This window comes from Microbacterium sp. LMX7-1.2, assembly GCF_040675935.1.
GTDB lineage: Bacteria > Actinomycetota > Actinomycetes > Actinomycetales > Microbacteriaceae > Microbacterium.
In genome coordinates this window covers 3,070,806-3,127,738 of record NZ_JBEGIL010000001.1, presented here as the reverse complement: position 1 = coordinate 3,127,738, position 56,933 = coordinate 3,070,806, and the positions used below count along the sequence as shown (strand labels likewise).

The window sequence follows — 56,933 nt, the reverse complement described above, 5'->3', positions numbered from 1 at the left end:
CGACGCGCTGTACCGCGCGAGCGCGGCGGGCGTGAAGGTCGACGTGTGGGTGCGCGGCATCTGCAGCCTGCGCACGGACCTCGAGGGCATCAGCGAGAACATCACGGTGCGCAGCATCCTCGGCCGGTACCTGGAGCATTCCCGGATCTTCGCGTTCCACAACGACGGCGACCCGCAGATCTACATCGGCAGCGCCGACATGATGCACCGCAACCTCGACCGTCGAGTCGAAGCACTCGTACGGGTGACGGACCCGAATCACATGACGGAGCTGCTCGCGTTCTTCGACCTCGCCATGGACCCGGGGACGACCTCGTGGCACCTGGGCGCGGAGGGCGTGTGGACGCGCCACGCCGAGGATGCGGAGGGCAACCCCCTCGTCGACCTGCAGGATAAGACCATGGGGTTGATCCAGCGGCGGCGCCGCGCCCGGGCGGTGCGATGACGGTCCGGCAGGCACCGGCGAAGGGCGCGACCCGCGCGAAATGGACGGACAAGGCCGTCTACGCGGCGGGCGCCGTGGTGTGGCGCGTCATCGACGGCAAGCTGCGCATCCTCCTGATCCATCGCACCAAGTACCGCGACATCACGCTGCCCAAGGGCAAGGTCGACCCGGGCGAGATGCTCGCAGAGACCGCCGTGCGGGAGGTGCACGAGGAGACCGGCATCCGTGTCTCGCTCGGTGTGCCGGTGGGCGTGAGCCGCTACCATCTGCCCTCCAACAAGCAGAAGGTCGTGCACTACTGGGCCGCGGAGGCGACGGATGACGCGGTGCGGGCGTCGACCTTCGTGCCGAACCGCGAGATCGCCGCTCTCGAATGGGTGAGCGTCAAGAAGGCGCGCGCACGCCTGAGCTACCCCGTCGACCTCGAGATCCTCGACTTCTTCGCGAAACTCGTCGACGACGGCGTGCTGCGCACGTTCCCGGTCGTCGCGCTGCGGCACGCCAAGGCACTCCCCCGCTCGGAGTGGGACGGGGCGGATGCCGCCAGGCCGCTGACCGAGCGAGGACGCCGTCAGGCCGACTCCATCGTCGGACCGCTGCGCGCTTTCGGCGTGCGGAAGATCGTCACGAGCGACGCAGTGCGCTGCGTGCAGACCGTCAAGCCGCTCGCCAAGGCTCTCGACCGCAAGCCCGTGAAGACCGAGAAGATCAGTCAGGACGCGTGGGAGGACGGCACCGACGACCTGCGCTCGGTCATCGGCCGCCGCGTGCGTGCCGGCAAGCCGGCCGTGATCTGCAGCCACGGTCCCGTGCTCCCCGGCATCCTGTCGGAGATCGCTCTCGCGACGGGCACCATGCAGGGCTCCTACATCTCGAGCGCCGCCGATCTCGAGCCGGGTGCTTTCTCCGTCGTGCACCTCTCCGCTTCCCACCCCGGTTCCGGGATCATCGCCATCGAGACGCACGCACCCAAGGTCTGATCCCACCGCCGATCCGTGGCCCGATCCCGGTGCTGGTCCGGGAACGCGGCTCCTCCGACCGTCGCCGCCGACCCTAGAGAGTCGCCGCTCGTTCACCTCCCGTTCACCTGCGCGGTCGAGTCTCGTTAACCGCCGCACCTAGCGTCACTGTGTGCCCTGCACCGGGCCTCACCCATCCATGATCGAAGGATCCACAGTGAAGATCTCCCGAATCGCACGTATCGGCGCCATCGGCGCCGTCGCCGCTCTCGCTCTCGCCGGCTGCGCCGCGAACGAGCCGAGCGGCGGGTCGTCCGACGCTCCCACCGACTCCACCCTGTCCGGCAGCCTCGACGCCACCGGCGCCTCCTCGCAGGAGGCCGCGCAGCAGTCCTGGGTCGCCGCCTTCCAGACCGCCAACCCCGACGTCACCGTGAACTACACGGCGACCGGCTCGGGCACCGGCCGCGAGAACTTCATCGCCGGCTCCTCCAGCTTCATCGGCTCGGACCGCGCGTTCAACGCCGACGAGCTCGCCAAGGGCGGCTTCGGCTCCTGCGCCTCGGACGAGATCGTCGAGATCCCCGTCTACATCTCCCCCGTCGCGGTCGCGTTCAACCTCGAGGGCATCGACGAGCTGAACCTCGACGGCAAGACCATCGCGGGCATCTTCGCGGGCACCATCACCAAGTGGAACGACCCGGCCATCGCCGACCAGAACGAGGGCGTCGAGCTCCCCGACCAGGCGATCGTTCCCGTGCACCGCGCCGACGCCTCGGGCACGCAGGAGACCTTCACCAAGTACCTCAGCGCCGTCGCCCCCGACGTCTGGACCTACGAGGCCAGCGACGAGTGGCCGCTGTCGACCGGTGAGGCCGGCGACGGCACCTCGGGCGTCGTCGACGCGATCACCAACGGCTCGGGCTACATCGGCTTCGCCGACGCCTCGCGCACCGCGGACCTCGGCCAGGTCGCCGTGCAGGTCGAGGGCGAGTACGTCGCGTACTCCGCCGAGGCCGCCGCCGCTCTCGTCGAGGCCTCGCCGCTCGAAGAGGGCCGCTCGGACCACGACCTCGCGTTCGCGGTCGACCCGGCCGCCGCCCCGGCCGGCTCGTACCCGATCGCGCTCGTCTCCTACCTGATCGGCTGCGTCGAGTACGACGACGCCGAGACCGCCGGTCTCGTGAAGGCGTACTTCCAGTACGTCGCCTCGGCCGAGGGCCAGGATGCAGCCGCCGAGGCCGCGGGCAGCGCCCCGATCTCGGACAGCCTGCGCGACCAGATCAACACCGCGATCGACGCGATCGTCACCGAGTGATCGGACGCTCAGCCACTCGCTGAGCTCCGGTCCCGACGCCCCCGGGTGTCGGTCGACAGGACCTCGACCGACACCCGGGGGCACCCGCATGAGAACACCCGAAAGCCCCTCAGAGCACACCGTGGAGCAGCTCAGATGACCACCACCCAGGCGGGACCCGATACCCGTTCCCCCCAGTCGCGCACCACGCTGCGCCGCCGGGGCGACCTCGTCTTCTCCGGCACCGCGCTCGGCGCCGGCATCGTCATCCTCATCACCCTCGCCGCGGTCGCGATCTTCCTCATCGTCCAGGCGATCCCCGCGCTGTCGCCCGACACCTCGAACAACCACATCCTCGAAGGGCAGTCCTTCCTGTCCTGGGTGTGGCCCTTCGTGTTCGGCACGCTGTGGTCGAGCCTCATCGCCCTCGTCATCGCGGCGCCCATCGCGATCGGCATCGCGCTCTTCATCTCCCACTACGCGCCGCGCCGCCTGGCCGGCGTGCTCGGCTACATCATCGACCTGCTCGCCGCGGTCCCCTCCGTGGTCTTCGGTCTCTGGGGTGCCCTCACCTTCGCCCCGATGCTGGTGCCCTTCTACAAGTGGCTGAACGAGAACCTCGGCTGGATCCCGATCTTCGGCGGCACGCCCTCGGGCACCGGCAAGACAATCCTCACGGCATCCCTCGTGCTCGCGGTCATGATCCTCCCGATCATGACCGCCATCTGCCGCGAGGTGTTCCTGCAGACGCCGAAGCTGCACGAGGAGGCAGCCCTGGCGCTCGGCGCCACGCGCTGGGAGATGGTCCGCATGGCCGTGCTCCCCTTCGCCCGCAGCGGCATGGTCTCGGGCGCGATGCTCGGCCTCGGCCGTGCTCTCGGCGAGACGATGGCCGTGACCCTCGTGCTGTCGCCGCTCGGCATCATCACCTTCAACCTGATCAACCCGGAGAACCCGACGACGATCCCCGCGATCATCGCCCTCCGCTTCCCCGAGGCCCACGACGAGGGAGTCAACACCCTCATCGCCGCGGGTCTGATCCTGTTCATCGTGACCTTCGCGGTCAACTTCATCGCCCGCTGGATCGTCTCGCGTCGCGCCGAGTTCTCGGGAGCCAACTGACATGACCGCCACCATGACCCCCACCCCGGTCGCGGCGACCACGCACACGACCTCGGCCGGCCACCTGCCCACGTGGGGCCCCTGGGCTCTGCTCGGCGTCGCCTTCGCGGTATCCGCGGCGATCTTCGCTTTCATGAACGCCGGCGGCGACCCCGCCGACTTCAACATCGCCCTCACGCTCGTCGTGGGTCTGCTGTTCTACATGGCGCTGATCTTCGTGATCTCGTCCGTGGTCGAGAGCCGCCGCCATGCGGTCGACCGCCTCATGACGGCTCTCGTCTCCGGCGCCTTCGTGGTCGCGCTCCTCCCGCTCATCTCGCTCCTGTACACGGTCGTCGTGAACGGCCTGATGCGCTTCGACGGAGAGTTCTTCAGCTTCTCGATGCGCAACATCGTCGGCGAGGGCGGCGGCGCCGTGCACGCCATCTGGGGGACGCTCCTGATCACGCTCGGCGCCACGATCATCTCGGTGCCGATCGGCCTGATGACCTCGATCTACCTGGTCGAGTACGGCGAGGGGCGCAAGCTCGCGCGCGGCATCACGTTCCTCGTGGACGTCATGACCGGCATCCCCTCGATCGTCGCGGGTCTGTTCATCTACTCGGTGTTCGCGCTCCTCGTGGGGCCCGGGACGCGCATGGGCATCATGGGCTCGCTCGCCCTGTCGGTGCTCATGATCCCGGTCGTGGTGCGCGGCTCGGAGGAGCTCCTGCGCATCGTCCCGAACGAGCTGCGCGAGGCGGCCTACGCGCTCGGCGTGCCGAAGTGGTTGACGATCCTCAAGGTCGTCCTCCCGACGGCGATCGCCGGCATCACGACGTCGATCATGCTCGCGATCTCGCGCGTGATCGGCGAGACCGCGCCGCTGCTCCTGACCGTCGGCATCGTCCAGGGCATGAACACGAACATGTTCAGCGGGCAGATGGCGACATTGCCCGTGTTCTCCTACATGCAGGCCAAGTATCCCGGCATCCCGGTCGACGCCTACCTCGACCGGGCCTGGGCCGCCGCCCTCACCCTCATCGTGATCGTCATGGTGCTGAACCTCCTCGCGAGGATCATCGCCAAGGTGTTCGCCCCCAAGACTGCCGGCCGCTGAGCCGTCCCACCCGACAGAACAAGAAGGATCTCTCGTGTCCAAGAGCATCGAAGTCAACGACCTCAACGTCTACTACGGCGACTTCCTCGCCGTCGAGGGCGTCAGCATCGACATCAAGCCCAACACCGTCACCGCGTTCATCGGCCCGTCGGGATGCGGCAAGTCGACCTTCCTCCGCACCCTGAACCGCATGCACGAGGTCATCCCCGGCGCGCGTGTCGAGGGCGAGGTGCTGATCGACGGCAAGAACCTGTACGGCGCGAGCGTCGACCCGGTGCTCGTCCGCCGCCAGGTGGGCATGGTCTTCCAGCGCCCCAACCCGTTCCCCACGATGTCGATCAAGGAGAACGTGCTCGCGGGCGTCAAGCTCAACAACTCGCGCATGTCGAAGAGCGACCAGGACGCGCTCGTCGAGAAGTCACTGAGCGGGGCGAACCTCTGGAACGAGGTGAAGGACCGTCTCGACAAGCCGGGATCGGGCCTCTCGGGCGGCCAGCAGCAGCGTCTGTGCATCGCCCGTGCGATCGCCGTCTCCCCCGACGTGATCCTCATGGACGAGCCGTGCTCGGCCCTCGACCCGATCTCGACGTTCGCGATCGAGGAGCTCATCGCCGAGATCAAGACCCAGTACACGGTCGTGATCGTGACGCACAACATGCAGCAGGCGAGCCGGGTCTCCGACAAGACCGCGTTCTTCAACATTGCCGGCACCGGCAAGCCCGGCAAGCTCATCGAGTACGACGACACGTCGACGATCTTCACGACGCCGTCGATCCAGGCGACCGAGGACTACGTCTCGGGACGCTTCGGGTAAGCATCCGCCTGTCGAACGCCGTGCGACCCTCCGGTCGCACGGCGTTCGTCGTCTGCGCTCAGCAGTGCGTGTCCCCGGAGACCGGCGGCCGGCCCTCAGTCACGGGGCGACAGGAGGTACTCGTTGAGCTCGCGCGTCAGGACGTGGTCGACCGCGAGCTCGGCCCCGTCGACCGCCGTGATCGGGGCGGCCAGGCGCACGCTCGACACCAGCCAGGCGGCGTCGGCCGTCGGCAGATCGGATGCCGGGATGCGGGCATACTCCGCCGTGAATCCGCGCGCGGCGAGATGCTCGTACACGCTCAGCTGCGTCGTGCCGTGCAGGATGCCGCCGTTCGGCGCCGGGGTGACGAAGCGGTCGCCGAACCGCAGGATGAGGGATGCCGTCGGCGCCTCGAGCACGTAGCCGTCGCGGGACAGGAACACGGCGTCATCGGCGCCGCGACGGTGCGCCTCGCGCAGCGCGGCCATGTTCACGGCGTACGACAGGGTCTTGGCGCCGAGCAGCAGCCAGGGGGCGTTCTGCGCGACGTCGAGGTCGTAGCCGCGGTCGAGCGTCACGACCCGTACGCCGTGGTTGCGGACCGTCGAGAAATCGGCGGCGGGGGCCACCGTGACCCAGGCCGTCGGGGTGGGTCCGTGCTCGACGCCGCGGCTGAGGATGAGCTTGATCACGTACTCGCCGTCGCCGCAGTCCGCCGCCGCCACGTCGATGGCCTGGTGCCACTGGGCCTGGTTCGGCGTCGGCAGATCGCACAGCCGCGCGGAGTGCGCGAGGCGCTCCAGGTGCGGCACGACCTCCTGCGCATGGCGGTCGATCACGCCGATCGACTCGAAGACTCCGTCGCCGCGCTGCGTGCTGAGCTCGCCCACGCTGAGCGCGGGGGCGGCGGCGTCGACGGCGGTGAACGTGTCGGCGAAGTCGGTGCGGGTGCTGTCGGCGTCGGCAGGGTCGATCATGAGGGCGAATCGCTGGGCCATGCTCAGAGCCTACGACGCGGGGAATACCCGCCGCCGCATCGCGTTACACTGGTACAGGCCGGGCCGCATAACCCCGGGCTCCAATTTTCGCCGCTGCGAGCGGCCTTCCGCCGAGAGGCGTTCTTGCGGCCCGGTCTTCTCATACCCGGCAGCGACGGGTACGGCGCGCCCTCTCAGGCGAGCGAACCCATCCGCCAGAGCACCGCCGACGCCGAGAGATCCTGCGCGTAGCTGCTGAGCCGGAGCGCCCGGGTCGTGAGCTCGCTCGCTCGCGCGGGCTCCGTGGCCTCGTAGTCGTCGGCCGTGTGCGTCGCGCCCGAGGACTGCACGCGGCAGAACGCGGCGGCCCGATCGAGCGCGACGGCGAAGTCCCCGCGGAACGCCCCGCGCAGGATCGTGTCGATCAATGCCACGAGCTCGTCGGGGTTCGCCGGCACCGGGGCACCGGCGATCACTGCATCCGCTGACGAGAGCTCGACCCGTCCGCGCTCGTACAGCAGCGCAGCGGTCTGCGGGTCGGCGTGGATCGCGAGCTGCAGCAGGTAGAGCCTCCAGAGCGCGCCGGGGAGCGTGCGCGACGGGGCCTTCGACCAGAGCTCGGCGATCTCGTCGATGCCGTGCTCGTCGGTGAAGGCGACGAGGCGGTCCGCACTCGTACCGCTCTCGTCGGCGCGCACCCTGGCGAGGAGAGCGGATGCCGTCGCGTGCGCGATCCGCGTCTCCTCGGCGGGGTCGTGGGTGCCGACGATGTTGTCGAAGGCGCTGGAGGGACGACGCACGGGGCGGGAGAACTGCTCGGGCATCACTCCAGGGTACGCGCGTCGCGGCGTCAGGCGGTCGGGATCACGACGATGGGCTCCGAGGTGGGGGTGCCGCTCGGCGAGCCCCCCGCCTGCTCCACCGTGACGGCGATCGCGTCACCCTCGTGCATCTCGCCCTTGAGCAGCGCGGTGGCGCCGCCCTGCTCGGCGTCGAACACGCCGGCCGAGACCGGGGCGTCACCGCGCACGAACCAGAGTTCATAGGTCTCGTCGTCGGGCAGCGAGGCGATGCCGTCGGCGACGAGCACCGCGGTGCCCAGGGACGCCGACCAGTGGGCGGTCGCCGTGCCGCCGTCGGCGAGCTCGACGGTCGCCTGCTGGGCGTCGTCCGCGCCGCGGATGTCGTCGAGGGCGACGACGCTCGCCGGCCGGTTCAGGTAGTCGTTGAGCGCGGCGGTCCCGAGTCCGACGCCCACGAGCAGCGCGAGACATGCGGCGAGCGCGAACAGGATGCGCATCGGGCGCACCGGACGCTTGGCGTGCGCGGCGCGCACGTGTCGGCTCGAGCCTTCCTCGGCGAGCTGCGGCAGGTCGTCGACGGAGTGAGCCGCCGGCTCCTCCGCAGTCTGCACGGGGGCGACGTAGGACTCCCCGTTCTGCGGCGTCGTGGCGATGCGCTCGAGCAAGGAGGCACGGATCGACGCGGGCGGTGTGACGGGAGTCGCCGCGTATGCGAGAAGCGCCGCGGTCTCGGCATCTGCGTTCACGTCGTCACCCCATTCCGCGTTCGTCGCGAGCGCCGCCTGATAGCGCTGCTGGTCGTCGGGAGACAGCGCGCCGAGCGCCGCCCCTGCCGCGAGTTCCCTGAATTCGCTGTCGTTCATGCTGCTGTCACCCCCAGTGCGATGCGCAGGCGGCTGAGCCCGTCCCGCATCCGTGTCTTTATCGTCCCCAGCGGCGCTCCTACGAGCGCTGCAACCTCGTTCTGACTGTATCCGCCGTAGTACGCGAGCACGAGAGCCTCGCGCTGCGCCTCGGGAAGTCCAGCGAGAGCGTTCACGACCTTCTCGCCTTCGATCCCCAACTCCACCCGCTCCGCGACACTGTCGTGCGCGACGCCGATGTCCCGGTACCCGGCCTTCACGTCCCGGTCCGCGCTGGACTGGGATGCTCGGACCCGGTCGACCGCACGGCGGTGCGCGATCGTCATGATCCAGGTCCTTCCCTGCCCCTTGTTCGGAGCGAACTTGGAAGCGGATTGCCAGATCTCGAGGAAGACCTCCTGCAGCACCTCTTCGCTCTGCGAACGGTTCACCAGGACGCGGAGGATCAGGCCGAACACCCGGCTGGAGAGCGAGTCGTACAGATCGGCGAACGCGCGCTCGTCTCCGTCGCTGACGCGAAGGAGGAGGTCGGCGACAGCATCCCGTGCCGTACCGTCCTCGGGTACGTCCATACCGTCGATGACCATCTCTACCAGCATGCCGCATTCACCTCCCTTTCCCGCGCAACCGTCACCGGAACGTGAGGGAAAAGATCCATCTGTCTCTGACTCTTCGCAGCACATACGGAGAACGGATTGGTTCGAGGGGTCGGAAAATCGATCCGAACTTTTTCCCATCCGATCTCGGAGGGGTTCCGAACACCTGTCAACGCCGCGGAGAGGCCGCGGCACACAGTTCTGAAGGAGCTCGAGATGTTCAGCACCAAGAAGAAGATCACCGCAGCGATCACCCTCGGTCTGGCAAGCGCGTTCGTGCTCGCCGGATGTTCCATGGGCGGATCCTCTGACGAGCCGATGGAGTCCTCGGCACCCGAGACGTCGGAGTCGACGGCTCCCGAGACGATGGACCCGGCCATGGGCGACCTCGTCGGCCCCGGTTGCGCCGCATACGCTGAGGCCGTGCCGGACGGCGCCGGCTCGGTCGAGGGCATGTCCAAGGACCCGGTCGCCACCGCGGCGTCCAACAACCCGCTGCTGAAGACGCTCGTAGCAGCAGTCAGCGGCCAGCTGAACCCCGACGTCAACCTCGTCGACACTCTCAACGGCGGCGAGTTCACGGTCTTCGCGCCGGTGGACGACGCCTTCGCGAAGATCGACCCCGCGACGATCGAGGGGCTCAAGACCGACAGCGCGACCCTGACGTCGATCCTCACGTACCACGTGGTTCCCGGCCAGATCGCTCCGTCCGACATCGACGGCACGCACGCCACCGTGCAGGGTGCTGACCTCACCGTCACCGGCAGCGGCGACGACATCATGGTCAACGACTCCGCCTCGGTCATCTGCGGTGGTGTCACCACGGCCAACGCGACCGTGTACCTGATCGACTCGGTGCTGATGCCCCCGATGTGATCAACGGTGGCCGAGCGTAACGCTCGGCACATGTCTCACCACTCAGGGGGAGGACGGTGAGACGCGAGGGGTCGTCGACGATGGGAGTTTCGTCGGCGGCCCCTTCTTCGCGCCCCCGCGGGCGGGCGGTGGGGTGAAGGGCAAGGCAGGCTAGGATGGTGTGGGTCGGCCTCACGGTCGACGCACGGGCCTTTAGCTCAATTGGCAGAGCAGCGGACTTCAACGAAATAGGAGCGCCCCGGGGGAAACACCGGGGATGACACCACTCAAAGTCGGGGAACCCTTCCTGGAGACAGATGGCGATCCCGAGCCAAGCCGGACCTCGGTCCGGAAGGTGTAGAGACTGGACGGGTGGCACCTACAGCGCAAGCCAGGGTGAAGGGACAGTCCAGACCACGAACATCCGAACGGATGGCGGCGAAAGCCGAAGTGGCAGGTTAATCCGCGGGTTGTGGGTTCGATCCCCACAGGGCCCACCAGTAGGACGATACGGATGTCGGCGCTTCGCGCTACCCTCGGCGCACCGCAGTGAGGAGCGCCATGTCCGGGTCTGATGCGAACGATGATGCGCGGCGATGCGGATCGTGCGGAGTCACCAAGACGCGGGCGGATTTCAACCGCAAGGCCTCCCGATCCGACGGACTTCAGGAGGTCTGCCGCGATTGCAATCGGGAGTCCTCACGCCGGTATTACCGGCGAAACCGAGACCACCATCTTGCCGTGGTGCGCGCACGGACGACGGCTCAGCGTGCCGCTGCAACCGCCCTCGTCGCCGCACATCCTCTGACGCACCCCTGCGTCGATTGCGGGACATCCGACATCCGCGTCCTCGACTTCGACCACCGGCCCGGGGAGTCCAAGCGGGATGGCGTGATGGCGATGGTCCGCAACGGCTTCTCAGGCGAAGCTCTGCTCACCGAGATCACCAAGTGCGACGTCCGCTGTCGCAACTGCCATGCGATCGCGACGTACGAGCGAATGGGCGCGAACTGGCGGTCGCGCGTGATGGCAGAGCAGGCGAACCGTCACGTCGGCGGCGCAACCATCTAGCATCCAGGGTGCGACGGGGCCACCCCCTTTCGGGCACCCGCCTCCTGCGAGAGAGTCGAGACGTCCCCGAGAACCGGGGGCGAGACCCCCACGAAAGGACGCATCATGGCGACTCTGACCGACAGCCGAGTGGCATTCCTCGCGACCGACGGATTCGAGGACAGCGAGCTGACCAGCCCGTGGGAGGCCGTGCAGGCCGAGGGCGCGAGCGCGACGCTCATCGCCCCCGATGGACAGCAGATCACGGGCAAGAACGGCCACGTGCAGCACGTCGACCTCACCGCGGCCTCCGCGTCCGCCGACGAGTTCGACGCGCTCGTGCTGCCCGGTGGCGTCGTGAACGCCGACCATCTGCGGATGGACGAGCCATCGATCGCGCTGGCACGCACCTTCTTCGAGCAGCACAAGCCCGTGGCCGTCATCTGCCACGGCGCGTGGATCCTCATCGAGGCCGGTGTGGTCGACGGACGCACGCTCACGAGCTACCCCAGCCTGAAGACGGACCTCCGCAACGCGGGGGCCGACTGGGTCGACGAAGAGGTCGTGGTCGACAACGGCCTCGTGTCCAGCCGCACCCCGGACGACCTGCCGGCGTTCAACGCCAAGCTCGTCGAGGAGATCTCCGAGGGCAAGCACTCCGAGCAGACGGCCTGACCCTCAGCATCCGGCGGTCCGCCGTCATCCGCTCGCTCGGGCGCGATGGCGGCGGACCGCCGCTCTGTTCGCGCAGCGCACCGAGCAGAATCGCTGGCGGCCGTTGCGGGTGACGTCGACCACGACGTTCGTGCAGGGAGCCGCTGCGCAGCGCGCGAGACGGTCCATGCCTCGCGTGACGAGATGCAGGGAGGTGCCGACCGCGATGATCGCGCGCAGCACGAACGGCAGCGACTGCACGTCGTCCCGGTAGTGCAGGTGCCATCCCTCCCCGTCGTGGTCCGTGAGGCGCGGATAGGCGGCGGCCTGAGCCATCTGCGCGTTGAGCAGTCGCGCACGCGCAACGGGATCGGTCTCGTCGACGATCCGCAGCCAGTCGTCGATGACCTCTCGAACGCGGGCATGGTCGTCGGACTCGACCGGGAACGTCATCGTCATGCCCATGTCGAGGGTGCGGCGCTCGATTCCCGCGCGATCCTCCGGCCAGTCGTCGGCGAGGGATGCCGCGAGGAGAACGGCGTACTCTCCGTAAGGGTTGAGATGCATAAGGCCATTACATCACGCTGGTGACATGACCTCCCTGCACACGCTTCCGATCCCCCACCAGACCACTCGGCCGCACGAGCACGCCTGGATCGCCGAATCCCGCCACTCGACGAGCGAGGGTGTGGTCGTCTACGTCCGTTGCCATGACTGCGGCACGCGACGCGTCGATCTGCAGGCTCGGTCGACCATGCCCCCGGTGGCGCTCAGCGCGGAGCTCCCCGCCTGACCCCGGTCACGCCGTGAGGTCGAGCAGCTTTCGCGTCGTGCGCAGATTGCGCGCCGTCCCGGCGACACCGAGCGCCCGGTCGAGAACGGCCTTCGTGAGCTTGGTGCCCTGCACACCGCTCTCGCCGTAGTCGATCCAGAGGTCGTGACCGACGAGAGCGATGCGCTCCCCCGGTACGAGACGTTCGCGCAGCGCGTCGAGCGCTCCGGCCTTCGGCGCCGCCTCGAGGAACATCGCGTGCAGCATCTTCTCGGAGGTGTCCTCGAAGGGAACCCGGCTCAACGCCTTCTCGAGCGCGTCGTGGGTGCGCAGGATCACCGGGGTGTCGACGTCGAACTCCGCGGAGATCAGTGCGCGGACACGGGCACAGGCGGCAACCGGGTCCTCCGGATGCTCGCAGATGACGTTCCCGCTCGCGATGTACGTCGAGATGTCGTCGCCCAGCTCGGGGGCGAGCACCTCGCGCAGCCGCGCCATCGGCACCGTTCCGCGACCGCCCACGTTGACGGCGCGCAGGAGCAGGACGCTGCGGCTCACGCGTCGCGGCTCTCCGCGAGGACGGCCCCCGCGTGCACGAGCTCGGCGAGCGCGGCCTCGCTGGATTCCGCCCCGACCCCGGCGATCAGGTCGGTGAAGACGCGCACGTGCACGCCGTGCGCGATCGCGTCGAGCGCCGAGGCGCGCACGCAGTGGTCGGTGGCGAGTCCCACCACATCGGCGCTCAGCACGCCGGCCGCCGTGAGCAGCGCGCCGACGGTCTCGCCGGAGACGGTGGCGCCCTCGAACATCGAGTAGGCCGGCTCGCCCTGCCCCTTGTGCACATGGTGCGTGATGGCATCGGTGACGAGCAGGGTGTCGTACTCCGCACCATCGGTCCCCGCGACGCAGTGCACCGGCCACGTGTCGACGAAGTCGGGCTGTTCGGCGAAATGGCCGCCGTTGTCGCCGGTCGCGTCGTGCCAGTCCCGCGACGCGACGACGACGTCGTACCCGCCGGCGTGCGTCGCGAGGAAGGCCGACACCGCGGAGGCGACCGCATCGCCTCCGGCGACAGCGAGTGCACCGCCTTCGGTGAAGTCGTTCTGGACGTCGACGATCAGAAGCGCTCTGCTCATGCTCCGAGCGTACGCCCGTGCGACCCGGGGCGGGATACCAGAAGGCCCCGTGATGTTCTTCGCATCACGGGGCCTGGTGGAGCCGCTTGTCAGAATCGAACTGACGACCTTTTCATTACGAGTGAAATGCTCTGCCGACTGAGCTAAAGCGGCGCGATCATCGATATTACCCGTTCTGGGGCCGCACCGCGAATCGAGACCGACTCACTCGCAGCGCAGTCCGTCTTCGGGCACCGTGTCGTCGAGGAGGAACGCCTCCACGGCGCTGTCGACGCACCTGTTGCCCTTGTTGTAGCCCGTGTGCCCCTCCCCCACGCGGGTGATGAGGACGCCCTCCGAGAGCTGGTCGGCGAGGGACTCCGACCACTCGTACGGGGTCGCCGGGTCGTTGGTCGTGCCGACCACGACGATGGGGCCGGCCCCCTCGGCCGTGATCTCGCCGCGCGTGCCGGTGGGCGGGTACGGCCAGACGGAGCAGGAGTCGGGACCGGCCCAGTACGGGGCGATGGTCGGGGCGCCCTCGGCGATCTTCGCATTCGTCGCCGCCTCGGCCGCAGGGTCGTTCTCCACCGGATAGTCCATGCAGTTGTACGCACGGAAGGCCTCGGAGGAGTTGTCGAGGTAGGAGCCGTTCTCCCGCCCGTTGTAGAAGTCGGCGAGCAGGAAGGCCGTCGACGGGTCGCCCTGCAGCGCCTCGTCGAACGCCTGCGTGAGGTAGGTCCAGCTGTCGGCCGAGTACAGCGCGGCGATGATGGCGGTCATGAGCGCGTCTGCGCCCAGCATCCGTCCGTCGCCGTTCTTCAGCGGCATCGCGTCCACGCTCGCGAGCAGCGCCCCGAGGTCGGCCATCGCGTCGTCGACGGACCCCGAGAACGGACACTGGCCCGAGTCGAGGCAGTCCTGCATGTAGGCGCGGAGCGCGGATTCGAAGCCCAGCGCCTGCGTCGCGCCCACGTCGAGGCCGGACACCGCAGGGTCGATCGCCCCGTCGAGCACGAGCCGACCGGCCTTCTCCGGGTACAGGTTCGCGTACGTCGCGCCGAGGAAGGTGCCGTACGAGTAGCCGAGGTAGTTGAGCTGGGTGTCCCCCAGCACCGCACGGAGGAGATCCATGTCCCGCGCCGCGTTGATGGTCGTGATGTACGGCAGGATGCCGCCGCTGTTGGCCTCGCACGCATCCGCGAACGCCTTGTGACCCTCGAGCAGCTCGGTCTCCCACTCGGCGCTGCCGCGAGGTGCCGTCGGGATCGAGTAGAGGTAGTCGTCCATCTGGGCCGCGTCGAAGCACCTCACGGCCGTCGAGTCGCCGACACCGCGGGGGTCGAACCCGATGACGTCGAAGTTCTCGATGAGGTCGGCGCCGACAGCGAAGTCGAGGCTGTCGCGGATGAGCTCCACGCCGCTCGCGCCGGGGCCGCCGGGGTTGGTGAGCAGCGAGCCCTGCGCGGTCCCTGTCGCCTGGTGACGCACGACCGACAGCGTGATCTCGCCCGCCCCCGGGTTCTCCCAGTCGAGCGGTGCCGTCACATCGGTGCAGTCGAAGCCCGTCCCGCCGCAGTCGGTCCAGGTGAGCGTCTGATCGTAGAAGGGCAGGAGGTCTGCTGCGACGCCCTCCGTGTCCGGCGCCTTCGTGACGGAGGGCTTCGACTCCGCCCCCTCCGGGATCATCGAGTACAGGCATCCGGACAGGGCGACGGATGCCACGGCGAGGCCGGCGACCGCCCCGAGGACGCGTCGCAGGCGAGAAGTCGATCGAGTGTTCACGGTGTCCTCCCGCTCGTGACGGTCACGAGCAAGCTCTCGAGGGCGAGCAGTGGTGCGACGTTGCGCTCCAACGACTGACGGGTGTCCGCCAGGTGGTCGAGCACGACGAGGGTGCGGGTCTCGGGCCACGCGGCCGCGAGGGCGGCGAGTTCGGCGTGGAGCTCGCGGTTGATCAGCTCGGAGTCGCGGCCGAACTGCAGCATCACGACGTCGCGGAACAGCGACTGGAGGTCGGTGAGCACGCGGTCGATGCCGTCGCGCAGGCTCCGGGTCGCGCGCTTCTTCTGCTCGTCCTCCAGGGCGGAGATCTGCGAGCGGAGAGCCGGGGGCACGGCCTGCCCCTCCGCGATGCCGACGGTGCGCAGCAGCGTCGCCCGCTCCGCGGCGTCGCGTTCGGCAGTGAGAGCCTTCGCATCGTCTGTCGCAGCCTGGATGATGCGTCCGGCGACCTCGACCGCGTCGTTCACGCCCCGCACCCCGAGAACCGATCGCAGCGTGTCGTCGCGACGGCGGCGTGCGGACTCGTCTGTGGCGAGGCGCTGGGCCATGCCGATGTGCCGTTGCGCGTGTCGCGCCGCCTGCTCCGCGATCGCCTCGTCTACCCCCGTGCGCATCGTGATCAGACGCGCGACGTCTGCGACATCGGGCTCACGCAGCCGCAGCGACCGCACGCGTGAACGGATGGTGGGCAGCAGGTCCGCCTCGCTCGGCGCGCAGAGGATCCAGACGGTCTGCTCGGGCGGCTCCTCGAGAGCCTTGAGGAGAACGTTCGAGGTGCGTTCGACCATGCGGTCCGCGTCCTCGACGACGATCACGCGATAGCGACCGGCCGACGGAGCGAAGTAGGAGCGCTCGACGAGGGAGCGCGCCTCGGCGATCGTGATGATCACCTTGTCGGTGCGGAGCGCCGTGACGTCGGGATGCGTCCCGGCCAGCACCTGGCGCATGGTCGCCTCGTCGTCGGGACGATCCGCGACGAGTGCGGCGGCGAAGGCGTACGCGAGCGTCGACCTGCCCGATCCCGGCGGGCCGGTGATGAGCCACGCATGCGACAGCGCGGCAGGATCCGATGCGGCGCCCCGCAGCGTCTCGACCGCCGCATCCTGACCCCACACGTCCGCCCAGGGGAAAGGGGCGGCGAGGGTCTGCGTCATGCACTCAGCCTAATCGGGAGCACCGACGTGCGCGGCATCCTGCGAATCGGCACCGCCGGATGCTGTCGCCACGGTTGTGATCACCCGAGGGCTTCGACGATCCGCGCGCGGATCCGCTGCGCGAGGTCCTCGGGCGACAGGGTGGCGTCGACCACCAGGAACCGCTCGGGCTCGGCGGCGGCGAGCGCCAGGTAGGCCTCGCGCACCCGGGCGTGGAACTCGTTCTTCTCGGCCTCGAGACGGTCGAACGGCTTGTCCGCGGAATCGAGTCGCACCCGTGCGACCTCCGGAGCGAGGTCGAGCAGCACGGTGAGGTCGGGCAGCGCCCCCTCGGCCGCCCACAGCGACAGGTTCCGGATCTCGGTGCCGTCGAGCACCCTGCCCGCGCCCTGGTACGCCACCGACGAGTCGAGGTAGCGGTCCTGGAGCACGACCTCGCCGCGCGCGAGCGCCGGGCGGACGACCGTGGCGACGTGGTGCGCGCGATCCGCCGCGTACAGCAGCGCCTCGGCGCGGGGCGCGATGTCGCCGCGGTGGTGCAGCACGATGTCGCGGATCAGCTGTCCGACCTCCGAGCCGCCGGGCTCCCGAGTGCGGACGACGGTGCGCCCGGCCTCTTCGAGCCAGGTCGCGAGCAGGTCGGCCTGGGTGGTCTTGCCCGACCCGTCACCCCCTTCGAGCGTGATCCATATCCCGCGCTCGGCGGTCACGGATGAGTCGTCACCTCGCGTCGGTCTGCTCACTCCGCGCTCTTCTTCGCCGCGTTCGCGGCTCGGGTCGCCGCGGCCTTCTTCGCCGCAGCCGAGCGAGCGGCGGCTTTCTCGGCATCCGTCTGAGCCTTCTTCGCCGGGGCTTTCTTGGCGGGAGCCTTCTTGGCGGGAGCCTTCTTGGCGGGAGCCTTCTTGGCTGTCGCGCCGCGGGCGCCGCGCTTGGGGGCCGGCCCCTTCGCGCGCTTGTCGGCGAGCATCTGCACGGCGATCTCGAACGTGATGTCCTCCGGCTTCTGGCCGCGCGGGATCGTCACGTTCGTCTCGCCGTCCGTCACGTAGGCGCCGAAGCGCCCGTCACGGATGCGGATGGGCTTGCCGCTCACGGGGTCGGCCTCGAATTCCGCCAGCGCGCTCGACGCACGCCGGGATCCCGCGCCGTACTTCGGCTGGGCGTAGATCGCGAGCGCCTCGTCGAGGGTGATGTCGAAGATCTGCGACTCGCTCTCCAGCGACCGGGAGTCGGTGCCCTTCTTCAAGTAGGGACCGTAGCGCCCGTTCTGCGCCGTGATCTCGTCGCCGGACTCGGGGTCGGCTCCCACGACGCGCGGCAGGTTGAGCAGCTGCAGGGCCGTGTCGAGATCGATCGTGTCGACCGACATCGAGCGGAACAGCGAGCCCGTGCGCGGTTTGGGCGCCGTCTCCTTCTTCGCCCCGCGCTTCGGCTTGGGCTTCTCGACGACTTCGCCGGTGGCCTCGTCGACGTCCGCGTCCTCGGAGACGGGCTCGTTCTCCTGCACGTACGGGCCGAAGCGGCCGTCCTTGACGACCACGACCTTCCCGTTGTCGGGGTTGACGCCGAGCACACGGTCGCCGGCGACGGGGGCGTCGATGAGCTCCTGCGCCTTGTCCGCCGTGAGCTCGTCGGGGGCGAGATCCTCCGGGACGTTCACGATGCGCGGCTTCTCGTCCGGCGCATCGGGGTTCGCGACCTCGAGGTAGGGGCCGTATTTGCCGAACCGCAGCGTCGCCGTGTCGGTGATGCGCGTCGAGTTGAGCGCGCGCGCGTCGATCTCGCCGAGGTTGTCGACGACCTGACGCAGTCCGACCTGCGAGTCGGAGCCGTAGTAGAACGAGCGCAGCCATTCGACGCGCTTCTGCTCGCCGCGCGCGATCGCGTCGAGGTCGTCTTCCAGCGCGGCAGTGAAGTCGTAGTCGATCAGGTCGGCGAAGTGCTCTTCGAGCAGACGCACGACGCTGAACGCGAGCCAGGTCGGCACGAGCGCCTGGCCGCGCTTGGTCGCGTAGCCGCGGTCGATCACGGTGCCGATGATGCTCGCGAACGTCGAGGGGCGGCCGATACCGTGCTCCTCGAGCGCCTTGACGAGGGACGCCTCGGTGTAGCGCGGCTTCGGCGTCGTGCGGTGCCCCTTGGCCTCGGCATCCGACATCCCGAGCTCGTCGCCCACGGCGACGGCGGGGAGCGACTGGTCGTCGGACGTGTCCTGGGAGTTGCGCTTCTCGTCGCGCCCCTCCTCGTACGCCTCGAGGAACCCCTTGAACGTGTAGACGGTGCCGGATGCCGTGAACTCCGCGTTCTGGCCCCCGGCGTCGACCGCGATCGTGACGGTCGTGGTCTCGTACTTCGCGTCGGCCATCTGGCTAGCGACCGTGCGCTTCCAGATGAGGTCGTAGAGGCGGAACTCCTCGCGGTCGAGCTCGGACGACACCGAGGAGGGCGTGCGGAAGTTCTCCCCCGAGGGGCGGATCGCCTCATGCGCCTCCTGCGCGTTCTTGCTCTTGGACTTGTAGACCCGCGGCTTGAGCGGCACGGCGCTGTCGCCGTACAACGACACGGCCTGGCTCCGCGCCGCTTGCACCGCCTGGGTGCTGAGCGCCGTGGAGTCGGTGCGCATATAGGTGATGTACCCCTTCTCGTAGAGGCGCTGGGCGACGCTCATCGCCTGCTTGGCGCTCATCGAGAGCTTGCGACCCGCCTCCTGCTGCATGGTGGAGGTCGTGAAGGGCGCGTAGGGGCTGCGGGTTCCCGGCTTCGCCTCGACCTTGGTGACCGTGCCGACGCCGGCGGTCTCGACGGCCTGAGCGAGCGCTGCCGCCTTCTTCTCGTCGAGGACGACGACGGCCTTCTTGAGCGTCCCGAGGTCGTCGAAGTCGGTTCCGCGGGCGAGCTGGCCGCCATCGACGCGCACCAGGCGCACGCGGAATCCGGAGGACGAGGAGGCGAGCGCCTCCACGTCCCAGTACTCCGCGGACACGAAGGCCATGCGCTCACGCTCACGGTCGACGATCATGCGCGTCGCGGCAGACTGCACGCGGCCTGCGGACAGACCCGTCTTGACCTTGTACCAGAGCACGGGCGACACGTCCCAGCCGTAGAGACGATCGAGGATGCGGCGGGTCTCCTGCGCGTCGACGAGGTCGATGTCGAGCTCGCGGGTCTTGCCGACGGCGGCCTGGATCGCGTCCTTGGTGATCTCGTGGAAGACCATGCGCTTGACCGGGATCTTCGGCTTGAGCGTCTCCAGGAGGTGCCAGGCGATGGCTTCGCCCTCGCGGTCCTCATCAGTGGCGAGCAGGAGTTCGTCGGCGGACTTGAGAGCTCGCTTGAGTTCGGCGACGGTCTTCGTCTTGCGGTCGGAGACGACGTAGTACGGGTCGAAGTCGTTGTCGACGTCGATCGAGTACTTCCCGTACGCCTGCTTGTCAGCCGCGGGGATGTCCTTCTTGTCGGCGAGGTCGCGGATGTGCCCGACCGAGCTGAGCACCTCGTATCCGTCGCCGAGGTACCCCTGAATCGACCGCATCTTCGTCGGAGACTCGACGATGACGAGCTTCTTGCCTTGAGCCAAGGGAGCATCCTTTCTTCGAAGCACACCATACACACCGCTGTGATGGGTTGGTCACAGCGGCGGCCCACGGGGAGCGGGACAGCGCTTCGCGCCGCCGTCATCTGTCCTCGGGCGGCCCGGCGCGGGCTCGGGAGACGGCGGCGAGTCCAGCGTACGCCGCCTGGACACGCACGGTCGCCACGAGGCCGGTCACGGTGCATTCCACGAGGCGCGTGTGCGAGGCCGCGGCGATGCGCGCAGCCAGGCCGCACGGGGTGTCGACCGTCGGGATCGCCCCGCTCGCCGCATCCGCTGCGGCGAGCGCCGCCGCATCGGCCGCACCCGCGGCGCGCTGCGCCGTGACCGCCGCTCCGCCTGCGGCAGCGAGGCCCAGCGCGAGCGCGGCGACGACCGCGAGCACTCCCGCGGAGAGCGCTGTGCCCGCCACGGGGTCACCGCCCGCCGTCGAGCGCGCAGCTCGACGCCTGCAGTGTGATCCGGAGCAGGAGCATGGCCGCCTCGGACACCGCGGCCGCCGCCGCGCCGGCATCCTCACCTCGTCCGAGCAGTCGCGCCGCATCGGACGCAGCGTCCTGAAGAGCCACCTGGCGTGCCGCCGCATTCAGCGCACCGATCCCGAGCAGGACGGTGAGCACGACGGCCGGGAGCGCGAGCGCGAGCTCGGCGGCGGCCGAACCGCGGTCGTCGGGAAGGGGATGTCGGCGCGACCGACGGTGGCGATGTCGTGCACTCATCACGACACCGTGAGCGCGCGTCGCACGAGATCGGTGAGGATCCCGCGCACCTCGTCGGACCTCATGATGACCACGAGCAATCCCGCGAACGCCACGGCGGCCATGGTGGTGATCGCGTACTCGGCAGTGGCCGCGCCGCTCTCGTCGCCGAAGAGGTCGGCGGCGCGTCGGCGCGTGAGGCTCGGAAGAGCACCACCCGAGCAGCTCATGGTCGTCCCGGTGGTCGCGCCGCCTCCCCCGCTCGCGGTCGCGGTCCGGTTCTCGGTGGTCATCCTGTGCGCAGCGGTCGTCGTGTGTGCGGTGATCATGGTGTGTCCTTACTCTCTGTGTCGGGGACGCGAAGGCGTCCGAATGGGGGGCATAAGGCCCGGTGGTGTCGTCAGATCGGCAGCTGAGTGGATCCCAGAACGCTCAGCAGCAGCGGAGCGACGCCGAGGAGGAGGAAGGCCGGCAGCGTGCACACTCCGAGCGGCACGAGGAGCCGCGTCGACAGGGCCGCTGCTCTGAGCCGTCCCCGCACACGCGCCGCGTGGCGCTCGTGCGCAGCGGTCGCGCGGAGCAGCTCGACGGCGGGAACCCCTGCTGCGCGCGACAGCTCGAGGACCGAGCGCAGCCGCTCGTCGTGGTGGGCGTCGGCAGGGAGCGACGCACTGACGTCTGCGACGAGGGCCAGCGCTCGTTCGATCGAGACGCCGCCCGACAGCGCGACCGCGACCAGCTCGGACCGCAGCCCCGGGGTGCCCGGTTCCGGTCGTGCGCGCCGCAGCAGCCGAGATGTCCAGAGCCGTGCGGCGAACACGAACAGGAGGCCGAGCACGACGCACGCCCCGCCGGCCGGAGTGCCGAGGATCACGCCGACCGTGTCGAAGCCGAACGCGAAACCGAGCAGAAGTCCGGCCAGGGGCATCCAGAGCAGCATCCGCGCGGTCCCGGCGGGCTCCGCCAGCGCGATCCGCACGTCGTCCGCCGCTGTCGCCGCGTCGCGCAGCGAGCCGGCGATCGAGCGCAGCACGTCGGCGAGCGGTGCCCCGACCACGCTCGCGATCTCCCACGCAGCCGCGACATCGCACCAGGCTCCCTTCTGCGCCTCGATCGCACCGACCAGCGTGGCGCCGCGATCGACCGTGCTCACGATCGCCGCGGCGGTCCGGTCGCCGACGTCGGAGAGATGGCGCCATGCCACCGTCGGCGCGGCCCCCGCCTGCAGCAGCACCGCGAGGGTCTGCACGGTGTCCGCGGCATCCGAGACCTCGGTTGCCGGCGCGGGCGATGCCCTCACCATCCCTGCACCTCCTCCACAGCCAGACGATCGCGCGACAGCCGGAGGGTCCCCGCACAGGCGATTCGACGACGGCCGTCCGGCGCTCTGTCGAGGTGCAGCACGATGCCGAACGCGCTCACCGCCTGCCGCGCGAGCGCGGTCGCATCGAGGCCGGCGAGGGCGCCGAGCGCCTCCAACCGTGCGGGCACGTCGTACAGGCCGCTCGCGTGCAGGGTCCCCGCTCCCCCGTCATGCCCCGTGTTGAGGGCGCTGAGGAGCTCGCGCACCTCCTCGCCGCGGCACTCCCCGACGACCAGTCGATCGGGCCGCATCCGCAGCGATTCGCGCACGAGCCGGGCGAGACTGATCCCGCCGGCGCCTTCGAGGTTGGGCTGTCGGGCCTCCAGGGCCACGTGATGCGGATGCCGGGGACGGAGCTCGGCGACGTCCTCGATCGTGACGACCCGCTCGGAGTCGGGCGCCGCGGTCAGCAGTGCCGACAGCAGCGTGGTCTTCCCGGTCCCGGTCCCTCCCGAGATGAGGACGTTGGTCCGGCGCTCCACGATGTCGCGCAGGCGGCGATGCTGTCGCGCGTCGAATGCTCCGAGGGCGGCGAGCGCCTCGAGATCGGCCGCGCGCACCCGCGGGATGCGGATCGACAGCGCGGTGCCCGATGCGGCGACGGGGGCGAGCACGGCGTGCACGCGGATCCCGGAGACGAGTCGTACGTCGACGCACGGCGCCTGGTCGTCGAGATGCCGTCCGCCGAGTGCGATGAGCGCGACGGCGAGGTCCCTCACCTCACGCTCGGACGCTCGCCATCCCGCGACGGGCTGCGCCCCGTGACCTCGGTCGACGAACAGGCCCGTCGCGCCGTTCACGAACACGTCCGTCACCTCGTCGTCGGCGCAGTGCACTGCGAGAGGACCGAAGGCGGGGTCGAGCTCGAGCGCGCCACGGTCGTCGAGGCCCTCCCGCACCCGGGGTTCGATGACGAACGGTTCGCTCATGCCCCGACGGTACGCACGGGATCCGCCGCCGGGATCTTCCCTCCGCGCGCATCGCCGGCGGCTGTGCAGAACACCTCGTGGACGGCATCCGTGCAGGAGAGATGAAACGCACCGAGGTCGACCGTCAACGGATAAAGGCGACCGGAGACGGAGAAGGGCGGCATCTCACGGGGGGAATGGGATGCCGCCCAGGGCGGCCCTGTCGGGGGAATCGGGCGCGCCGAGGCCGGAATGAAGAATTCGGCTGTCGTCGAGTGTACGGGTGGCAGCCGTCCTGACAAAACCCCGCGCACTACCGACTTCCGGCAGTACTGGGTGCCCTCCACCCCTACTAGATTCGCCCTCACGAGATCGGGTCACCCGCCCGATCGCGCCCGCACGACCCCGCCATGCCGCAAAGGAGCGCCTGCCGATGAGCAGCCAGATCGACCATCTCCTCGACGAGACCCGCAGATTCACGCCGTCCGACGAGTTCGTCGCCCAGTCCGTCTCCTCGCCGGAGCTGTACGAGCGGGCCGCCGCCGACCGCCTGGACTTCTGGGCGGAGCAGTCGCGCGAACTCCTCACCTGGAGCACGCCCTTCACGCGCACGCTCGACTGGTCGACCCCGCCCTTCGCGAAGTGGTTCGACGACGGCGAGCTCAACGTCGCGTACAACTGCCTCGATCGACATGTCGAGGACGGCAACGGCGATCGCGTCGCCCTGCACTGGGAGGGCGAGCCCGGCGACTCCCGCAGCATCACCTACGCCGAACTCACCGAGGAGGTCAAGCGGGTCGCGAACGTGCTCGAAGGCCTCGGCGTCGGGCACGGCGACCGCGTCGCGATCTATCTGCCGATGATCCCCGAGGCGGTGGCCTCGATGCTCGCGGTCGCCCGCGTCGGCGCGATCCACTCGGTCGTGTTCGGCGGCTTCAGCGCCGACAGCCTCCGAGCGCGCATCGACGACGCCGGCGCGAAGCTCGTCATCACCGCCGACGGTGGGTACCGCAAGGGCAAGGTCTCGGCGCTCAAGCCCGCGGTCGACCAGGCCCTGTCCGACCGTGGCGAGGGCGAGCAGCAGACCGTCGAGCACGTCCTGGTCGTCAAGCGCGGCGGCAACGAGGTGGACTGGGACGACGAGCGCGACCTCTGGTGGCACGACGTCGTGCCAGCGGCGTCCCCCGAGCACGAGGCGCAGGCATTCCCCGCCGAGAACCCGCTGTTCATCCTCTACACATCCGGCACGACCGGGAAGCCGAAGGGCATCCTGCACACGTCCGGCGGCTATCTCACGCAGGCCGCCTACTCGCACAAGTACGTGTTCGACCTGCATCCCGAGACCGACGTGTACTGGTGCACCGCCGACATCGGCTGGATCACCGGCCACAGCTACGTGACCTACGGGCCGCTCGCCAACGGTGCGACCCAGGTCATCTACGAGGGCACGCCCGACTCCCCGCATCCCGGCCGCTGGTGGGAGATCATCGAGAAGTACAAGGTCTCGATCTTCTACACGGCGCCGACCGCCATCCGCTCGTTCATGAAGATCGGCCGCAGCGTCCCGCAGAAGTTCGACCTCTCGTCGCTGCGTCTGCTCGGCTCGGTGGGCGAACCCATCAACCCGGAGGCATGGATCTGGTACCGCGACGTGATCGGTGCCGGCACGACCCCGATCGTCGACACATGGTGGCAGACCGAGACCGGGGCGATCATGGTCTCGGCGCTCCCCGGAGTCACCGCCACCAAGCCGGGCTCCGCCCAGGTGCCGCTCCCCGGGATCTCGATCGACGTGGTCGACGAGTCCGGCGTCGAGGTCGGCAACGGCAACGGCGGGCTGCTCGTGATCACCGAGCCGTGGCCCAGCATGCTGCGCGGCATCTGGGGCGACCCTGAGCGGTATCGCGAGACGTACTGGGAGAAGTTCGAGAAGCAGGGCTACTACTTCGCCGGTGACGGCGCACGACTCGACGACGACGGGGACCTGTGGCTGCTCGGCCGGGTCGACGACGTCATGAACGTGTCAGGCCACCGCCTCTCGACCGCCGAGATCGAGTCGTCGCTCGTCGCGCACGAGGCCACGGCCGAAGCCGCGGTCGTCGGCGCCTCGGACGAGACCACCGGACAGGCCGTGGTCGCGTTCGTGATCATCAAGGAGAGCTACCTGTCGGCGCACGATCCCGCGGGTCTCGCCCAGCAGCTGCGGCTCTGGGTCGGCGAGCAGATCGGCGCGATCGCACGCCCGCGCGACGTGTACATCGTGGGCGAGCTGCCGAAGACCCGCTCGGGCAAGATCATGCGCCGCCTGCTGCGCGACGTGGCCGAGGGACGCGAGGTCGGCGACACCACCACGCTGGCCGACACCGCCGTCATGAGCATCATCTCGGCGCAGGTCAAGTAGGACGGATGCAGGAACGCCCCCTCCCGGTCGGGAGGGGGCGTTCTGCGTCGGGGTGGGCGACCGTCAGGCGAGGATGAACGTGACCTCGACCTCGACCGGGCTGTCGAGCGGGAGCACGGGCACGCCGACCGCGGCGCGGACGTGACGCCCTGCGTCGCCGAAGATCTCCCCCAGCACCACGCTTGCGCCGTTGATGACGCCCGGCTGCCCGGTGAACTCGGGGACGGATGCCACGAAGCCGCCGACCCGCAGCACGCCGGCGATCCTGTCCACGCCACCCGCGGCATCCGCAGCCGCAGCCAGCGCGTTCAGCGCGCACGTGCGGGCGTAGGCGTTCGCATCCTCGGCGGTGACCTCGGCCCCCACCTTGCCGGTGGTGGGCAGCGCCCCACCGGCGAACGGGAGCTGGCCGGAGGTGTACACGAGTCCGTCGCGGACCACGGCGGGCACGTAGGCGGCGACCGGAGCGGCGACCGCGGGGAGCTCGATGTCGAGCTCGGCGAGGCGTGCGGAGACGCTCATGCCGCACCTCCCTCGAACTGGCGAGACGCCTGCTCGGCGGCCGCAAGTCCGGCATTGCCCGCGGCGTCGCCGCCGACCGGGCGCTTGAAGTAGGCGACGAGCCCGCCCTCCGGCCCCTGGACGACCTGCACGAGCTCCCAGCCCTGCTTACCCCAGTTGTTGAGGATCGCGGCCGTGTTGTGGATCAGCAGCGGCGTGGTGAGGTACTCCCACGTGGTCATGGCTCTCCTGTCTCGCGGCATCCGTGCCCGGATGCGTCAAAGGTGGTTTTTCAGGGAACTCCCCTACGATCAGCGTATGCCTACAAAGAATCGCACGGTGAGGGGTGCGCTCGGCGGGGTCCTCGGACTCGTCGGCCTGAGCGCGGTCGCCGGCCTCCTCGTCACGGCCAGCGTCACCCCGGTCCTCGCCATGACGGGGATCGCCGGCTCGCAGGCTCTCACGATCTTCGAGAAGCTCCCCGCCAAGCTCGACGTCACCGCTCCCATGGAGCAGTCGACGATCTACGCCACGGCGTCCGACGGCACTCCCATCGAGCTGGCCTCGTTCTACGAGCAGAACCGCGTGCCGGTGACCTTCGAGCAGATCAACCCCGTCGTGTACGACGCGGTGCTCTCGAGCGAGGACAAGGGCTACTACAGCCACGGCGGCGTCAATGTGGGCGCGACCGCCAAGGCGCTGGTCGACAACCTCCGCGGCACGAGCGACCGCGGCGCGTCGACCATCACCCAGCAGTACGTCAAGAACGTGCTGATCCAGGAGTGCGAGCAGAACGCCGACCCTGCGTCCGAGACCTACTCCGACGACCTCCGCCAGTGCTGGCTCGACGCGACCAACGCGACCGGTTCGAAGGGCATCGAGCGCAAGCTGCAGGAGATGCGTTACGCCCTGCAGATCGAGAAGGAGTACTCGAAGAACGACATCCTCCTCGGGTACCTCAACATCGCGAACTTCGGCGGCACGGTCTACGGCATCGAGTCGGCAGCGAACTACTACTTCTCCACCACCGCCGCGAACCTCACGGTCGCGCAGGCCGCGACCATCGCCGGCATGGTGCAGAACCCCAACCAGTACCGCATCGACATGCCGAACGGGACGTGGACCGACGACGACGGCGTCGGCCACAACAGCGCCGCCGACGGCTACGCGCAGACACTCGAGCGCCGCCACTACGTGCTCGGCCGGATGTTGACCGACGGGAAGATCACGCAGGCGCAGTACGACGAGGCCGAGGCGACGCCGATCACCCCGGCCATCACCCCGCCGACGCAGGGCTGCGTCTCCGCGAACAACGTCGCCCGCAGCGCCTACTTCTGCGAGTACGTGAAGTCCGTCGTCCTCAACGACCCCGCCTTCGGCGACACCCCCGAGGCCCGGCGCGACCTGCTGCGCCAGGGCGGCCTCAAGATCTACTCGACCATGAACGTCGACATCCAGAACGCCGGCGCGCAGGCGATGCTGGACACGGTCCCGGGCAACTACGACAACCAGTACTTCGGGTCGGCGGGAGTCTCGCTCGAGACGACGACCGGGCGCGTGCTGGCGATCACACAGAACACCACCTTCAGCGAGACCATCCAGGGCGACCAGGCGTACACGTCGCTCGTCTTCGCGACGGACAAGGCCCACGGTGGCTCCAACGGCTTCTCGGTCGGCTCGACCTACAAACTGTTCACCCTCATCGACTGGCTCGAGGAGGGACACTCCGTGCGCGAGACCCTGAACGGTACGAACCGCGTGTTCCAGAACTTCAAGTGCGGCGACGACCGCATCCGCAACAACACGAAGATCCAGAACTTCGGCAACCAGGGCGGGTACACGGGAACCGTTATGAAGTTCACCGCCGACTCGCTCAACAGCGGTTACCTCGCGATGGCGGAGAAGCTCGACCTCTGCAACATCAACGCCGTGGCCGACCGCATGGGCGTCACGCTCGCCAACGGCGGGAAGACGACCGATGGCAACGCCGCTCCCTACGACATCCTCGGACCGAAGTACATCTCGCCGCTCGCGATGGCCGGCGCTTACGCGACAGTCGCCAACAACGGCATCTACTGCACCCCGAAGGCGATCGACCGCGTGGTCGACGCCGAGGGCAACGAACTGCCGATCCCGGAGTCGAAGTGCTCGCAGGTGATCTCGCCCGAGGTCGCCAACACCGCGGCGTTCGCGCTGCAGGGCGTCATGAACGGCGGAACCGGAGCCAAGGCGAACACGCGCGACGGGGTGCCGCTGATCGGCAAGACCGGAACGCACGAGTCGTGGGGAACCATGATGATCGAGTCGAGCACCAAGGTCACGACGGCGGTGTGGGTCGGACGCTCGCAGGGTCAGGCCAGCATCCTGCGTCAGAGCTGGGGCGGCACTGCGCTCAACGAGATGCGCTACAGCCTGGCGCGAACGATGCAGCGCACCGCGAACGATCTCTACGGCGGAGACGCGTTCCCCCAGCCGGATGCGAACCTCAGCAAGCAGGTGCTGACGGACGTTCCCAACGTGGTCGGAATGGACACCGCGACCGCGACGGCGACGCTGCAGAACGCCGACTTCCAGGTCGTCGTCGGTCCCGCCGTCGACGGACCCGCCGGTGACGTGATCGTGGCTCAGGACCCCGCCGGTCAGGCACCCAGCGGCGCGACCGTGACGATCTCTCCCAGCAACGGGCAGGGCGTCACGGTTCCCGACGTCACGGGCCAGCCGAAGGCCGCCGGGTTCGCCGCGCTGACGGGTGCCGGGTTCTCGACCGTCGACTTCGACAACTCCTGCAACCCCAGCAACGCGGTGGTGTCGTCCACCAACCCGGCTGCCAACACCGCGGCCAACCGCGCCACGCCGATCACGGTCTCGTGCCAGTGACGTCCATCCGTCCTGCTCACCCGGCCCTCATCGCGCTCGGCGCGGTGGGGGCCGCTGGTGCTGCGGCCGCGGTCTGGGGCTTCGGCATCGAGCGCTACCTCTTCACGGTGCGCGAGGTCACGGCATCCGCCCTCGCACCCGGTTCCGCACCGATCCGGGTGCTGCACATCTCGGATGCGCACATGGCGCCCTGGCAGCACCGCAAGCAGGACTGGCTGGCGTCGCTGGCGCAGCTCGAACCCGACTTGATCGTCAACACGGGCGACAACCTCGGGCACCGCGATGGGCTGGCCGGCATCCGCCGCGCGTTCGACTCCTTCGCGGGGATCCCCGGAGTCTTCGTGCACGGCTCGAACGACGTCAATGCGCCTTCGCCGCGGAACCCGTTCCGATACTTCATGGCACCCTCGAAGGGGCATCAGGCGGCGCCGCTGCTCGACACCGCCGCGATGGACTCCTACTTCACGGATGAGCTCGGCTGGGCCGATCTGAACAACACCACGGCGAGCTTCGAGATCGCGGGCAACCCGATAGATCTGTTCGGCGTCAGCGACGCGCATCGGGGATGGGACCGTTTCGACCTCCTCCTCCCCCAAGTCGACGCGCTCAAGCCGTGGGATGCCCGGACGTCCGTGATCGGAGTCACGCATGCGCCGTACCAGCGGGTGCTGAGCAGCTTCGTCGACATCGGGGCCGACGTGATCCTCGGCGGCCACACGCACGGCGGACAGGTCTGCCTTCCCGGCTTCGGCGCATTGGTGGCGAACTGCGACATCCCGCTGGACCAGGCGAAGGGACTCAGCACGTGGTCGAGCGAGGGGCGCACCGTGCCGCTCAACGTGAGCGCGGGCTGCGGCCACTCGATCTACGCGCCCGTGCGCTTCGCGTGCCGCCCCGAGGCGACGCTGCTCACCCTCACGGCACGCGACTGATCAGCCGATTCGGTGCTGCGGGATTTTCCTTGTAGACTCGGAGGGTTGCAAAACGGGGTGTGGCGCAGCTTGGTAGCGCGCTTCGTTCGGGACGAAGAGGTCGCAGGTTCAAATCCTGTCACCCCGACCAGTGACATCGGAAGGCCGCCCCCCACGGGCGGCCTTCTCTGTATCGGGACACCAGCGGAAGGGGAACGCGTGCACCGCCTGCTCCCTGCCCCGCGCGGTCTCACGCGCGGCATCGCCGCGGCCCTCGCCGCCCCCTTCCTCGCCGGACTCGCACTGCTGACCCTCACTCCCACGAGAGTGGAGGAGCGGATGCCGGACCTGCTCGACCTCGCGCTCGCGACGGCCCACCGGATCGGCTGGGACTCGCTCGACTTCACACGCCTCGAGATCCTCGCGAACGTGCTGGTCTTCGTCCCCGTCGGAATCTTCGCCTTCGTGCTCACGCCCCGCCGACTTTGGCTTCTGTCCGTGCTGCTGGGGCCAGCGATCTCCCTCGGGATCGAGCTCGCGCAGCGGCTCGCGCTCCCCCACCGCGCGGCGACCGTGAGCGATGTGATCGCGAACTCGAGCGGAGCTCTGATCGGGGTCGCCCTCGCCATCTGCTGCACACTCCTGTTCGCGCCGCGTGCGACCGCCACACGTACCCTGGAGACACCATGACCACGCCCGCACTCGTCGCGTTCGACCTCGACGACACGCTCGCGCCGTCCAAGGCGACGATCGACCCGCGGATCGCCGATCTGCTCGTCGCCCTGCTGCAGAAGGTCGACGTCGCGATCATCTCGGGCGGCAACGAGCAGCAGTTCCGCTCTCAGGTGATCGCCCAGCTCCGGGACGTCGATGCAGCGCAGCTCGCGCGCCTGCACCTGCTTCCCACGTGCGGCACCCGCTACCTGCGCCACGACGGCGCCGATTTCGCCGCCGTCTATGCGCACGACCTCAACGAGACGGAGAAGTCCGGTGCGCTGACGGCACTGCGCGAGGAGGCCGAGCGTCTGGGGCTGTGGGAGGCGGAGCCCTGGGGCGCGATCCTCGAGGACCGCGGCTCGCAGATCACGTTCTCGGCGCTCGGGCAGAAGGCGCCCGTCGACGCCAAGCACGACTGGGATCCGACGGGTGCGAAGCGCGAGGCTCTGCGGGCCGCGGTCGCACCGCGTCTTCCCGGCCTCGAGGTGCGCTCGGGCGGATCGACGTCGATCGACATCACGCGCGCCGGCATCGACAAGGCCTTCGGCATGCAACGACTCGCCGAGCTGACCGGCATCCCGCTGGCGTCGATGCTGTTCTACGGCGACCGCCTCGACGAGGGTGGCAACGACTACCCGGTCCTCGCGCTCGGCGTGCCCTCGGTCGCGGTGGACGGCTGGGAGGACACAGCGGCGAAGCTCGACGCGCTGCTCGCCGGACTCTGACGTCGGCGGACGCCCGGCTCCACCACGACGTCCTCGCCGAGTCCTACCATGACGGTATGGATCCCCTCGCGATCGTCCTCGTCACCGCCGGCCTCGCCAGCGCCGCCTGTTGGATCCTTTCTCTGCTGACCCGCGACACCTCGTGGGTGGACCGAGCCTGGTCCATCGTCCCGGTCGTGTACGTGTGGATCTTTGCGATCGCCGGGCTCGCCAACGGAGTCGATGCGGCGCGTCTCGTACTCATGGCGCTGCTCGTCACCGCGTGGGGCGCACGCCTGACGTTCAACTTCGCGCGCAAGGGCGGCTACACGGGCATGGAGGACTATCGCTGGGCCATCCTCCGCGGACGCATGCGCCCCTGGCAGTTCCAGCTGTTCAACCTGCTCTTCATCGTCGGCTATCAGATGGCGCTGCTCGTGCTCATCACCCTCCCGGCGAACGTCGCCCTGCAGCATCCCGCGCCCTTGACAGGATGGGATGTCGTGTTCGCGGTGCTCTTCCTCGCCCTACTCGCCGGCGAGACGATCGCGGATCAGCAGCAGTGGGCGTTCCACCAGCACAAGCGGCGAGCCGGCGGAACGCTCGCTCCGGGGTTCGCGACCACAGGACTGTTCCGCTACAGCCGCCACCCGAACTTCTTCTTCGAGCAGAGCCAATGGTGGGCGTTCTACGCGCTCGGCGCGACGGCCGCCGTGACCTCTGGCGCGGGATTCCTGGGCGGGGCGCTGAACGCCTCGATCCTCGGCGCGTTCCTGCTCAGCATCCTCTTCATCGGATCGACGATCTTCACAGAGTCGATCACGGCGTCGAAGTACCCCGCGTACGCCGACTACCGGCGCACGACGTCGATGCTGGTGCCGTGGCCACCGCGGACCCGTCCCGTGGCCGAGCCCGCGGCGTGAACGGCCTCAGCGCACGACCACGTCCGACGCGTCTCTGGCGACCGGAACGAGGCGTGTGAGCTGCGTGACGTGCGCGGGTTCGAGCTCGGCGAGCGAGGAGACCCCGAGCAGACGCATCGTGCGCTCGATCTCGGTGCGGACGATGGCGATCGTCCGGTCCACGCCCTGCCGACCGCCGGCCATCAGACCGTAGAGGTAGGCGCGACCGATCAACGTGAAGTCGGCGCCGAGGGCCACGGAGGCGACGATGTCGGCGCCGTTCATGATGCCCGTGTCGATCATGACCGTGAAATCGTCCCCCACCGCGCGCCGCACCTCGGGCAGCAGGTGGAACGGGATCGGCGCACGATCGAGCTGCCGTCCGCCGTGGTTGGACAGGACGATGCCGTCGACGCCCGCATCGCGCAGACGCACCGAGTCCTCGACGTTCTGCACGCCCTTGATCACGATCTTCCCTGGCCACAGGTCGCGGATCACGGCGAGGTCGTCGTAGCTGATGGTCGGGTCCATCGCGGCGTCGAGCAGCTCGCCGACCGTGCCGCCCGTGGTGCTCAGCGACGCGAACTCCAGTTTGGGCGTCGTGAGGAAGTCGTACCACCACCATGGACGCGGGATCGCGTTGACGATCGTGCCGAGCGTGAGCTGCGGCGGGATGCTGAAGCCGTTGCGCTTGTCACGGAGGCGCGCTCCCGCGACCGGGGTGTCGACCGTGAACTGCAGTGTGTCGAAGCCCGCGGCGGCGGCACGACGGGTGAGCTCGTAGGAGATCTCCCGGTCGCGCATGACGTACAGCTGGAACCAGTTGCGCCCGTGCGGGTTCGCGGCCTTCACGCCCTCGATCGAGGTCGTACCGAGCGTCGAGAGGGTGAAAGGGATGCCGGCGGCAGCCGCTGCTCCGGCACCGGCGACCTCGCCCGCGGTCTGCATCAGGCGCGTGAATCCCGTCGGCGCGATGCCGAACGGCAGCGCCGAAGGGCCGCCGAGGATCTCGACGGACGTGTCGACGGTCGGCGCGGGACGGAGGATGCCGGGGTGGAACTCCACGTCCTGGAACGCCTGGCGTGCCCGCGTCAGCGACAGCTCCCCCTCGGCGGCCCCATCGGTGTAGTCGAAGGCCGCCTTGGGGGTGCGGCGCTTCGCGATCGTCCGCAGGTCGGCGATCGTGAGCGCGGCGTCGAGCCGCCTCTTGCGCCCGTCGAGCTCGGGCTTCTTGAACTTCATGAGCTCGAGGAGCTCGGCGGGGTTGGGGAGCTGGCGCTGGACCATGGTGCCTCTCAGACGACGGACGGGAGGGGGCGGGTGAGTCCCGCCGCGGTGTAGTAGCCGGTGATGTGCGCGTGCACGAGGGAGCGAGCGCTCTCGGCGTCTCCGCGCGCGATCGCCTCGACGATGGCGCGATGCTCGGCGCGGAGCACGTCGACCATCCCGCTCCAGTCCTCGATCGCCTCGGCGCCCCGCTGGACGTAGGACTCGATCGCGGTGCGGAGACCCGCCATCATCGCGGCGACGACAGAGTTGCCGCTCGCCTCGGCGAGAGCGAGATGCAGTTGCGCGTCGAGGGCGAGGAACTCGGAGGGCGTCAGACCCTCGGCATCCATGGCGTCCAGCGTTCGGCGTGCGGGGTCGAGATCGGGCTGCGGCTGCCCCGCGAGGTCGGCGACCACGGCATCTTCGAGCAGCAGCCGCGTGCGGACGACGTCGTCGAGCGGGAAGCCATGAGCTGCGACCTGAAGTCGCAGAAGGGTCGACATGCCCCCGCTGGGGGTGGCGATCACGATCGCGCCGGCCTGAGGGCCCGAGCCCGTGGCCGTGCGGATGAGACCCATGACCTCCAGCACTCGCAGCGCTTCGCGGACGCTCGATCGGCCGACTCCGAGGTCCGCGGAGAGGTCGCGCTCGGACGCCAGGCGGTCGCCGGGACCGAGACGGCCGTCGAGGAGATCTCGTTCGATGTGCTCGAGCACCAGGCGCCACGCGCGTGCAGGCTGCTCCGGCATGCGTCCTCCCGATCACCGTCGAACTCTGTGGTCTGACCACAGTAGCGCGTGTGGTCAGACCATGCAACGCAGGCACGCCGACGGCACCCTCTGACAGAGGAGGGCGAGCCGACGGATCAGCCCAGGCGTCCGCCCGACTCCTGGAGGTAGCAGGCACCGCACAGGGACTCGTAGGTCGTCAGCTCAGGAGCCGAGTCGCCGTTCGCCCCCTCGTCGATCGCGACCTGATCGCCGTCGAACACGAAGCGTCCGCCGACCACACGACCGTTGAAGACCGCCTTGCGTCCGCAGCGGCAGATCGTCTTGAGTTCCTCGAGGGAGTGCGCGATCGCCAGCAGACGCGCCGACCCCGGGAACGCGTGGGTCAGGAAGTCGTTGCGGATGCCGTACGCGATGACCGGGATGCTCTCCTCGATCGCGATGCGGAAGAGATCGTCGACCTGCTCCGCCGTGAGGAACTGAGCCTCGTCGATCAGCAGGCACGCCACCTCGGCGGTCGTCGATGCGCGGACGCGAGCCCGATGCTCCGCGAAAACCACGCGTGCATCGTCCTCGGGCCCGAGAAGGAAGTCGACCTCGCGAGTCATCCCCAGCCGACTCGAGATCTCGGACGCGCCCTTCGTGTCGATCGCGGGCTTCGCGAGCAGGACGTGCTGCCCACGCTCCTCGTAGTTGTACGCGGCCTGAAGGAGAGCGGTGGACTTGCCCGAGTTCATCGCGCCGTAGCGGAAATAGAGCTTGGCCACCGGGCTGCTACTCGTCGATGCCGAGGACGGACGCGGTCGCCGATGTGGAGCTCGCCGCCAGCGCGGCATCCGTGTTCAGCTTCTCGCCGAACGTCGGGATGAGCTCCCGCAGATCGGACTCCCACCCCGGGTACTCGGCCGGGAAGCACTTCTTCAGCAGGTCGAGCATGATCGGCACGGCGGTCGACGCACCGGGCGACGCACCGAGGAGCCCGGCGATCGAGCCGTCACCCGCGGCGACGACCTCGGTGCCGAACTGCAGGATGCCGCCCTTCTTGGGGTCCTTCTTCATCACCTGGGCGCGCTGACCCGCGTTGATGAGGGTCCAGTCCTCGCCCTTCGCGGTCGGCATGAAGGTGCGGAGGCTGTCGACCTTCTTGGAGTGGTTCTTGAGCAGCTCGCCGACCAGGTACGTGATGAGGTCCGGGTTCGCGAAGGCGACGCGGAGCATGGGCCACAGGTTGTGCGGGCGCACCTGGGTCACGAGGTCGAGCATCGATCCGTTCTTGAGGAACTTCGGGCTGAACGTCGCGAACGGGCCGAACATGAGCGACGCCTCGCCGTCGACCACGCGCGTGTCGAGGTGCGGCACCGACATGGGCGGGGCGCCGACCGAGGCCTGCGAATACACCTTGGCCTTGTGCTGCGCGACGATCGCCGGGTTCGAGGTCTTGAGGAACTGTCCGCCGATCGGGAAGACGCCGTAGCCCTTGATCTCCGGGATGCCGGAGCGCTGCAGGAGCTTGAGTGCCCAGCCGCCCGCGCCCACGAACACGAAGCGCGCGTCGACCTCGTCGGGCGTGCGGCCGACCGTGTTGCGGAAGCCGACGCGCCAGGTGCCGTCCTTGCGTTTCTTGAGCGACTTGACCTCGGTGTTCGTGCGGAGCGTGACACCCGAGTCGGTGAGGTGGTCGAAGAGCTGGTGGGTGAGCGCTCCGAAGTCGACGTCGGTACCGGCGGGCACCCGCGTCGCTGCGAACGGCTCGCCCTTGCGACGCTGCTGCATGAGCAGGGGCGCCCACTTGTTGATGACGCGCGAATCCTCGCTGTACTCGATGCCCGCGAACAGCGGCTGCTTCTTGAGCACCTCGTAGCGGTCCTTGAGGTAGGCGACGTCCTTCTCTCCGCGCACGAACGTCATGTGCGGGGTCGCGTTGATGAACGTCGACGGCGCATCGAGCACGCCCTTCTCGACGAGCGAGGACCAGAACTGGCGGCTCTGCTGGAACTGCTCGTTGATCGAGATCGCCTTGGCGGGGTCGAGCGGGCCGTTCCCCTGCTGCGGCATGTAGTTGAGCTCGCACAGGGCCGCGTGGCCGGTGCCCGCGTTGTTCCACGGGTTCGACGACTCCTGGGCCACGTCGGAGAGTCGCTCGAAGGCGACGATCTTCCAGTCCGGCTGCAGCTCGTGCAGCAGCGTACCCAGGGTGGCGGACATGATGCCACCGCCGATCAAGACGACATCGACTTTTTCTGTCACCAGGACAGTCTAGTTCGCGGGCACGGCGCGACAGACCACGCGGGCCGGTCCCACCAGACCGGTTCGGTATCGCGGGGATGCCGTCAGGCTATGACCGCCAGGCGCTCGGCGAGGATCTCGGCGATCTGCACCGCGTTGAGCGCCGCTCCCTTGCGCAGGTTGTCATTGCTGATGAACAGCACGAGGCCCTTGCCCTCCGGCGCGGACTGATCGGCGCGGATGCGACCGACGAAGCTCGGGTCCTTGCCCGCGGCCTGCAGCGGGGTGGGGACCTCGTCGAGCACGACGCCGGGGGCCGCGCTCAGCACCTCGGCCGCGCGCTGCGGGGTGATGTCGCGCGCGAACTCGACGTTGATCGACAGGGAGTGACCCGTGAAAACGGGAACCCGCACGCACGTGCCGGCGACACGGAGGCCGGGGAGTTCGAGGATCTTGCGGCTCTCGTTGCGGAGCTTCTTCTCCTCATCGGTCTCGTTCTGGCCGTCGTCGACGAGGTTCCCCGCGAACGGGATGACGTCGAACGCGATCGGCGCGACGTACTTCTCGGGCTCCGGGAAGTCGATCGCCGAGCCGTCGTGCACCAGACGCAGGGTGTCGCCCTGGGCGAGCACGCCCTCGACCTGGCCGAGGAGCTCCTGCGCGCCGGCAAGGCCGGAGCCCGACACGGCCTGGTAGGTCGACACGATCAGGCGCTCGAGGCCGGCCTCGGCGTCCAGCGCCTTCAGCACCGGCATCGCGGCCATGGTCGTGCAGTTCGGGTTCGCGATGATGCCGCGCGGGCGGTCGTCGATCGCGTGCGGGTTGACCTCGCTGACGACCAGCGGCACCTCGGGGTCGTTGCGCCAGGCGCTGGAGTTGTCGACCACGACGGCTCCGGCCTCGGCGAAGCGCGGCGCGTACGCGCGGCTGGCCGTGGCACCTGCGGAGAACAGAGCGATGTCGATGCCTGCGGCATCCGCGGTCTCGACGTCCTCGACGATGACCGTCGCGCCGCCGAACTCGATCGCGGTGCCCGCCGAGCGCGCGGAGGAGAACAGCCGCAGCTCGCGGATCGGGAAGGACCGCTCGGCGAGAATCTCGCGCATGACGGTACCCACCTGGCCGGTGGCGCCCACGATGGCGACGGAGAGTCCTGAGTCGGAGATGCGGGTCATGATGTTCCTTGGCGTCGAGCAGTGCTGCAAGAGAGGCTTCGGGCGCGACGTCGGGATGCGGATGCCGCGCCTGGCGCCGATGTCAGGGTTCCGGCGAGTCTACCGCGCCGGAGGCGGTGCTCGGCCCGGCGTCAGCGGCCGGTGCCGGCGTGGACCGTTGCGTCGAACTCGCCGTCCAGGCCGTAGGCGGTGTGCACGGTGCGAGCGGCCTCGGCCAGGTCGCTGTCGCGCAGCACGACCGAGATGCGGATCTCGGACGTCGAGATCATCTCGATGTTGATCCCGCCGGCCGACAGCGCCTCGAAGAGGATCGCCGAGACTCCCGAGTGCGTGCGCATGCCCGCGCCGACCACCGAGAGCTTGCCGATCTGGTCGTCGTGCACGAGGTTGCTGAAGCCCACCTCGGTCTGCTCGGCCGCGAGCGCCTTGAGCGCGCCGGTCGCGTCCGCCTTCGGGACCGTGAACGAGATGTCGGTGCGGCCGGTGGTCGCGCCCGACACGTTCTGCACGATCATGTCGACGTTCGCGCCCGACTTAGCGACGATCTTGAAGATCTCCGCGGCCTTGCCCGGCACGTCCGGGACCCCGGCCACGGTGATCTTGGCCTGGCTGAAGTCGGTGGCGACCCCGGCGACGATCGGTTCTTCCATGTCTGCTCCCTCGGCTTCGCGGGGGTTCTTCATGCCCTCGCCCAGAACGTAGGTGCCCTCGGCCGACGAGAACGTCGAACGGGCGTGGATCAGGACGCCGTGACGGCGTGCGTACTCGACGGCGCGGATGTAGAGCACCTTGGCGCCGTTGGCGGCGAGCTCGAGCATCTCCTCGCTCGAGATGTGGTCGAGCTTCTGCGCGCGCGGGATGATGCGCGGGTCGGAGGTGAAGATCCCGTCGACGTCGCTGTAGATCTCGCACACGTCGGCGGACAGAGCTGCCGCCAGGGCGACGGCGGTCGTGTCGGAGCCGCCTCGGCCGAGGGTGGTGATGTCGCGGGTGTCGCGGTTGAAGCCCTGAAAACCGGCGACGATCACGATCGCCCCCTCGTCGAGCGCCTCGCGCAGACGGATGGGCGTCACGTCGACGATGCGGGCCGCGCCGTGCTGGGAGTCGGTGATCATGCCGGCCTGGCTGCCCGTGAACGAGCGCGCCTCGAAACCCATGGAGTGGATCGCCATCGCGAGGAGCGCCATCGAGATCCGCTCGCCGCTCGAGAGCAGCATGTCGAGCTCGCGCGGCGCGGGGATCGGTGCGACCTCGTTCGCGAGGTCGAGCAGCTCGTCGGTCGTGTCGCCCATGGCGCTCACGGCGACGACGACGTCGTGCCCGGCACGACGGGTGTCGACGATGCGCTTGGCGACGCGCTTGATGCTCTCTGCGTCGGCGACGGACGAGCCGCCGTACTTCTGCACGATGAGGGCCACGTTCACTCCCTGGGATGTCGGGCGGATCCGCCCACGCTCATTCTACGATCGGCGCATATACCCGCCCGCGCATGTGACGTCAGGGCGCCGGAGGCACCGGGCCCGGTGCGAGCCCGGCCGGAGCGGAGGCCGGAGGACGGAGTCGCCCGCCGGTCGCGGCGAACCAGCAGCCGGCGATGATGAGCGGGAAGCCGATGAGCAGCCCGGGGGTGAGCGGTTCCGACAGCACGATCGCACCGAGGACGATCGCCACGACCGGATTCACGTAGGTGAACAGCGGCGCGCGCACGGGACCGACCTCGCGGATCAGCGCGAAGAAGGCCAGGAAGGCGACGGCCGTGCAGATGACCGCGAGGGCGAGGAGCGCGCAGATCGCGGTGGGGGTCGGCATCTCGTGCTGTGTCAGGAGACCGATCGGGAGGTACAGGATGCCGATCATGAGGAGCGACAGCGTGATGGTGCCGAGCGACGGAACATCGACGAGCTTGCGCGCGACGATGAACGGGGCGATCGCGTAGAGCACGGCGACGAGGAGCACCTCTCCCGCCGCCAGCAGGCTGACCCGACCGCCGAACAGCCCGGGACCCGCGACGACGATCGCGACGCCGAGGAACCCGACGAGCAGTCCGATCGCGCGGGCCGGGCGGAGCACGCCGCGGTCGCCGCCGCCCAGGGCGATGAGCGCAGCGAAGAGAGGGACGGTCGCGACCAGCAACCCGGTCATGCCGGACGGCAGCGTCATCTCCGCGTGGCCGAGCAGCACGAACGGACCGGCCATCTCGACCAGGCCGAAGGCGAGCACCCAGGGCCAGTGCCGCCACGCCGCCTTCAGGGCACCGCCGCGGAGCGCGAACGGCAGGAGCAGGAGCGCCGCGATCAGCGTGCGGCCGGCGACGATCGCCGGCGGGGAGAACGACTCGACCGCGACGCTGATGAACAGGTACGGCACGCCCCACAGGAGCGCCATCGCCCCGAAGAGCAGCCAGCCGCGTCGGGAAAGCCGCCCTGGGCGTTCACAGCACGCGCCGGCCCTCGAAGGCGCGTCCGAGGGTGACCTCGTCGGCGTACTCGAGGTCGCCGCCGACCGGAAGGCCCGAGGCGAGACGCGACACCGTGATCTGCATGGTGGTGAGCAGGCGGCTGAGGTAGCTGGCGGTGGCCTCGCCCTCGAGGTTCGGGTTGGTGGCGAGGATGACCTCCTGCACCGTGCCGTCGGCCAGACGCGTCATGAGCTGGGCGATGCGCAGATCGTCGGGGCCGATGCCCGCGATCGGGCTGATCGCGCCTCCGAGCACGTGGTACAGACCGCGGAACTCTCGCGTGCGCTCGATCGCCGCCACGTCCTTCGCGTCCTCGACCACGCAGATCAGGGCGGTGTTGCGCCGGGGGTCGCGGCAGATCGCGCAGCGCTCCTGCTCCGCGACGTTGCCGCAGATCTCGCAGAAGCGCACACGCACACGGATCTCGGTGAGCAGCTCGGACAGACGCGCGACGTCGAAAGTCGGCGTCTGCAGGATGTGGAACGCGATGCGCTGGGCCGACTTGGGCCCGATGCCGGGCAGGCGGCCGAACTCGTCGATGAGCTCTTGGACGATTCCGTCGTACATCAGGAGAACCTCGTGGGGGGCTCGTAGGGCTCTTCGCGCACGAACGTCGCGCCGAGCACCTGGCGGATGACTGCCTCACCGTAGCGCTGCACGCCACCGGATGGGGTGCGCTCGGTGACGACGGGGGCGGATGCCGGTGCGGTACGCGGGACGGGAGTCGCCGCGGACCCCTGAACCTGGGTTCGCGGTGCGGATGCGCTCCGGGCAGCTGTCGACCCGCCGGCGGAGGACGGCACCGGTTCGTACGAAGGGTCGTACGGCGGCTCGTCGTCGCAGGGCGGAGGCTCATCGTCGTACGGCGGGGGGACGTCGTCGGTCCCGGGTCCGGACGGCGCCGTCTGCCCGTTCGGTGCCGTCCGCCCGTTCGGCGCGGTCGGTGCATGGGCGGACGCGGTCGGCGACGATGCGGCGGGTGCCGGTACCGCCGGAGCGGGTGACGCAGGCTCCGACGGCGTGGTCACGGTCGCCGATTGATCCGTGACGCCGTCTCGGGCGACCTGGACCGCGTCCGGGGGCGAAGACGGAGTCGCCCGCTCCACCGCGGGGACTCCGGGCTCAGCGCTCGTCGGCTCGGCCGACGACGGGATGGGGGCGACCGCCCAGTCCGTCACGGGGGTCGCGGAATCGCTGCGGGTCTGGGAGCGCGAGGGGCCGGCTGACGCAGGCTCCGATGCGGGAGCGTCGGCGGTCGGTCCGCTGGAGGCCGACGGCGAGGACTGCCTCGGTGCTCCGCCTGCGGGCATCGGCGCGGGGAGGTACTTGACCTTGACGCCGACCTCCTGCTCGATCGCGGTGCGCAGATGATCGGAGGGCCCCGATCCCGGCGTGGTGCCCTTGAACTTCGCCACATCGTGCTGGCTCGTGAACCCGAGCGTCAGCACCTCGGTCTCGGTGACGAACGCGAGGGGCTGCACGGCGGTCGCGAGCAGCCAGGACGCGCGGCTGATGTCCTCGAGACGCGTCAGGATCGCAGGCCAGGATGCCGTGATGCGATCGAACGTGACCGGACCGGAGGGGGCGGGTACGGGCTCGGGCTGCGTCGCGGGCTCGGGCTGTGTCGAGGGCGCGGATGCCGGGCCTTCGGATGCCAGGGCGCGCGTCTCGAATGCCGGGGCGGGCGTCTCGGATGCCGGGGCGGGCTCTGCCGCAGATTCGACCGTCGTCTCGGGCGCGGCGCTCCCTCGCGGAGCGACCGGCGGGGTCGATGCGGGCGCCGTGTGGTTCGATGCGGGAGCCGACGGCGCACTCGCTCGAGCGGCGGTCGCGGTCGGAGCCGCGCCGGTGGAAGGCCCCGCAGCGGCAGCATCCGTGGATCCGGCGAGGACCCGCGCCACCATCAGTTCGAGGTGCAGACGTGGCGAGGTCGCCCCGGACATGTCGTCGAGCGCGGCGCTCACGACGTCGGCGGTGCGCGACAGGCGTGCCGCGCCGAACGACCGGGCCTGCGTCTGCATGCGCGCGAGCTCGTCGGCGGCGATGCCGCGGAGCACGGCGGACGCACCGTCGCCCACGGCCGCGATCACGATGAGGTCGCGCAGGCGCTCGAGAAGGTCGTCCACGAAGCGGCGCGGGTCCTGCCCGGTCTGCACGACCCGGTCGATCGCGGGGAACGCGGCAGCCGCATCGCCCGCGGCGAGCGCGTCGACGATCTCGTCGAGCAGGGCCGCGTGCGTGTACCCGAGAAGAGCGACGGCGCGCTCGTAGGCCACGGTGACGGTCTCGGAGCCTGCCGGAGAATCCGAGCCGGCGATGAGCTGGTCGAGCAGCGAGAGCGTGTCACGGGGCGAACCGCCTCCGGCGCGCACGACGAGCGGCAGCACTCCGCGCTCGGCCACGACGCCCTCCTCGGCGCAGAGCTTCTCGACGTACTCGAGCATCGCGGCGGGCGGGACGAGCCGGAAGGGGTAGTGGTGGGTGCGCGAACGGATCGTGCCGAGCACCTTCTCGGGCTCGGTCGTCGCGAAGATGAACTTCACATGCGGCGGCGGCTCCTCGACGAGCTTGAGCAGCGCGTTGAACCCCTGCGGCGTCACCATGTGGGCCTCGTCGAGGATGAAGATCTTGTAGCGGTCGCGACTCGGGGCGAAAGTGGCGCGCTCGCGGAGGTCGCGCGCGTCGTCGACGCCGTTGTGGCTCGCCGCGTCGATCTCGACGACGTCGAGGGACCCGCCGCCCGCTCGCGAGAGCTCGACGCAGCTCGGGCACGTGCCGCACGGGACGTCGGTCGGACCCTCCGCGCAGTTCAGGCAGCGCGCGAGGATGCGCGCCGAGGTGGTCTTGCCGCAGCCGCGAGGACCGGAGAACAGATAGGCGTGGCCGACACGATCGCCGCGCAGCGCGGTCATCAGCGGATCGGTCACCTGGGACTGCCCGATCATCTCGCCGAACGACTCGGGGCGGTAGCGGCGGTAGAGGGCTGTGGTCACCACCCCAGCCTACGGCGTGCCGCCGACATCGAGGCAGCCCGGGCTCCGGCATCCGATGTTCCGCCTCGCCCCCGTCGACGCCCCATCTGCGCGCCGACGCCCCACCTGAGCGCGGTCCACACGATGGGGCGTGGGCGGCCAGATGGGGCGTCGGTGGAAACGGTCGCGAAGAGTCGGCTCAGTCCTGGGAGTCGATCACCGGGATCGCGGTCGTGATGACGGGCACGGAGGCCGACAAACGCGTGCCGTCCTCACGGCGTGCATCGGCGAACTGCCTCAGCGTCGGACGCCCGGGGATCAGCGGCCCCTGGTCGGCGAGCGGCACCACGACGTCGTCCTCCGTCGTCGCGATGTAGGCGACGTCGCGCACCGTGAACGGGACGGGCTCGCCCGAGCGCACATGCACGCGGAGCTCGTCCTTCGTGACGGTGACCTCAAGGGCCGACCCCTGCCACTGCAGCGGGAACGACAGCGACGGCCAGTCCGCGGGGAGGCGCGGGTCGAAGCTCAGCTCGCCCGCCCAGTCGCGCATGCCGCCGAAGCCGCACACGAGCGCCGTCCACACGCCGCCGGCGGAGGCGACGTGCACGCCGTCGGCCGCGTTGTGGTGCAGGTCGTGGAGGTCGACGAACAGGGACTGCTCGAAGTACTCCAGCGCGAGGTCCTGGTACCCGACCTCGGCCGCGAGGATCGACTGCACCACGGCGGAGAGCGTCGAGTCGCCCGTGGTCAGCGGGTCGTAGTAGTCGAAGTCTGCCTTCTTCTCCTCGGGCGTGAAGTGGTTGCCCTGCAGGAACAGCGCGAGCACGACGTCGGCCTGCTTGAGCACCTGGAACCGGTAGATCACCAGCGGGTGGAAGTGCAGGAGCAGAGGGCGCTGATCGTCGGGCGTGTGTGCCAGATCCCAGACTTCGCGCTCGAGGAACAGCGAGTCCTGCGGGTGGATGCCGAGCGCCTCGCTGTACGGGATGAACATGGCGTCGGCCGCGCGCTCCCAGCCCTCGGCCTCGCCCGGCTGCAGCCCGGTGCGCTCGCGCACGAGCGCGAACTCCTCGCCGTTCGCCTCCTCCGCCTCACGGACGACCTTGGCCGCATAGCGCAGGTTGTACCGCGCCATGACGTTCGTGTACAGGTTGTCGTTCACGACGGTCGTATACTCGTCCGGCCCCGTGACGCCGTGGATGTGGAAGGTCTCGATCGCGCCCTCCGCCCCCGGCACGGCGTGCGAGGAGCGCCAGAACCCGAGGGTGGCCCACAGCCGCGCCGTCTCGATCGCGACGTCGATGCCCTCGCGCCGCAGGAAGTCCTCGTCGCCGGTCGCCCGCACGTACTTGCCGAGGGCGAAGCTCACGTCGGCGTTGATGTGGTACTGCGCGGTGCCGGCCGCGTAGTAGGCCGAGGCCTCCTCGCCGTTGATGGTGCGCCACGGGAACAGCGCCCCTGCCTCGTTGAGCTGTGCCGCGCGTCGACGGGCCGCGGGGAGCATGTGCACACGCGCGCGCAGCGCGTTGCGGGCCCACTGCGGCGAGGTGTAGGTGAGGAACGGGAGCACGTAGATCTCGGTGTCCCAGAAGTAGTGGCCGCTGTAGCCCGACCCCGAGACGCCCTTGGCCGGCACTCCGGTGCCGTCGGCGCGGGCCGACGCCTGTGCAAGCTGCAGCAGGCACCACCGGGTCGCCTGCTGCACGGCATCCTGCCCGTCGATCCGCACGTCGCTGCGCTCCCAGAACGCGGCGAGCCAGTCGGCCTGACGGCGGAACTGCTCGTCGACGCCCTCCGACATCGCGCGGTCGAGCGAGCGGCGGCAGCGGTCGACGAGCTCGCGCGGCGGCACACCTCGCGAGGAGTGGTAGCTGACGAGCTTCGTGATCGAGATCGGCACTCCGGCCCTCGCCTGCACCCGGAAGACGTTCTTGGCGATGTCCTCCTCGATGAGCGTGCGCGAGGTGTACTCGTTCTCGGTCTCGATGATGTGGTCCGCGACCACCGCGACGGTCATGCCGGAGGCCGCGACCGTGTACGACAGCGCGGAGCGCAGGCCGTCCTGCCAGTGCTCGGCCGGCTCCAGCACGCGCTCGGCGATCTTCTCGGCCTTGCGCGGGTCGAAGCCCTTCTTCGCCTCGGTCGGGATGCCGGCGTACACGCCGGCGCCGTCCTGACGGTTGAGCAGCTGACAGCTGACCGTGACGGGGGCGTCGGAGTTCTCGACCACGACCTCGAGCCGCAGGATCGCGAGGTGCCGCTCCTCGAAGCTCACGATGCGCTCGTCGCGCATGCGCACGCGCTTGCCGGACGGCGTCTCCCACACGAGCACGCGCTCGAGAACACCCGTCTTCATGTCGAGCGTGCGACGGTACTCGCGCACGTCGGCGACGTCGAAGGAGATGGGCTCGTCGTCGACGTACACGCGCATGACCTTGGCGTCGGGCGCGTTGACGATGGTCTGTCCGACCTCCGCGAATCCGTACGCCTGCTCGGCGTGGCGGATCGGCCAGGTCTCGTGCAGTCCGTTCACGAACGTGCCGTGCTCGTGCGCGCCACGTCCTTCGATGTGGTTGCCGCGCAGGCCCAGGTAGCCGTTGCCGACGCCGAACAGCGTCTCGCCCACCCCGTCCTCGGAGTAGCGCGTCTCGATCAGGCGCCAGGGGTCGACGGGGAAGCGGTCGCGGTCGATCATGCGGTCTCCTCGGAGTCGGAGGGTGCGGACGAGGGGTTCGGGGTGGAATCGGATGCCGGGAGGAACGCGTCCAGGTCCTCCACGACGACGGTCGCCCCGGCGGCGAGGAGCGCCTCGGCACCGGCGCCGCGGTCGACGCCGACGACGGTCGCGAAGCCCGCAGCGGCCGCCGAGGCGGCGCCCGAGGTGGCGTCCTCGACCGCGACGCTGCGCGCAGGGTCGACGCCCAGCGCGACGGCGCCGGCGCGGAACATGTCGGCGGCGGGTTTGGAGGCGAGTCCCTCGCGCTCCGCCACGACGCCGTCGACGACGACGCGGAAGAAGTCGCGGATGCCGGCGGCGCCCAGAACCTCCTCGGCGTTCTTCGAGCTCGACACGACACCCAGCGGGATGCCGGCGGCGGTCAGCCTCTCGACGAGGGCGAGCGATCCAGGGAAGGGCGCGATGCCCTCGGCACGCAGCGAGGCGGCGAAGGCCGCGTTCTTGCGGTTGCCGATGCCGCAGATCGTCTCGGCCTCGGGCGGGTCGTCGACCGCGCCCCACGGGACCTCGACGTTGCGGCTCTGCATGAGGCTCGCGACCCCGTCATAGCGCTTCTTGCCATCGACGTAGTCGAAGTAGTCGGCATCCGTGTAGGCGGGTTCGATGCCCCACTGCGCGAAGACCTCGTCGAACACGTGCTTCCAGGCGCGCATGTGCACTTCGGCGGTGGGCGTCAACACGCCGTCGAGGTCGAACAGGACCCCGTCGGTGCGGAGCAGATCGGGCAGTGCGTCGGGCACGGGAGCCTCCAGGAGAGGGACGAGGGTTCCGGCACCATCTCCGTGCCACTGTGCAAGCGTAGTGCGGCTCGGCGAGCGGCGGAAACCCCCAGATGCGGTCGGGGTCAGAGCATCCGGGAGGTCTGCCGTGCGATCTCGAGCTCCTCGTTCGTCGGCACCACCAGAACCGCCACCCGGGACGCGTCCGTGGAGATGCGACGGATGCCGCGGCGCCGTTCGACGTTGCGCCCGTGGTCGATCTCGACGCCCGCGAACCCGAGGGTCGCGAGGGCCTCCGCGCGCACGGCCGCCGCGTTCTCTCCCACCCCCGCCGTGAACGAGATCACGTCGACCCCGCCCAGCTGGGCGATGTACGCACCCGCGTAGGCGCGCAGGCGGTGGATGTACACGTCGAACGCGAGCGTCGCCGCGGCGTCGCCGCTGTCGCGCCCGGCGAGGATGTCGCGCATGTCGCTGCGCCCCGCGAGGCCCTGGAGACCGCTGCGGGTGTTGAGGAGCGCATCGAGGTCGTCGATCGAGTATCCGGCACGTCGCGACAGGTGCACGAGGGCGGCGGGGTCCAGGTCGCCGGAGCGGGTCCCCATCACGAGCCCCTCGAGCGGAGTGAGCCCCATCGACGTCTCGACCGAGCGTCCGCCGTCGATCGCGGTGACCGAGGCGCCGTTGCCGAGGTGGAACACCAGCTGGCGGAGCGCGCCGAGGTCACGCCCGAGGAACGCGGCGGCCGCCTCGCTGACGAACTGATGGCTCGTGCCGTGGAAGCCGTAGCGACGCACCCTGTGCTCCGCCGCCAGCTCGGCGTCGATCGCATAGGTGTACGCGGCGGGCGGGAGCGTCTGATGGAAGGCCGTGTCGAACACCGCGACGTGCGGCACGTCCGCGAAGACCGCCTTCGCGGCCACGATCCCGGCGAGGTTCGCCGGGTTGTGCAGCGGCGCGAGCACCGCGAGCTCGGCGATCTGCTCCTCGACGTTCGGCGTCACGAGGGTCGGCGCGTAGAACCGCGCTCCTCCGTGCACGACGCGATGGCCGACCGCGGCGGGAGGATGCTCGTCGAGCGACGGTCCGTGCTCGGCGAACTGCTCCAGCATCACCGCGAAGGCCTCGTCGTGGTCGGCGACCCGTCTCTCGCTCTCGTGCGTGGCGTCGAGCATCGTGACGACGGCCTCGCCCGCGGCATCCGGTCGTACCGTGTGCGCGATCGCGCTGAGATCCTGCCCGATGCGCTCGATCAGCCCGCTCGCGAGTTCCCGCTCGTCCTCGATGTCGATCAGGGAGTACTTGAGCGAGGACGACCCGCTGTTGATCACGAGGATGGTGGTCACGATGCGGCCCCCTGCGCCTGGATCGCGGTGATCGCGACGGTGTTGACGATGTCGTCGACCAGCGCACCGCGCGACAGGTCGTTGATGGGCTTGTTGAGGCCCTGCAGCACGGGTCCGATCGCGACGGCACCCGCCGACCGCTGCACGGCCTTATAGGTGTTGTTCCCCGTGTTGAGGTCGGGGAATACGAACACGGTGGCGCGTCCGGCGACGGCGGAGTCGGGGAGCTTGGCCTTCGCGACGGCGGCGTCGGCCGCCGCGTCGTACTGGATCGGGCCCTCCACGAGCAGCTCGGGAGCGCGCTCGTGCACGAGGGCGGTCGCCTCGCGCACCTTGTCGACGTCGGCACCGGAACCCGACTCCCCCGTCGAGTAGGACAGCATCGCGATGCGCGGGTCGATCCCGAACTGCGTCGCGGTCGCGGCGGAGGAGACCGCGATGTCGGCGAGCTGCTCGGCCGTGGGATCGGGGATCACGGCGCAGTCGCCGTACACGAGCACGCGATCGGCAAGCGCCATGAGGAACACGCTCGAGACGACCTTCACACCGGGGCGGGTCTTGATGATCTCGAACGAGGGGCGGATCGTGTGCGCCGTCGTGTGCGCGGCCCCCGACACCATGCCGTCGGCGAGCCCTGTATGCACCATCATGGTGCCGAAGTACGACACGTCGGTGACGGTGTCGGCCGCCTGGGCGAGCGTGATGCCCTTGTGCGCACGCAGCCGGGCGTACTCGGCCGCGAAGCGCTCGACGAGTGCGGGATCGTTGGGACTCACGATGTCGGCCGCCGCGATGTCGACGCCGAGCTCGACCGCCCGCGCCCGGATCGCCGACTCGTCGCCGAGGATCGTGAGATCGGCGACCTCGCGCGCCAGGAGCGTGGCGGCGGCACGGAGGATGCGGTCGTCGTCGCCCTCCGGCAGCACGATGCGGCGACGGTCCGAGCGCGCCCGCTCGATCAGGCCGTACTCGAACATGAGCGGCGTGACGACCTTCGACTCGGCGAGGCCGAGCTGGGTCGTGAGCTCGGTGATGTCGACGTGCGTCTGGAACAGGCCGAGCGCGCGGTCGTAGCGCGCACGCGACTCGGGCGATATGCGTCCGCGCGCACCCATGACCCGCACGGCGGTGTCGTAGGTGCCGAGGTCCGTCGCGATGATCGGCACCGTCGAGGGGAAGCCGTCGAGCAGCTGCACGATGGGTTCGGGCAGCGGGAACGGTCCGTTGAGGATGATGCCGGCCACCCGCGGGAACGTCCCGGAGGCGTCGGCCAGCAATGTCGCGAGCAGCACCTCGGTGCGGTCGGCGGGGATCACCACGACCGCTTCCTCGGTGAGCCGCGGCAGCACGTTCACCATCGACATCCCGGCGACGACGATCGTCAGCGCCTCGCGTGCCAGCCGGTCGGGGTCGCCCTTGATCAGGCGGCCGTCGACCGCCGCGAGGATGCCGCGGATCGACGGTGCGACGAGGGTGCGGTCCTCGGGCATGGCCCATACGGGCGTCGTGCGCGCCGGACGCACCGCGGCGACCGCGGACTCGATCTCGCCGAGGCGCTCGGGGTCGGCGCGGTTGACGACGACCGCGAGGAGCTCGGCGCGCTCGACCTCGAGCTCGGAGAGTGCGAGCGCGGCGATCTGCCCGACCGCGGCGGGCGTGCGGGCCGTGGTCGTGCCGAGCTGCTCGGCCTGGCGCTGCTGGTCGCGACCGCTGAGCACGAGCAGGACGGGGGCGGCGAGGTTCGCGGCGATCCGCGCGTTGTAGCCGAGCTCGGCGGGGCTCGCGACGTCGGTGTAGTCGCTGCCGATGATCACGACCGCGTCGCACTGCGCCTCGACGGCCTTGAACCGGGCGACGATGGTCGACAGTGCGCGGTCGGGGTCGTCGCGGACGTCGTCGTAGGTCACGCCGATGCAGTCGTCGTACGCGAGCTGCACGCCGTCGTGGGCGAGCAGGAGCTCGAGCACCTCGTCGCGTTCTGTGACCGAGCGGGCGATCGGCCGGAAGACGCCGACCCGCGGGGTGACCCTCATGAGCGCATCGAGCACGCCGAGGGCGATCGTGGACTTCCCGGTATGGCCTTCGGCCGAGGTGATGTAGATGCTCTGCGCCACGGCTCCAGCTTAGGTGCACCTCACCCGCGGATCATGGGCGTCGGCCGTGAGAACCGCCGCCGTGGACGTGCGGGTCAGCAGGGCTCCGACATCGCGTCGACCACGGCGACGGCGTCCTCGGCGTAGCGCGTGTAATAGGTCGGGTCGAGGTTGATCTGCACCCGGTGGATCGCGAGCGAGCGGTCGAGATCCTGCCATCCCGGCACGCGGGCGAGCCGCTGGTAGAACAGGGTCGCGGCGGTCGCGGGATCCATCCGCTGCTCCGCGCTCCCCCACCAGTCCTGCTGCTGGAACAGCCCGATGCTGGTCGTGCGGCTTCCGTCCGGGTTCGTGAACCCGCTCGTCTCCCAGTCGCCGTAGTCGATGTTGCGGAGGCTGCTCTCCCCCATCGCGGTCATGACGCCGAGGATCTGCCCGTCCCGTCCGAACCCGAGGGTCGTCGCGGTCTGCATGATCGTGGCGGCGTTGTCGAGCTGCTCGCCCTCCCACCCGGCGATACCCGACTCGGGGAACGTGGTCGGGTCGCTCAGACAGATCGCCATGGGCTTCTCGTGCGCGAGTCCGAGCGGGATGAGGATCGCGGCGAGCGCGGTGAGAGTCACGGCCCCCGCGGCGATCGCGATCCGGACGAGCACCCGTCTCCGCTGCATCCGTCGCTGCGCGCGCCGGCGTGGCGAGACCCGGCGGCGGCGCGTGCGACCCGAGGGGCGTCGGCCCGTCGTCCGCCGTCGCGTGCTCCGCCTCTTCGTGGCGCCTCTCATGTCGCGCGAGACCGTCCGCGTCCGAGGAAGACCGCGAGCCCCCCGCCGATCGCGCCGAACAGATGCGCCTGCCACGACACGCCCTCCCGCACGCCCACGACCCCCGCGAGCATGGAGCCGCCGTACAGGGCGATCACGATCACCGCGACCACGGCGTACAGGATGCGGTGCGAGACCCGCCCCGGTGCGAACACGCGCAGCACGGTGTAGCCGAAGTATCCGAACACCAGGCCGGAGGCGCCGACCGTGAGCGTGCCCGGTGCGTTGAGCAGCCAGGTTCCGAGGCCGCCGACGACCGCGGCGAGCAGCGTCACGGTCCAGAACCGGCGTGCGCCCTCGACCGCGACGAGGCAGCCGAGCACGAGAAGCGGCAGGGAGTTGGCGATCAGGTGCTGCCAGTTCGCGTGCAGCAGCGGGCCGACGAGGATGCCCAGGAGACCCTCGAGGTCCCACGACCGCAGTCCGAAGCCGGTGAAGGATCCCGGCAGGATCGCATCGGCTGCCTGGACGATCCACATAGCCGCGAGGAGGAGGATCGGCGAAGCGAAACGCCCGAGCGGGCGCGATGCGCGGGTGCTGCGGGTCACATCGGGGCTCGTCACGTCTCGATCCTGGCAGGTGCGCCCCGGAAGACCCTGAAAAAGAAAGTGACCCTCCGCGCACCCAGCAGAGCCCGGTTACCCTTGCTGCGTTTCCGCCCTGGGGGAATTGGCCTGGATGCCGCCACGCGGAGAGCCGTGGACAAGTCTAGCCGATCCGGAGCTCGCTCCCTGCCGCTCGGGTTACGATCGGTGCACGCGCGCATCGTTGCGCCCACGCGAGAGGGAACGCATGCCAGAGAACCCGCCCCCGAGACCACCCGTGACCGACGCCGCGCAGTTCGCCGCGCAGACCTCGGCCATCATCGACTCGGTCTCGCGCGTGATCGACGGCAAGCCGGACGCGGTGCGCAGCGCGCTCGTCTGCCTGCTCGCCGAGGGCCATCTGCTGATCGAGGACGTGCCGGGCGTGGGCAAGACCATGCTCGCCCGCGCTCTCGCCGCGAGCGTCGACGCCACGGTGCGCCGCATCCAGTTCACGCCCGACCTGCTGCCCGGCGACATCACGGGCGTGAGCGTCTACAACCCGGTCGATCGCGAGTTCGAGTTCAAGCGCGGCGCCGTGTTCGCGCACATCGTGATCGCGGACGAGATCAACCGCTCCTCGCCCAAGACGCAGTCCGCCCTGCTCGAGGCCATGGAGGAAGGGCAGGTCACGGTCGACGGGTCGACGCACCCGCTCCCCGATCCGTTCCTCGTGGTCGCGACGCAGAACCCACTCGAGATGGAGGGCACGTACGCTCTCCCGGAGGCGCAGCGCGACCGGTTCATGATGCGCATCTCGATGGGCTACCCGGATGCCGCGGCCGAGGCCGAGATGCTGCGGCAGCGCGACACCGTCAACCCGCTGTCCTCGGTGACGTCCGTCGCGGACGCCGCCTCGATCACGGCGCTCATCGCGTGGGCGCGTTCGGTGCACGTCGCACCGGCGGTCGAGGAGTACACGGTCGCGCTGGCGCAGGCGACGCGATCCGACCCGAGCCTCCACCTCGGCGCGAGCCCTCGGGCCACGCTCCAGCTCATCCGCGCGGCCAAGGTGTGGGCGGCGCTCGACGGTCGGGACTTCGTGATCCCGGACGACGTGTCCGCGCTCCTCGCCCCGGTGCTCGCCCACCGTCTCCTGCCCGCTCGCGGCGCGCACCGCGCCGGCGCCCAGCCCGTCGAGTCCGCGTTGCGGCAGATCGTCGACCGCGTGCGCGTGCCGATCGCCGCGCGATCCTGATCGGGAGGCCGTCATGCCCCGCCGCCGGATGCTCACTCTGCGGGGCACCGGTGCGCTCATCGCGGGCACGGGCTGCCTCGTCGCGGCCAATCTCCTCGGCGCGGTCGTCCTCCTGTACCTCGGCATCCTCCTCTTCGCGCTGACGATCCTCGCCGTGATCGTCGTGCGGGCGCCGCGCCGCTCCGGCACCGTGACGAGGCAGATCTCGACCGATCTGCTCACGGTCTCGGAGACCTCGCGCGTCACCCTGCGCTTCTCGCTGCGGGCCCTGCGGGTGCCGCGCGGTCTGTGGCGCGACGTGCTCCCCGACGCGGTCTCGGGCGACGCCGCCGGCGAGTATCCGCCGGAGACCGGTCAGCTGAGCTACCTCATCACGGGCGTCCGGCGCGGGGTGTGGCCGATCGGACCGCTGCTGCTGCGCACGGTCGACCCGTTCGGGCTCGCGCAGCGCGAGCAGGAGTTCGGGGAGACCCGCACGGTCACGGTCGTGCCCGAGGTGTTCACGCTGTCCCCTCTCGCGGTCCGCGTGGGCGCGGCGGGCGGTACGGCGCAGACCTCGTCCAGTCGTCTCGGCCAGGGCAGCGACAATCTCTCGCCGCGCGTGTACATCCCGGGTGACAGCATGCGCCGCATCCACTGGCGCGCGACAGCCCACCGCGGCCAGCTCATGGTGCGTCAGGAAGAAGAGGAGTCGAGTCCTGACGCCCTCGTCGTGCTCGACCGCAGCGCGGGTCGGTGGTCGGCGTCGGGCGATCAGGCCGATCCTGCGTTCGAGGCCGCGGTGTCGCTGTGCGCATCGGCCGCGGTGCACCTCATGCAGGAGGGGTACGGAGTCGACGTGATCGACACCACCGGAGCGCTGCTCGGCACACTGCGGGGCCATGAGGACGACCGCGACGGTCTGCTGGTGGCGCTGGCTCTCGTGACACCGCGTGGAGAGGCCCGCGATCTCACGTCGCTCGTCGGCGGCACCCCGCCCGGACCGCTCGTCTACATCACGGGTCGTCTCGACGAAGAGGATGCCGCGCTGCTGCGTCCCGCCGGCGCGGCGGCTCCCCTCCTGTTCACGACCGACCCGCAACCGGGGGCCGCGAAGGCCGCCGAGCCGCACGGTTGGCGGGTCGCGACCCTCGGCGACGACGTCGCCGAGGCCTGGGAGGACGCCCTCCCCGAGCGGGTCGGGCTGACCCCTGCGGAACGTCGAGGAGCCGGCGATGTCTCGGCGTGAGCGCACGGCCGCGCAGGCGACGCCGCGCTGGCATCGGGAGCACGATCTCCCGACCGGCGTACTGTGGCCGGCCGTCATGGCTGCGGCCGCCGGCATCGTCGCGATGTGGCCGTACACGTCCGTGATCGCTCCGGGATCCTGGTCGCTCACGGTCGTCGTCGTGATCGTGGTGACGGGCCTGACCGGGATGCTCACCCGCACGCTGCTCAAGCGCCGACCTGCCTGGGTGCGCGACCTCGTGACGCTTGGCGCGCAGATCGTGGTCGCGGCGGCGACCGTCACCCAGCTGGTGGCGGGTGAGACCGCGGTCTTCGGCGTGATCCCGACCGACACCACCCTGGTGGTCTTCCAGACCCTGTTCGCCTCGGCCGCTGAGCAGATCACCTTCGGCTCTGCGCCCCTCAGCGCGTCTCCGGGTCTGCAGGCGGTCCTCGGCGCGGGCTTCGCGGTCGTCGCGATCCTCCTGGATCAGCTCGTCGCGCAGCGTGGCGCCGTCATCGCCTTCCTCCTCACCGGAGTGATCGGCTCGATGCCGATGATCGTGACGGTCAGCGGCGTGAACGTCGTGTGGTTCGTGATGCTCGCCGTCCTGCTCATCCTGCTGCTCCGGCAGACCGCCGCCCAGCATCCCGAGGCACCCCGTCGCTCCTCTGCGGCGGTCGCGGCAGGTGTCGGCGCCGCGGCGCTCGCCTCGACCATGATCGTGGCCCCCGTACTGCCCGTGTCGGCAAGCCTGACGGGCACGGGAGCGGGTGTGTCGGTCGATGCCTCCCTGCGGCTGGGGGACGACCTCCGTCAGCCGAACCCTGTCGAGGTGCTGACGCTCGCGACGACGGCCGACACCGCGCCCTACCTGCGTCTCACGACCCTCTCGGAGTTCGACGGTCGGGTGTGGCGACCCGACCGCGGCGACCTGCAGGCCCAGAGCGAGGGCTTCGGCGCGGAGGACTGGGGACCCGACATCCCGGTCGAGGAGCAGAGCACGTCGATCCGGGTGATCCGCATGTCGAGCTCGTGGCTGCCGGTGCCGTATCCGGCGACGAGCGTGCAGGGCATTCCTGCGGCGTGGCGGCTGAGCCCCGACAACCGGACGATCGCCTCGAGGAGTGCGGATGCCGCCGGCAACGACTACACCGTGCGCTCCCTCGACGTGGAGCCGACGCTCGAGCAGATCCGCGAGACTCCCGCCGCGCCCCTCACGACGGACCCGGATGCCGAGCCCGTCGAGCTGCCTGCCGTGATCGGCGAGACCGCCGACGAGGTCACGGCCGACGCCGACAACGACTATGACCGCCTGATCGCGCTGCAATCGTGGTTCCGCAGCGAGTTCACGTACTCGCTCGAGACCCCGGTCGAGGAGGACTTCGACGGCACCGGTGCCGATGCCGTCGCGCAGTTCCTGGACGTACGGTCGGGGTACTGCATCCACTTCGCCGGTGCTTTCGCCCTGATGGCGCAGAGCCTCGACATGGAGGTGCGCATCGTCGTCGGGTACCTCCCGGGCGCACGGACGACGACCACGCGCGGCGAGGAGGCCGTGTACTCGGTGTCCAGCGACCAGCTGCACTCCTGGCCGGAGGTGCTCTTCCCCGGCATCGGCTGGGTGCCGTTCGAGCCGACGGCCTCGCTCGGCGTGCCCACTGCCTTCGCGGCCGGGGCGACCACGGGTGGCGGCTCGGGCGGCGCGACCCCGACCGAGCCCTCGGCGGCCCCGACGGCCGCGCCGACCACGGGCCCGGAGGTCGAGCGTCCGGACGCGGGCGACAACGCCGGCGCCACCGGTCAGCTGCGCTCGCTCGATCCCTCACCGGTCCTCTTCACGACCCTCGGGATCCTCGTCGTGCTGCTGCTCCCGGCGCTGATCCGCCTGTCCCAGCGCGCGGTCCGCCGCGGGCGGGCGCGACGCGGCGACGCGGCATCCGCCTGGGCCGAGCTGCGGGCGACCATGCTCGATCTGGGAGTCGCGGTCTCCGATGCGGAGTCGCCGCGCATGCGCGGCGCCGATCTCGTGCGCGACAACGGGGTGGATGCCGACGCGATGCGCGTGCTCACGGATGCCGTCGAACGCGCCAGCTACGCGCGCCCGACCGGAGCGACGGCGCACGGCCTCGACGAGGCTCTCGGCACGGTGCTCACCCGCCTGCGCCACAGCGTGGACCGTCCGTCGCGGGCTCGGGCGCTGCTCGTTCCGCGGTCGCTGTTCGCCACCAGCGGGCAGGACTCTCCGCTGCTCGCCTGAGCCGAGGATGTCGCGGTCTCGGTGCGAGCCCCTGCTCTCGGTGACGGCGGTTCAGGCGGCGTGCGCGGTGCAGCGCACGGTGTCGCATGCGGCGCAGACCACGAACTGCGTGCGGCACGACGGATCGGGGCAGTTGGCTGTGCGGTTGGTCGCCGCGCCGCATCCCGCGCATTCGCCGATCACGGCCGCATGGTCGGAGAAGTCGACCGAGCCGCGCTTGTCGAACACGTACAGCGAGCCCTCCCACAGCCCCTCGTCGCCGAAGGTCTCGCCGTAGCGGACGATGCCGCCCTCGAGCTGGTAGACCTCGCCGAAGCCGCGCGACGTCATGAGGCTCGACAGCACCTCGCAGCGGATGCCGCCCGTGCAGTAGGTCACGACCGGCTTGCCCTTGAGGTCGTCGTAAGCGCCGGAATCGAGCAGCTGCACGAAGTCGCGGGTCGTGTCGGTGTCGGGCACCACCGCGCCGCGGAACCGGCCGATCTGCGCCTCCAGCGCGTTGCGCCCGTCGAAGAACACGACGTCGTCGCCGCGCTCGCCGATCAGCTCGTGCAACGCCTCGGGGCTCAGTCGCGTGCCGCCGCCGACCACGCCGTTCTCGTCGACGCGCAGTTCGTCCGGAGCGCCGAAGGACACGATCTCCTCTCGCACCTTGACGCTCAGTTTCGGGAAGTCCAGGCTGCGCCCCTCGGCATCCACCCCCGTGCCCTCGCTCCACTTGAGGTCGACGTCGCGGAACGGCGCATACGAACGGAACGAGCGCGCCCACTTCTTGAGAGCGGGGAGGTCGCCGCCGAGCGTGCCGTTGACGCCGTCCTTCGAGATCAGCAGCCGTCCGCGCAGTCCGAGGGCCTCGCCGAGGTCGCGCTGCCACACCCGTACCGCCTCGGGGTCGGCGAGCGGAGTGAACACGTAGAAGAGCACGATCTTGGGGGTTGCCACCTGGAGATTTTACGTCGCGCCCGCGGGCGCACGGCCCGGAGGCGGCTGGTCATGGGCATCGGGCGCGATCGGATAGACTGTTCAGGTTGTTCCCTGGTGACGTGTCCGAGCGGCCGAAGGAGCACGCTTGGAAAGCGTGTGTTGTGCAAGCAACCGCGGGTTCGAATCCCGCCGTCACCGCCACACGTCAAACGGCCCTCGCGAAGCGGGGGCCGTTTGACGTTTATCTGATGCTGTGGGATTCGGGGAGCCCTGAGCGCAGCGAAGAGCGGAGTCCCG

General features: G+C 69.8%; 53 protein-coding genes, 3 tRNA genes and 1 other RNA gene (1 of these 57 only partly in view). 21 read left to right on the top strand and 36 right to left on the bottom strand.

What is annotated here, in order from left to right; translation table 11 throughout:
* The 6 genes from MRBLMX7_RS15335 to pstB form a co-directional block, all read left to right on the top strand.
* Window positions 1–445 carry the 3' end of an RNA degradosome polyphosphate kinase gene (locus MRBLMX7_RS15335; protein ID WP_050722625.1) on the top strand. It extends 1,721 nt beyond the left edge of the window, so 445 of the gene's 2,166 nt are visible here — the last part of the coding sequence; its start codon lies beyond the left edge, outside the window; its stop codon occupies window positions 443–445.
* On the top strand, window positions 442–1,425 hold the full coding sequence (locus MRBLMX7_RS15330; protein ID WP_363369774.1) for an NUDIX hydrolase: 984 nt from the start codon (window positions 442–444) through the stop codon (window positions 1,423–1,425). Before MRBLMX7_RS15335 ends, MRBLMX7_RS15330 begins: the two co-directional genes overlap by 4 nt.
* Before the next feature lie 196 nt (window positions 1,426–1,621).
* The gene (gene pstS / locus MRBLMX7_RS15325; RefSeq protein ID WP_363369772.1) at window positions 1,622–2,722 is read left to right on the top strand and encodes a phosphate ABC transporter substrate-binding protein PstS; all 1,101 of its coding nucleotides are present in this window, start codon (window positions 1,622–1,624) and stop codon (window positions 2,720–2,722) included.
* Between the two features lie 135 nt (window positions 2,723–2,857).
* Complete coding sequence (gene pstC / locus MRBLMX7_RS15320; protein WP_363369770.1) at window positions 2,858–3,823, top strand: phosphate ABC transporter permease subunit PstC; 966 nt, start codon at window positions 2,858–2,860, stop codon at window positions 3,821–3,823.
* Between the two features lies 1 nt (window position 3,824).
* On the top strand, window positions 3,825–4,922 hold the full coding sequence (pstA, locus tag MRBLMX7_RS15315) for a phosphate ABC transporter permease PstA (protein WP_082297544.1): 1,098 nt from the start codon (window positions 3,825–3,827) through the stop codon (window positions 4,920–4,922).
* Between the two features lie 34 nt (window positions 4,923–4,956).
* Window positions 4,957–5,736, top strand: a complete 780-nt coding sequence (gene pstB / locus MRBLMX7_RS15310) for a phosphate ABC transporter ATP-binding protein PstB (protein ID WP_050722621.1) — start codon at window positions 4,957–4,959, stop codon at window positions 5,734–5,736.
* A gap of 95 nt (window positions 5,737–5,831) precedes the next feature.
* Here pstB and MRBLMX7_RS15305 read toward each other — a convergent pair whose 3' ends face one another.
* The 4 genes from MRBLMX7_RS15305 to sigK form a co-directional block, all read right to left on the bottom strand.
* On the bottom strand, window positions 5,832–6,716 hold the full coding sequence (locus MRBLMX7_RS15305) for an aminodeoxychorismate lyase (RefSeq protein ID WP_363369768.1): 885 nt from the start codon (window positions 6,714–6,716) through the stop codon (window positions 5,832–5,834).
* 173 nt (window positions 6,717–6,889) lie between these two features.
* A complete protein-coding gene (locus MRBLMX7_RS15300; protein ID WP_050722619.1) occupies window positions 6,890–7,519 on the bottom strand; it encodes a hypothetical protein in 630 nt (209 codons plus the stop codon).
* Between the two features lie 26 nt (window positions 7,520–7,545).
* On the bottom strand, window positions 7,546–8,361 hold the full coding sequence (locus MRBLMX7_RS15295; protein ID WP_363369765.1) for an anti-sigma factor: 816 nt from the start codon (window positions 8,359–8,361) through the stop codon (window positions 7,546–7,548).
* Window positions 8,358–8,960 (bottom strand): ECF RNA polymerase sigma factor SigK, encoded by a 603-nt coding sequence (gene sigK, locus MRBLMX7_RS15290; RefSeq protein WP_363369763.1) that lies wholly within the window; start codon window positions 8,958–8,960, stop codon window positions 8,358–8,360. Before sigK ends, MRBLMX7_RS15295 begins: the two co-directional genes overlap by 4 nt.
* Window positions 8,961–9,173: 213 nt before the next feature.
* On the opposite strand from sigK, the gene MRBLMX7_RS15285 reads away from it, so the two are divergent.
* From MRBLMX7_RS15285 to MRBLMX7_RS15275, 3 genes are all read left to right on the top strand, one after another.
* Entirely contained in the window at window positions 9,174–9,833 is a 660-nt protein-coding gene (locus MRBLMX7_RS15285) for a fasciclin domain-containing protein (RefSeq protein ID WP_363369761.1), read from the top strand.
* A 720-nt stretch (window positions 9,834–10,553) separates the two neighbouring features.
* Window positions 10,554–10,883: a hypothetical protein gene (locus MRBLMX7_RS15280; protein ID WP_363369759.1), complete on the top strand. Its 330-nt coding sequence runs from the start codon at window positions 10,554–10,556 to the stop codon at window positions 10,881–10,883.
* A gap of 105 nt (window positions 10,884–10,988) precedes the next feature.
* A complete protein-coding gene (locus MRBLMX7_RS15275) occupies window positions 10,989–11,537 on the top strand; it encodes a type 1 glutamine amidotransferase domain-containing protein (RefSeq protein WP_363369757.1) in 549 nt (182 codons plus the stop codon).
* Window positions 11,538–11,561: 24 nt separating this feature from the next.
* On the opposite strand, the gene MRBLMX7_RS15270 is transcribed toward MRBLMX7_RS15275, so the two are convergent.
* Window positions 11,562–12,083, bottom strand: coding sequence for a CGNR zinc finger domain-containing protein (locus MRBLMX7_RS15270; RefSeq protein WP_363369755.1), 522 nt, complete (start codon window positions 12,081–12,083; stop codon window positions 11,562–11,564).
* Window positions 12,084–12,108: 25 nt separating this feature from the next.
* On the opposite strand from MRBLMX7_RS15270, the gene MRBLMX7_RS15265 reads away from it, so the two are divergent.
* Entirely contained in the window at window positions 12,109–12,309 is a 201-nt protein-coding gene (locus MRBLMX7_RS15265; RefSeq protein ID WP_050722609.1) for a hypothetical protein, read from the top strand.
* Between the two features lie 6 nt (window positions 12,310–12,315).
* On the opposite strand, the gene MRBLMX7_RS15260 is transcribed toward MRBLMX7_RS15265, so the two are convergent.
* The 12 genes from MRBLMX7_RS15260 to MRBLMX7_RS15205 all read right to left on the bottom strand — a co-directional run bounded on the left by MRBLMX7_RS15260 (window position 12,316) and on the right by MRBLMX7_RS15205 (window position 22,924).
* Entirely contained in the window at window positions 12,316–12,846 is a 531-nt protein-coding gene (locus tag MRBLMX7_RS15260; protein WP_363369752.1) for a DUF1697 domain-containing protein, read from the bottom strand.
* A complete protein-coding gene (locus tag MRBLMX7_RS15255; protein WP_050722607.1) occupies window positions 12,843–13,424 on the bottom strand; it encodes an isochorismatase family protein in 582 nt (193 codons plus the stop codon). Before MRBLMX7_RS15255 ends, MRBLMX7_RS15260 begins: the two co-directional genes overlap by 4 nt.
* A gap of 77 nt (window positions 13,425–13,501) precedes the next feature.
* Window positions 13,502–13,577: transfer RNA gene (locus MRBLMX7_RS15250), tRNA-Thr, on the bottom strand.
* 51 nt (window positions 13,578–13,628) lie between these two features.
* Window positions 13,629–15,188, bottom strand: a complete 1,560-nt coding sequence (locus tag MRBLMX7_RS15245) for an alpha/beta hydrolase (RefSeq protein ID WP_363369750.1) — start codon at window positions 15,186–15,188, stop codon at window positions 13,629–13,631.
* Window positions 15,185–16,342: a DNA polymerase III subunit delta' gene (locus tag MRBLMX7_RS15240; protein WP_363369748.1), complete on the bottom strand. Its 1,158-nt coding sequence runs from the start codon at window positions 16,340–16,342 to the stop codon at window positions 15,185–15,187. The genes MRBLMX7_RS15245 and MRBLMX7_RS15240 overlap by 4 nt, the downstream gene beginning before the upstream one ends.
* An 80-nt stretch (window positions 16,343–16,422) precedes the next feature.
* Window positions 16,423–17,052: a dTMP kinase gene (tmk, locus tag MRBLMX7_RS15235; RefSeq protein WP_363369745.1), complete on the bottom strand. Its 630-nt coding sequence runs from the start codon at window positions 17,050–17,052 to the stop codon at window positions 16,423–16,425.
* Window positions 17,053–17,081: 29 nt separating this feature from the next.
* Window positions 17,082–19,919, bottom strand: a complete 2,838-nt coding sequence (gene topA / locus MRBLMX7_RS15230; RefSeq protein ID WP_363369743.1) for a type I DNA topoisomerase — start codon at window positions 19,917–19,919, stop codon at window positions 17,082–17,084.
* A gap of 97 nt (window positions 19,920–20,016) precedes the next feature.
* On the bottom strand, window positions 20,017–20,346 hold the full coding sequence (locus tag MRBLMX7_RS15225) for an Rv3654c family TadE-like protein (protein WP_363369741.1): 330 nt from the start codon (window positions 20,344–20,346) through the stop codon (window positions 20,017–20,019).
* A 4-nt stretch (window positions 20,347–20,350) separates the two neighbouring features.
* Entirely contained in the window at window positions 20,351–20,653 is a 303-nt protein-coding gene (locus MRBLMX7_RS15220) for a TadE/TadG family type IV pilus assembly protein (protein WP_363369739.1), read from the bottom strand.
* Window positions 20,653–20,862, bottom strand: a complete 210-nt coding sequence (locus MRBLMX7_RS15215; RefSeq protein ID WP_363370953.1) for a DUF4244 domain-containing protein — start codon at window positions 20,860–20,862, stop codon at window positions 20,653–20,655. The genes MRBLMX7_RS15220 and MRBLMX7_RS15215 overlap by 1 nt, the downstream gene beginning before the upstream one ends.
* Before the next feature lie 170 nt (window positions 20,863–21,032).
* Window positions 21,033–21,935, bottom strand: a complete 903-nt coding sequence (locus MRBLMX7_RS15210; RefSeq protein ID WP_363369737.1) for a type II secretion system F family protein — start codon at window positions 21,933–21,935, stop codon at window positions 21,033–21,035.
* Window positions 21,929–22,924 carry a TadA family conjugal transfer-associated ATPase gene (locus tag MRBLMX7_RS15205; protein WP_363369735.1) on the bottom strand — a complete coding sequence of 332 codons (996 nt, stop codon included), beginning with the start codon at window positions 22,922–22,924 and terminating at the stop codon, window positions 21,929–21,931. Before MRBLMX7_RS15205 ends, MRBLMX7_RS15210 begins: the two co-directional genes overlap by 7 nt.
* A 412-nt stretch (window positions 22,925–23,336) precedes the next feature.
* Between MRBLMX7_RS15205 and acs the strand changes: the two genes are divergently transcribed.
* On the top strand, window positions 23,337–25,304 hold the full coding sequence (acs, locus tag MRBLMX7_RS15200; RefSeq protein ID WP_363369733.1) for an acetate--CoA ligase: 1,968 nt from the start codon (window positions 23,337–23,339) through the stop codon (window positions 25,302–25,304).
* Between the two features lie 63 nt (window positions 25,305–25,367).
* Here acs and MRBLMX7_RS15195 read toward each other — a convergent pair whose 3' ends face one another.
* Window positions 25,368–25,826 carry a RidA family protein gene (locus MRBLMX7_RS15195; protein WP_050722599.1) on the bottom strand — a complete coding sequence of 153 codons (459 nt, stop codon included), beginning with the start codon at window positions 25,824–25,826 and terminating at the stop codon, window positions 25,368–25,370.
* Window positions 25,823–26,047: a hypothetical protein gene (locus tag MRBLMX7_RS15190; RefSeq protein WP_050722598.1), complete on the bottom strand. Its 225-nt coding sequence runs from the start codon at window positions 26,045–26,047 to the stop codon at window positions 25,823–25,825. The genes MRBLMX7_RS15195 and MRBLMX7_RS15190 overlap by 4 nt, the downstream gene beginning before the upstream one ends.
* A 76-nt stretch (window positions 26,048–26,123) precedes the next feature.
* Between MRBLMX7_RS15190 and MRBLMX7_RS15185 the strand changes: the two genes are divergently transcribed.
* The 6 genes from MRBLMX7_RS15185 to MRBLMX7_RS15160 all read left to right on the top strand — a co-directional run bounded on the left by MRBLMX7_RS15185 (window position 26,124) and on the right by MRBLMX7_RS15160 (window position 31,937).
* Window positions 26,124–28,682, top strand: coding sequence for a transglycosylase domain-containing protein (locus tag MRBLMX7_RS15185; protein WP_363369731.1), 2,559 nt, complete (start codon window positions 26,124–26,126; stop codon window positions 28,680–28,682).
* Window positions 28,673–29,614 (top strand): metallophosphoesterase, encoded by a 942-nt coding sequence (locus MRBLMX7_RS15180; protein WP_414685104.1) that lies wholly within the window; start codon window positions 28,673–28,675, stop codon window positions 29,612–29,614. Before MRBLMX7_RS15185 ends, MRBLMX7_RS15180 begins: the two co-directional genes overlap by 10 nt.
* Before the next feature lie 53 nt (window positions 29,615–29,667).
* Window positions 29,668–29,744: transfer RNA gene (locus MRBLMX7_RS15175), tRNA-Pro, on the top strand.
* Between the two features lie 68 nt (window positions 29,745–29,812).
* A complete protein-coding gene (locus MRBLMX7_RS15170; protein WP_363369729.1) occupies window positions 29,813–30,283 on the top strand; it encodes a VanZ family protein in 471 nt (156 codons plus the stop codon).
* Entirely contained in the window at window positions 30,280–31,035 is a 756-nt protein-coding gene (locus MRBLMX7_RS15165) for an HAD-IIB family hydrolase (protein WP_363369727.1), read from the top strand. Before MRBLMX7_RS15170 ends, MRBLMX7_RS15165 begins: the two co-directional genes overlap by 4 nt.
* A 56-nt stretch (window positions 31,036–31,091) precedes the next feature.
* On the top strand, window positions 31,092–31,937 hold the full coding sequence (locus tag MRBLMX7_RS15160) for a DUF1295 domain-containing protein (protein WP_363369725.1): 846 nt from the start codon (window positions 31,092–31,094) through the stop codon (window positions 31,935–31,937).
* Window positions 31,938–31,943: 6 nt separating this feature from the next.
* On the opposite strand, the gene MRBLMX7_RS15155 is transcribed toward MRBLMX7_RS15160, so the two are convergent.
* From MRBLMX7_RS15155 to ffs, 16 genes are all read right to left on the bottom strand, one after another.
* Window positions 31,944–33,203, bottom strand: coding sequence for an alpha-hydroxy acid oxidase (locus tag MRBLMX7_RS15155; RefSeq protein ID WP_363369723.1), 1,260 nt, complete (start codon window positions 33,201–33,203; stop codon window positions 31,944–31,946).
* Window positions 33,204–33,211: 8 nt separating this feature from the next.
* Window positions 33,212–33,934, bottom strand: coding sequence for a FadR/GntR family transcriptional regulator (locus tag MRBLMX7_RS15150; RefSeq protein ID WP_363369721.1), 723 nt, complete (start codon window positions 33,932–33,934; stop codon window positions 33,212–33,214).
* Window positions 33,935–34,050: 116 nt separating this feature from the next.
* Entirely contained in the window at window positions 34,051–34,680 is a 630-nt protein-coding gene (locus MRBLMX7_RS15145) for a thymidine kinase (protein ID WP_363369719.1), read from the bottom strand.
* A 7-nt stretch (window positions 34,681–34,687) separates the two neighbouring features.
* Window positions 34,688–36,118, bottom strand: coding sequence for a malate dehydrogenase (quinone) (gene mqo, locus MRBLMX7_RS15140; RefSeq protein WP_363370949.1), 1,431 nt, complete (start codon window positions 36,116–36,118; stop codon window positions 34,688–34,690).
* Window positions 36,119–36,243: 125 nt separating this feature from the next.
* Window positions 36,244–37,314, bottom strand: a complete 1,071-nt coding sequence (locus tag MRBLMX7_RS15135; protein ID WP_363369717.1) for an aspartate-semialdehyde dehydrogenase — start codon at window positions 37,312–37,314, stop codon at window positions 36,244–36,246.
* 131 nt (window positions 37,315–37,445) lie between these two features.
* Window positions 37,446–38,732 (bottom strand): aspartate kinase, encoded by a 1,287-nt coding sequence (locus tag MRBLMX7_RS15130; RefSeq protein WP_050722934.1) that lies wholly within the window; start codon window positions 38,730–38,732, stop codon window positions 37,446–37,448.
* A gap of 79 nt (window positions 38,733–38,811) precedes the next feature.
* Window positions 38,812–39,714, bottom strand: a complete 903-nt coding sequence (locus MRBLMX7_RS15125) for a DMT family transporter (RefSeq protein ID WP_363370947.1) — start codon at window positions 39,712–39,714, stop codon at window positions 38,812–38,814.
* Window positions 39,715–39,745: 31 nt separating this feature from the next.
* Complete coding sequence (gene recR / locus MRBLMX7_RS15120; protein ID WP_050722587.1) at window positions 39,746–40,339, bottom strand: recombination mediator RecR; 594 nt, start codon at window positions 40,337–40,339, stop codon at window positions 39,746–39,748.
* A complete protein-coding gene (locus MRBLMX7_RS15115) occupies window positions 40,339–42,765 on the bottom strand; it encodes a DNA polymerase III subunit gamma and tau (protein ID WP_363369714.1) in 2,427 nt (808 codons plus the stop codon). The genes recR and MRBLMX7_RS15115 overlap by 1 nt, the downstream gene beginning before the upstream one ends.
* 178 nt (window positions 42,766–42,943) lie before the next feature.
* On the bottom strand, window positions 42,944–45,442 hold the full coding sequence (locus tag MRBLMX7_RS15110) for a glycoside hydrolase family 65 protein (RefSeq protein ID WP_363369712.1): 2,499 nt from the start codon (window positions 45,440–45,442) through the stop codon (window positions 42,944–42,946).
* Window positions 45,439–46,224: a beta-phosphoglucomutase family hydrolase gene (locus tag MRBLMX7_RS15105; RefSeq protein ID WP_363369710.1), complete on the bottom strand. Its 786-nt coding sequence runs from the start codon at window positions 46,222–46,224 to the stop codon at window positions 45,439–45,441. Before MRBLMX7_RS15105 ends, MRBLMX7_RS15110 begins: the two co-directional genes overlap by 4 nt.
* 104 nt (window positions 46,225–46,328) lie before the next feature.
* Window positions 46,329–47,549 (bottom strand): acetate/propionate family kinase, encoded by a 1,221-nt coding sequence (locus tag MRBLMX7_RS15100; protein WP_363369708.1) that lies wholly within the window; start codon window positions 47,547–47,549, stop codon window positions 46,329–46,331.
* Window positions 47,546–49,663, bottom strand: coding sequence for a phosphate acetyltransferase (gene pta, locus MRBLMX7_RS15095; protein ID WP_363369706.1), 2,118 nt, complete (start codon window positions 49,661–49,663; stop codon window positions 47,546–47,548). Before pta ends, MRBLMX7_RS15100 begins: the two co-directional genes overlap by 4 nt.
* Window positions 49,664–49,737: 74 nt before the next feature.
* Window positions 49,738–50,313, bottom strand: a complete 576-nt coding sequence (locus MRBLMX7_RS15090; RefSeq protein WP_363369704.1) for a hypothetical protein — start codon at window positions 50,311–50,313, stop codon at window positions 49,738–49,740.
* Window positions 50,314–50,420: 107 nt separating this feature from the next.
* Window positions 50,421–51,026, bottom strand: a complete 606-nt coding sequence (locus MRBLMX7_RS15085) for a rhomboid family intramembrane serine protease (RefSeq protein ID WP_363369701.1) — start codon at window positions 51,024–51,026, stop codon at window positions 50,421–50,423.
* A gap of 41 nt (window positions 51,027–51,067) precedes the next feature.
* Window positions 51,068–51,164, bottom strand: an RNA gene (gene ffs, locus MRBLMX7_RS15080) — signal recognition particle sRNA small type.
* A 91-nt stretch (window positions 51,165–51,255) separates the two neighbouring features.
* On the opposite strand from ffs, the gene MRBLMX7_RS15075 reads away from it, so the two are divergent.
* From MRBLMX7_RS15075 to MRBLMX7_RS15065, 3 genes are read left to right on the top strand one after another with little or no spacing between them, the layout of a single operon-like run.
* On the top strand, window positions 51,256–52,245 hold the full coding sequence (locus tag MRBLMX7_RS15075) for an AAA family ATPase (RefSeq protein ID WP_363369699.1): 990 nt from the start codon (window positions 51,256–51,258) through the stop codon (window positions 52,243–52,245).
* Between the two features lie 13 nt (window positions 52,246–52,258).
* On the top strand, window positions 52,259–53,473 hold the full coding sequence (locus MRBLMX7_RS15070) for a DUF58 domain-containing protein (protein ID WP_363369698.1): 1,215 nt from the start codon (window positions 52,259–52,261) through the stop codon (window positions 53,471–53,473).
* The gene (locus tag MRBLMX7_RS15065) at window positions 53,460–55,712 is read left to right on the top strand and encodes a DUF3488 and transglutaminase-like domain-containing protein (RefSeq protein ID WP_363369696.1); all 2,253 of its coding nucleotides are present in this window, start codon (window positions 53,460–53,462) and stop codon (window positions 55,710–55,712) included. Before MRBLMX7_RS15070 ends, MRBLMX7_RS15065 begins: the two co-directional genes overlap by 14 nt.
* Before the next feature lie 51 nt (window positions 55,713–55,763).
* On the opposite strand, the gene MRBLMX7_RS15060 is transcribed toward MRBLMX7_RS15065, so the two are convergent.
* Window positions 55,764–56,654 (bottom strand): rhodanese-related sulfurtransferase, encoded by an 891-nt coding sequence (locus MRBLMX7_RS15060; protein ID WP_363369694.1) that lies wholly within the window; start codon window positions 56,652–56,654, stop codon window positions 55,764–55,766.
* Window positions 56,655–56,749: 95 nt separating this feature from the next.
* Here MRBLMX7_RS15060 and MRBLMX7_RS15055 point away from each other — a divergent pair.
* Window positions 56,750–56,837: transfer RNA gene (locus MRBLMX7_RS15055), tRNA-Ser, on the top strand.
* Window positions 56,838–56,933 lie beyond the last annotated feature (96 nt).

Excerpts from the sequence above, each read along its gene's own strand:
- MRBLMX7_RS15135 (WP_363369717.1), bottom strand. The coding sequence starts at position 37,314 with ATGACCCGCATCTCCGACTCAGGACTCTCCGTCGCCATCGTGGGCGCC.
- MRBLMX7_RS15240 (WP_363369748.1), bottom strand. The coding sequence starts at position 16,342 with ATGACGCAGACCCTCGCCGCCCCTTTCCCCTGGGCGGACGTGTGGGGT.
- MRBLMX7_RS15160 (WP_363369725.1), top strand. The coding sequence starts at position 31,092 with ATGGATCCCCTCGCGATCGTCCTCGTCACCGCCGGCCTCGCCAGCGCC.
- MRBLMX7_RS15075 (WP_363369699.1), top strand. The coding sequence starts at position 51,256 with ATGCCAGAGAACCCGCCCCCGAGACCACCCGTGACCGACGCCGCGCAG.
- MRBLMX7_RS15165 (WP_363369727.1), top strand. The coding sequence starts at position 30,280 with ATGACCACGCCCGCACTCGTCGCGTTCGACCTCGACGACACGCTCGCG.
- pstC (WP_363369770.1), top strand. The coding sequence starts at position 2,858 with ATGACCACCACCCAGGCGGGACCCGATACCCGTTCCCCCCAGTCGCGC.
- sigK (WP_363369763.1), bottom strand. The coding sequence starts at position 8,960 with ATGCTGGTAGAGATGGTCATCGACGGTATGGACGTACCCGAGGACGGT.
- MRBLMX7_RS15330 (WP_363369774.1), top strand. The coding sequence starts at position 442 with ATGACGGTCCGGCAGGCACCGGCGAAGGGCGCGACCCGCGCGAAATGG.
- MRBLMX7_RS15305 (WP_363369768.1), bottom strand. The coding sequence starts at position 6,716 with ATGGCCCAGCGATTCGCCCTCATGATCGACCCTGCCGACGCCGACAGC.
- recR (WP_050722587.1), bottom strand. The coding sequence starts at position 40,339 with ATGTACGACGGAATCGTCCAAGAGCTCATCGACGAGTTCGGCCGCCTG.
- MRBLMX7_RS15295 (WP_363369765.1), bottom strand. The coding sequence starts at position 8,361 with ATGAACGACAGCGAATTCAGGGAACTCGCGGCAGGGGCGGCGCTCGGC.
- MRBLMX7_RS15270 (WP_363369755.1), bottom strand. The coding sequence starts at position 12,083 with ATGCATCTCAACCCTTACGGAGAGTACGCCGTTCTCCTCGCGGCATCC.
- MRBLMX7_RS15285 (WP_363369761.1), top strand. The coding sequence starts at position 9,174 with ATGTTCAGCACCAAGAAGAAGATCACCGCAGCGATCACCCTCGGTCTG.
- MRBLMX7_RS15210 (WP_363369737.1), bottom strand. The coding sequence starts at position 21,935 with ATGGTGAGGGCATCGCCCGCGCCGGCAACCGAGGTCTCGGATGCCGCG.
- MRBLMX7_RS15065 (WP_363369696.1), top strand. The coding sequence starts at position 53,460 with ATGTCTCGGCGTGAGCGCACGGCCGCGCAGGCGACGCCGCGCTGGCAT.
- MRBLMX7_RS15190 (WP_050722598.1), bottom strand. The coding sequence starts at position 26,047 with ATGACCACGTGGGAGTACCTCACCACGCCGCTGCTGATCCACAACACG.
- MRBLMX7_RS15185 (WP_363369731.1), top strand. The coding sequence starts at position 26,124 with ATGCCTACAAAGAATCGCACGGTGAGGGGTGCGCTCGGCGGGGTCCTC.
- MRBLMX7_RS15275 (WP_363369757.1), top strand. The coding sequence starts at position 10,989 with ATGGCGACTCTGACCGACAGCCGAGTGGCATTCCTCGCGACCGACGGA.
- pstA (WP_082297544.1), top strand. The coding sequence starts at position 3,825 with ATGACCGCCACCATGACCCCCACCCCGGTCGCGGCGACCACGCACACG.
- MRBLMX7_RS15255 (WP_050722607.1), bottom strand. The coding sequence starts at position 13,424 with ATGAGCAGAGCGCTTCTGATCGTCGACGTCCAGAACGACTTCACCGAA.
- acs (WP_363369733.1), top strand. The coding sequence starts at position 23,337 with ATGAGCAGCCAGATCGACCATCTCCTCGACGAGACCCGCAGATTCACG.
- MRBLMX7_RS15300 (WP_050722619.1), bottom strand. The coding sequence starts at position 7,519 with ATGCCCGAGCAGTTCTCCCGCCCCGTGCGTCGTCCCTCCAGCGCCTTC.
- MRBLMX7_RS15195 (WP_050722599.1), bottom strand. The coding sequence starts at position 25,826 with ATGAGCGTCTCCGCACGCCTCGCCGAGCTCGACATCGAGCTCCCCGCG.
- MRBLMX7_RS15150 (WP_363369721.1), bottom strand. The coding sequence starts at position 33,934 with ATGCCGGAGCAGCCTGCACGCGCGTGGCGCCTGGTGCTCGAGCACATC.
- MRBLMX7_RS15215 (WP_363370953.1), bottom strand. The coding sequence starts at position 20,862 with ATGAGCTGCTCGGGTGGTGCTCTTCCGAGCCTCACGCGCCGACGCGCC.
- MRBLMX7_RS15070 (WP_363369698.1), top strand. The coding sequence starts at position 52,259 with ATGCCCCGCCGCCGGATGCTCACTCTGCGGGGCACCGGTGCGCTCATC.
- MRBLMX7_RS15265 (WP_050722609.1), top strand. The coding sequence starts at position 12,109 with ATGACCTCCCTGCACACGCTTCCGATCCCCCACCAGACCACTCGGCCG.
- MRBLMX7_RS15205 (WP_363369735.1), bottom strand. The coding sequence starts at position 22,924 with ATGAGCGAACCGTTCGTCATCGAACCCCGGGTGCGGGAGGGCCTCGAC.
- MRBLMX7_RS15155 (WP_363369723.1), bottom strand. The coding sequence starts at position 33,203 with ATGGTCCAGCGCCAGCTCCCCAACCCCGCCGAGCTCCTCGAGCTCATG.
- MRBLMX7_RS15090 (WP_363369704.1), bottom strand. The coding sequence starts at position 50,313 with ATGCAGCGGAGACGGGTGCTCGTCCGGATCGCGATCGCCGCGGGGGCC.
- MRBLMX7_RS15110 (WP_363369712.1), bottom strand. The coding sequence starts at position 45,442 with ATGATCGACCGCGACCGCTTCCCCGTCGACCCCTGGCGCCTGATCGAG.
- mqo (WP_363370949.1), bottom strand. The coding sequence starts at position 36,118 with ATGTCCGCCACCCTGGGTACGCTGCTGCACGAGCTGCAGCCGGACTGG.
- MRBLMX7_RS15220 (WP_363369739.1), bottom strand. The coding sequence starts at position 20,653 with ATGAGTGCACGACATCGCCACCGTCGGTCGCGCCGACATCCCCTTCCC.